The organism is Virgibacillus dakarensis (assembly GCF_900155625.1).
GTDB lineage: Bacteria > Bacillota > Bacilli > Bacillales > Amphibacillaceae > Lentibacillus_C > Lentibacillus_C populi.
This window is the reverse complement of record NZ_LT732553.1, coordinates 1,382,013-1,439,683: the sequence shown is the minus strand read 5'-3', so window position 1 is coordinate 1,439,683 and position 57,671 is coordinate 1,382,013. Positions and strand designations below refer to the sequence as shown.

At 39.7% G+C, this 57,671-nt stretch carries 64 protein-coding genes, 1 pseudogene and 1 riboswitch (1 of these 66 only partly in view); of the genes and pseudogenes, 58 read left to right on the top strand and 7 right to left on the bottom strand.

Features of this window, described 5'->3' with window-relative positions; genetic code table 11:
- The first annotated feature begins 164 nt into the window (after positions 1-164).
- The 4 genes from CZ382_RS24145 to CZ382_RS07260 all read left to right on the top strand — a co-directional run bounded on the left by CZ382_RS24145 (position 165) and on the right by CZ382_RS07260 (position 2,861).
- Complete coding sequence (locus CZ382_RS24145; RefSeq protein WP_230856026.1) at positions 165-662, top strand: alpha/beta fold hydrolase; 498 nt, start codon at positions 165-167, stop codon at positions 660-662.
- A gap of 111 nt (positions 663-773) precedes the next feature.
- Positions 774-1,754: a CPBP family intramembrane glutamic endopeptidase gene (locus CZ382_RS07270; protein WP_088050533.1), complete on the top strand. Its 981-nt coding sequence runs from the start codon at positions 774-776 to the stop codon at positions 1,752-1,754.
- Between the two features lie 69 nt (positions 1,755-1,823).
- Positions 1,824-2,321 carry a GNAT family N-acetyltransferase gene (locus tag CZ382_RS07265; RefSeq protein ID WP_188724741.1) on the top strand — a complete coding sequence of 166 codons (498 nt, stop codon included), beginning with the start codon at positions 1,824-1,826 and terminating at the stop codon, positions 2,319-2,321.
- A gap of 192 nt (positions 2,322-2,513) precedes the next feature.
- Positions 2,514-2,861 (top strand): DinB family protein, encoded by a 348-nt coding sequence (locus CZ382_RS07260; protein ID WP_308777368.1) that lies wholly within the window; start codon positions 2,514-2,516, stop codon positions 2,859-2,861.
- A 136-nt stretch (positions 2,862-2,997) separates the two neighbouring features.
- Here CZ382_RS07260 and CZ382_RS07255 read toward each other — a convergent pair whose 3' ends face one another.
- Positions 2,998-3,918, bottom strand: coding sequence for an aldo/keto reductase (locus tag CZ382_RS07255; RefSeq protein ID WP_088050531.1), 921 nt, complete (start codon positions 3,916-3,918; stop codon positions 2,998-3,000).
- A 111-nt stretch (positions 3,919-4,029) separates the two neighbouring features.
- On the opposite strand from CZ382_RS07255, the gene CZ382_RS07250 reads away from it, so the two are divergent.
- From CZ382_RS07250 to CZ382_RS07145, 22 genes are all read left to right on the top strand, one after another.
- Positions 4,030-4,575 carry an NUDIX hydrolase gene (locus tag CZ382_RS07250; RefSeq protein WP_088050530.1) on the top strand — a complete coding sequence of 182 codons (546 nt, stop codon included), beginning with the start codon at positions 4,030-4,032 and terminating at the stop codon, positions 4,573-4,575.
- 3 nt (positions 4,576-4,578) lie between these two features.
- Positions 4,579-5,751, top strand: a complete 1,173-nt coding sequence (locus CZ382_RS07245; protein ID WP_088050529.1) for an endonuclease Q family protein — start codon at positions 4,579-4,581, stop codon at positions 5,749-5,751.
- Between the two features lie 172 nt (positions 5,752-5,923).
- Positions 5,924-6,562 carry a stage II sporulation protein M gene (spoIIM, locus tag CZ382_RS07240; protein ID WP_088050528.1) on the top strand — a complete coding sequence of 213 codons (639 nt, stop codon included), beginning with the start codon at positions 5,924-5,926 and terminating at the stop codon, positions 6,560-6,562.
- A gap of 118 nt (positions 6,563-6,680) precedes the next feature.
- A complete protein-coding gene (fur, locus tag CZ382_RS07235) occupies positions 6,681-7,136 on the top strand; it encodes a ferric iron uptake transcriptional regulator (RefSeq protein WP_088050999.1) in 456 nt (151 codons plus the stop codon).
- 252 nt (positions 7,137-7,388) lie between these two features.
- Entirely contained in the window at positions 7,389-8,069 is a 681-nt protein-coding gene (locus CZ382_RS07230; protein ID WP_088050527.1) for a DUF421 domain-containing protein, read from the top strand.
- A 366-nt stretch (positions 8,070-8,435) separates the two neighbouring features.
- Positions 8,436-8,633, top strand: a complete 198-nt coding sequence (locus tag CZ382_RS07225; RefSeq protein WP_088050998.1) for a DUF4227 family protein — start codon at positions 8,436-8,438, stop codon at positions 8,631-8,633.
- A gap of 5 nt (positions 8,634-8,638) precedes the next feature.
- Entirely contained in the window at positions 8,639-9,529 is an 891-nt protein-coding gene (gene xerD / locus CZ382_RS07220) for a site-specific tyrosine recombinase XerD (protein ID WP_088050526.1), read from the top strand.
- Between the two features lie 104 nt (positions 9,530-9,633).
- A complete protein-coding gene (locus CZ382_RS07215; RefSeq protein WP_088050525.1) occupies positions 9,634-9,828 on the top strand; it encodes a hypothetical protein in 195 nt (64 codons plus the stop codon).
- Between the two features lie 112 nt (positions 9,829-9,940).
- Complete coding sequence (deoB, locus tag CZ382_RS07210; protein ID WP_088050524.1) at positions 9,941-11,116, top strand: phosphopentomutase; 1,176 nt, start codon at positions 9,941-9,943, stop codon at positions 11,114-11,116.
- A gap of 85 nt (positions 11,117-11,201) precedes the next feature.
- Positions 11,202-12,041 (top strand): purine-nucleoside phosphorylase, encoded by an 840-nt coding sequence (locus CZ382_RS07205; protein WP_088050523.1) that lies wholly within the window; start codon positions 11,202-11,204, stop codon positions 12,039-12,041.
- Positions 12,038-13,348: a pyrimidine-nucleoside phosphorylase gene (locus CZ382_RS07200; RefSeq protein ID WP_088050522.1), complete on the top strand. Its 1,311-nt coding sequence runs from the start codon at positions 12,038-12,040 to the stop codon at positions 13,346-13,348. Before CZ382_RS07205 ends, CZ382_RS07200 begins: the two co-directional genes overlap by 4 nt.
- A 190-nt stretch (positions 13,349-13,538) precedes the next feature.
- Entirely contained in the window at positions 13,539-14,723 is a 1,185-nt protein-coding gene (locus CZ382_RS07195; protein ID WP_088050521.1) for a D-alanyl-D-alanine carboxypeptidase family protein, read from the top strand.
- Between the two features lie 163 nt (positions 14,724-14,886).
- Positions 14,887-15,240 (top strand): anti-sigma F factor antagonist, encoded by a 354-nt coding sequence (gene spoIIAA / locus CZ382_RS07190; protein WP_088050520.1) that lies wholly within the window; start codon positions 14,887-14,889, stop codon positions 15,238-15,240.
- The gene (gene spoIIAB / locus CZ382_RS07185) at positions 15,237-15,677 is read left to right on the top strand and encodes an anti-sigma F factor (protein WP_088050519.1); all 441 of its coding nucleotides are present in this window, start codon (positions 15,237-15,239) and stop codon (positions 15,675-15,677) included. Before spoIIAA ends, spoIIAB begins: the two co-directional genes overlap by 4 nt.
- A 12-nt stretch (positions 15,678-15,689) precedes the next feature.
- On the top strand, positions 15,690-16,442 hold the full coding sequence (gene sigF / locus CZ382_RS07180) for an RNA polymerase sporulation sigma factor SigF (protein ID WP_088050518.1): 753 nt from the start codon (positions 15,690-15,692) through the stop codon (positions 16,440-16,442).
- Between the two features lie 89 nt (positions 16,443-16,531).
- Complete coding sequence (locus tag CZ382_RS07175; protein ID WP_088050517.1) at positions 16,532-17,140, top strand: stage V sporulation protein AA; 609 nt, start codon at positions 16,532-16,534, stop codon at positions 17,138-17,140.
- The gene (locus CZ382_RS07170; RefSeq protein ID WP_088050516.1) at positions 17,127-17,555 is read left to right on the top strand and encodes a stage V sporulation protein AB; all 429 of its coding nucleotides are present in this window, start codon (positions 17,127-17,129) and stop codon (positions 17,553-17,555) included. The genes CZ382_RS07175 and CZ382_RS07170 overlap by 14 nt, the downstream gene beginning before the upstream one ends.
- A gap of 29 nt (positions 17,556-17,584) precedes the next feature.
- Positions 17,585-19,081, top strand: coding sequence for a spore germination protein (locus CZ382_RS07165; RefSeq protein WP_088050515.1), 1,497 nt, complete (start codon positions 17,585-17,587; stop codon positions 19,079-19,081).
- Between the two features lie 337 nt (positions 19,082-19,418).
- Positions 19,419-20,723 (top strand): diaminopimelate decarboxylase, encoded by a 1,305-nt coding sequence (lysA, locus tag CZ382_RS07160; RefSeq protein WP_088050514.1) that lies wholly within the window; start codon positions 19,419-19,421, stop codon positions 20,721-20,723.
- Between the two features lie 461 nt (positions 20,724-21,184).
- On the top strand, positions 21,185-21,622 hold the full coding sequence (locus CZ382_RS07155) for a peptidylprolyl isomerase (protein WP_088050513.1): 438 nt from the start codon (positions 21,185-21,187) through the stop codon (positions 21,620-21,622).
- A 42-nt stretch (positions 21,623-21,664) separates the two neighbouring features.
- Positions 21,665-22,126 (top strand): M50 family metallopeptidase, encoded by a 462-nt coding sequence (locus tag CZ382_RS07150; protein WP_088050512.1) that lies wholly within the window; start codon positions 21,665-21,667, stop codon positions 22,124-22,126.
- A gap of 311 nt (positions 22,127-22,437) precedes the next feature.
- Positions 22,438-22,809, top strand: coding sequence for a GNAT family N-acetyltransferase (locus CZ382_RS07145; RefSeq protein ID WP_088050511.1), 372 nt, complete (start codon positions 22,438-22,440; stop codon positions 22,807-22,809).
- Between the two features lie 162 nt (positions 22,810-22,971).
- Here the strand turns inward: CZ382_RS07145 and CZ382_RS07140 are convergent, their stop codons facing one another.
- Positions 22,972-23,055, bottom strand: coding sequence for a YjcZ family sporulation protein (locus tag CZ382_RS07140; RefSeq protein ID WP_064503397.1), 84 nt, complete (start codon positions 23,053-23,055; stop codon positions 22,972-22,974).
- Positions 23,056-23,337: 282 nt separating this feature from the next.
- Between CZ382_RS07140 and CZ382_RS07135 the strand changes: the two genes are divergently transcribed.
- The 16 genes and pseudogenes from CZ382_RS07135 to CZ382_RS07060 all read left to right on the top strand — a co-directional run bounded on the left by CZ382_RS07135 (position 23,338) and on the right by CZ382_RS07060 (position 38,463).
- Positions 23,338-24,078: a segregation/condensation protein A gene (locus CZ382_RS07135; protein WP_088050510.1), complete on the top strand. Its 741-nt coding sequence runs from the start codon at positions 23,338-23,340 to the stop codon at positions 24,076-24,078.
- Positions 24,075-24,671 carry an SMC-Scp complex subunit ScpB gene (gene scpB / locus CZ382_RS07130; RefSeq protein ID WP_088050509.1) on the top strand — a complete coding sequence of 199 codons (597 nt, stop codon included), beginning with the start codon at positions 24,075-24,077 and terminating at the stop codon, positions 24,669-24,671. Before CZ382_RS07135 ends, scpB begins: the two co-directional genes overlap by 4 nt.
- Before the next feature lie 91 nt (positions 24,672-24,762).
- Positions 24,763-25,640 (top strand): annotated as a pseudogene (locus CZ382_RS07125) (superoxide dismutase).
- A gap of 127 nt (positions 25,641-25,767) precedes the next feature.
- Positions 25,768-26,874 (top strand): D-alanyl-D-alanine carboxypeptidase family protein, encoded by a 1,107-nt coding sequence (locus tag CZ382_RS07120; RefSeq protein ID WP_088050508.1) that lies wholly within the window; start codon positions 25,768-25,770, stop codon positions 26,872-26,874.
- Between the two features lies 1 nt (position 26,875).
- On the top strand, positions 26,876-27,460 hold the full coding sequence (locus tag CZ382_RS07115) for a nucleoside recognition domain-containing protein (protein ID WP_088050507.1): 585 nt from the start codon (positions 26,876-26,878) through the stop codon (positions 27,458-27,460).
- 1 nt (position 27,461) lies between these two features.
- Entirely contained in the window at positions 27,462-27,992 is a 531-nt protein-coding gene (locus CZ382_RS07110) for a spore maturation protein (RefSeq protein ID WP_088050506.1), read from the top strand.
- 198 nt (positions 27,993-28,190) lie between these two features.
- Positions 28,191-28,931 carry a pseudouridine synthase gene (locus CZ382_RS07105; protein ID WP_088050505.1) on the top strand — a complete coding sequence of 247 codons (741 nt, stop codon included), beginning with the start codon at positions 28,191-28,193 and terminating at the stop codon, positions 28,929-28,931.
- A gap of 54 nt (positions 28,932-28,985) precedes the next feature.
- The gene (gene resA / locus CZ382_RS07100) at positions 28,986-29,558 is read left to right on the top strand and encodes a thiol-disulfide oxidoreductase ResA (RefSeq protein ID WP_088050504.1); all 573 of its coding nucleotides are present in this window, start codon (positions 28,986-28,988) and stop codon (positions 29,556-29,558) included.
- A gap of 29 nt (positions 29,559-29,587) precedes the next feature.
- Positions 29,588-31,567 (top strand): cytochrome c biogenesis protein ResB, encoded by a 1,980-nt coding sequence (gene resB, locus CZ382_RS07095; RefSeq protein WP_088050997.1) that lies wholly within the window; start codon positions 29,588-29,590, stop codon positions 31,565-31,567.
- 54 nt (positions 31,568-31,621) lie between these two features.
- Complete coding sequence (gene ccsB / locus CZ382_RS07090) at positions 31,622-32,809, top strand: c-type cytochrome biogenesis protein CcsB (protein ID WP_088050503.1); 1,188 nt, start codon at positions 31,622-31,624, stop codon at positions 32,807-32,809.
- Between the two features lie 125 nt (positions 32,810-32,934).
- A complete protein-coding gene (locus CZ382_RS07085; protein WP_088050502.1) occupies positions 32,935-33,651 on the top strand; it encodes a response regulator transcription factor in 717 nt (238 codons plus the stop codon).
- Positions 33,651-35,417, top strand: coding sequence for an ATP-binding protein (locus CZ382_RS07080; protein ID WP_088050501.1), 1,767 nt, complete (start codon positions 33,651-33,653; stop codon positions 35,415-35,417). The genes CZ382_RS07085 and CZ382_RS07080 overlap by 1 nt, the downstream gene beginning before the upstream one ends.
- Positions 35,418-35,473: 56 nt before the next feature.
- Positions 35,474-35,652, top strand: a riboswitch (cobalamin riboswitch).
- Positions 35,653-35,789: 137 nt separating this feature from the next.
- Positions 35,790-36,236, top strand: coding sequence for a DUF4430 domain-containing protein (locus CZ382_RS07075; RefSeq protein ID WP_088050500.1), 447 nt, complete (start codon positions 35,790-35,792; stop codon positions 36,234-36,236).
- A 5-nt stretch (positions 36,237-36,241) separates the two neighbouring features.
- The gene (locus tag CZ382_RS07070; protein WP_088050499.1) at positions 36,242-36,739 is read left to right on the top strand and encodes an ECF transporter S component; all 498 of its coding nucleotides are present in this window, start codon (positions 36,242-36,244) and stop codon (positions 36,737-36,739) included.
- A 216-nt stretch (positions 36,740-36,955) separates the two neighbouring features.
- Positions 36,956-37,489, top strand: a complete 534-nt coding sequence (locus CZ382_RS07065; protein WP_088050498.1) for an RNA polymerase sigma factor SigX — start codon at positions 36,956-36,958, stop codon at positions 37,487-37,489.
- Entirely contained in the window at positions 37,486-38,463 is a 978-nt protein-coding gene (locus CZ382_RS07060) for a hypothetical protein (RefSeq protein ID WP_088050497.1), read from the top strand. The genes CZ382_RS07065 and CZ382_RS07060 overlap by 4 nt, the downstream gene beginning before the upstream one ends.
- Positions 38,464-38,820: 357 nt before the next feature.
- On the opposite strand, the gene CZ382_RS07055 is transcribed toward CZ382_RS07060, so the two are convergent.
- Positions 38,821-39,075, bottom strand: a complete 255-nt coding sequence (locus tag CZ382_RS07055; protein ID WP_088050496.1) for a ferredoxin — start codon at positions 39,073-39,075, stop codon at positions 38,821-38,823.
- A 128-nt stretch (positions 39,076-39,203) separates the two neighbouring features.
- Between CZ382_RS07055 and CZ382_RS07050 the strand changes: the two genes are divergently transcribed.
- Genes CZ382_RS07050 through CZ382_RS07035 form a run of 4 tightly spaced genes read left to right on the top strand, consistent with a single transcriptional unit; the run spans position 39,204 to position 42,751 of the window.
- On the top strand, positions 39,204-40,304 hold the full coding sequence (locus tag CZ382_RS07050) for a helix-turn-helix domain-containing protein (RefSeq protein WP_140392720.1): 1,101 nt from the start codon (positions 39,204-39,206) through the stop codon (positions 40,302-40,304).
- Positions 40,301-41,854 (top strand): RecQ family ATP-dependent DNA helicase, encoded by a 1,554-nt coding sequence (locus CZ382_RS07045; protein ID WP_088050494.1) that lies wholly within the window; start codon positions 40,301-40,303, stop codon positions 41,852-41,854. Before CZ382_RS07050 ends, CZ382_RS07045 begins: the two co-directional genes overlap by 4 nt.
- Entirely contained in the window at positions 41,838-42,416 is a 579-nt protein-coding gene (locus CZ382_RS07040; RefSeq protein ID WP_235000397.1) for a CPBP family intramembrane glutamic endopeptidase, read from the top strand. Before CZ382_RS07045 ends, CZ382_RS07040 begins: the two co-directional genes overlap by 17 nt.
- A 2-nt stretch (positions 42,417-42,418) precedes the next feature.
- The gene (locus tag CZ382_RS07035; protein WP_088050492.1) at positions 42,419-42,751 is read left to right on the top strand and encodes a hypothetical protein; all 333 of its coding nucleotides are present in this window, start codon (positions 42,419-42,421) and stop codon (positions 42,749-42,751) included.
- A 44-nt stretch (positions 42,752-42,795) separates the two neighbouring features.
- Here CZ382_RS07035 and CZ382_RS07030 read toward each other — a convergent pair whose 3' ends face one another.
- Genes CZ382_RS07030 through CZ382_RS07020 form a run of 3 tightly spaced genes read right to left on the bottom strand, consistent with a single transcriptional unit; the run spans position 42,796 to position 43,892 of the window.
- Positions 42,796-43,365 (bottom strand): manganese catalase family protein, encoded by a 570-nt coding sequence (locus CZ382_RS07030; protein WP_088050491.1) that lies wholly within the window; start codon positions 43,363-43,365, stop codon positions 42,796-42,798.
- Positions 43,366-43,408: 43 nt separating this feature from the next.
- Positions 43,409-43,672, bottom strand: a complete 264-nt coding sequence (locus tag CZ382_RS07025; RefSeq protein WP_088050490.1) for a spore coat protein CotJB — start codon at positions 43,670-43,672, stop codon at positions 43,409-43,411.
- On the bottom strand, positions 43,665-43,892 hold the full coding sequence (locus CZ382_RS07020; RefSeq protein ID WP_088050489.1) for a spore coat associated protein CotJA: 228 nt from the start codon (positions 43,890-43,892) through the stop codon (positions 43,665-43,667). Before CZ382_RS07020 ends, CZ382_RS07025 begins: the two co-directional genes overlap by 8 nt.
- Positions 43,893-44,147: 255 nt before the next feature.
- Here CZ382_RS07020 and CZ382_RS23380 point away from each other — a divergent pair, with 255 nt between their 5' ends.
- The 4 genes from CZ382_RS23380 (at position 44,148) to CZ382_RS06995 (ending at position 48,257) form a co-directional block, all read left to right on the top strand.
- Positions 44,148-44,783, top strand: a complete 636-nt coding sequence (locus CZ382_RS23380) for a metallophosphoesterase (protein WP_140392719.1) — start codon at positions 44,148-44,150, stop codon at positions 44,781-44,783.
- A gap of 217 nt (positions 44,784-45,000) precedes the next feature.
- Complete coding sequence (locus CZ382_RS07005; protein ID WP_088050486.1) at positions 45,001-45,579, top strand: genetic competence negative regulator; 579 nt, start codon at positions 45,001-45,003, stop codon at positions 45,577-45,579.
- A gap of 267 nt (positions 45,580-45,846) precedes the next feature.
- Complete coding sequence (locus tag CZ382_RS07000; protein WP_088050485.1) at positions 45,847-47,130, top strand: Glu/Leu/Phe/Val family dehydrogenase; 1,284 nt, start codon at positions 45,847-45,849, stop codon at positions 47,128-47,130.
- 134 nt (positions 47,131-47,264) lie between these two features.
- Complete coding sequence (locus CZ382_RS06995; protein ID WP_088050484.1) at positions 47,265-48,257, top strand: YpdA family putative bacillithiol disulfide reductase; 993 nt, start codon at positions 47,265-47,267, stop codon at positions 48,255-48,257.
- Positions 48,258-48,323: 66 nt separating this feature from the next.
- Here the strand turns inward: CZ382_RS06995 and CZ382_RS06990 are convergent, their stop codons facing one another.
- Positions 48,324-49,295, bottom strand: a complete 972-nt coding sequence (locus CZ382_RS06990; RefSeq protein WP_088050483.1) for an asparaginase — start codon at positions 49,293-49,295, stop codon at positions 48,324-48,326.
- Between the two features lie 159 nt (positions 49,296-49,454).
- Between CZ382_RS06990 and prsW the strand changes: the two genes are divergently transcribed.
- The 8 genes from prsW to der form a co-directional block, all read left to right on the top strand.
- The gene (gene prsW, locus CZ382_RS06985) at positions 49,455-50,129 is read left to right on the top strand and encodes a glutamic-type intramembrane protease PrsW (RefSeq protein WP_088050482.1); all 675 of its coding nucleotides are present in this window, start codon (positions 49,455-49,457) and stop codon (positions 50,127-50,129) included.
- 151 nt (positions 50,130-50,280) lie between these two features.
- Complete coding sequence (gene sleB / locus CZ382_RS06980; protein WP_088050481.1) at positions 50,281-51,102, top strand: spore cortex-lytic enzyme; 822 nt, start codon at positions 50,281-50,283, stop codon at positions 51,100-51,102.
- A 15-nt stretch (positions 51,103-51,117) separates the two neighbouring features.
- Positions 51,118-52,461 (top strand): germination protein YpeB, encoded by a 1,344-nt coding sequence (gene ypeB / locus CZ382_RS06975; RefSeq protein ID WP_088050480.1) that lies wholly within the window; start codon positions 51,118-51,120, stop codon positions 52,459-52,461.
- A 91-nt stretch (positions 52,462-52,552) separates the two neighbouring features.
- The gene (locus tag CZ382_RS06970; protein ID WP_159457771.1) at positions 52,553-53,212 is read left to right on the top strand and encodes a flagellar brake protein; all 660 of its coding nucleotides are present in this window, start codon (positions 52,553-52,555) and stop codon (positions 53,210-53,212) included.
- A 503-nt stretch (positions 53,213-53,715) separates the two neighbouring features.
- Positions 53,716-54,390, top strand: a complete 675-nt coding sequence (cmk, locus tag CZ382_RS06960; RefSeq protein ID WP_088050477.1) for a (d)CMP kinase — start codon at positions 53,716-53,718, stop codon at positions 54,388-54,390.
- Between the two features lie 156 nt (positions 54,391-54,546).
- Positions 54,547-55,683, top strand: a complete 1,137-nt coding sequence (gene rpsA / locus CZ382_RS06955) for a 30S ribosomal protein S1 (RefSeq protein ID WP_088050476.1) — start codon at positions 54,547-54,549, stop codon at positions 55,681-55,683.
- An 84-nt stretch (positions 55,684-55,767) separates the two neighbouring features.
- A complete protein-coding gene (locus tag CZ382_RS06950) occupies positions 55,768-56,394 on the top strand; it encodes a YphA family membrane protein (RefSeq protein ID WP_088050475.1) in 627 nt (208 codons plus the stop codon).
- A gap of 124 nt (positions 56,395-56,518) precedes the next feature.
- Positions 56,519-57,671 carry the 5' portion of a ribosome biogenesis GTPase Der gene (der, locus tag CZ382_RS06945; protein ID WP_088050474.1) on the top strand. It continues 158 nt past the right edge of the window, so the window shows 1,153 of its 1,311 coding nt (coding positions 1-1,153); the start codon lies at positions 56,519-56,521; the stop codon falls past the right edge of the window.

The window sequence follows — 57,671 nt, the reverse complement described above, 5'->3', positions numbered from 1 at the left end:
CGGAATATTTGTGTAAGAAATTTGGTAAAGAAAAATCTATTTGCTTGGTCATTCATAGGGTACCCTTTTAGGCAGTCTGGTAGCGACAAAGTTTCCTAAGACGTACGAGGCATATATAGGAACAGGGCAAATAGGTGCACAAAACAAATCGGAAAAGGAAGCATATGAATTTTTTCTTAAAACAGCCATCGAACAAAATGACAAAAGGGCTCAAAAAGAAATTCAGGCAGTTACCATTCTATTTTGAAAATAGGGGATATAACCGAATTCGGGGCAAGTATTTAAACAAATATGGTGGTGGCATGACGCATAAACAGTATTCAAACATACGTACAATGGCTCAGACATTAAGCTGCGGGTCTTATAAATTGCAGGAGCGAATCAATATTCTTTTAGGCAGTACATATTCATATCTTTCGTTAGCACGTGAGATGGCCACAAGTGATTTAGTTGAGTTGGCACCAAAATTTGAAATTCCAGTCTATATCATCCATGGGATACATGACTATCAAACGACACATACACAAGCAAAACGGTATTTTGAGGCTATCGAAGCACCAATGAAAAAAATGTATACCTTTTCGCACTCCGCCCATTCACCGTATATTGAGGAACAGGAGCGATTTTACGAGATTATTGAAAAGGATATTTTAAGATGTTAGATACTGAAGAGTACGACACTTGAATAAACACATGATAGTGCAAATAACTGTAAAAATGGAGTGAGGAAGATAGAAAAAAAGTAGAGAAGAAAAGTACATTGGTTGCATTCGATGGATTTGCAGGCAATTAGTCAGGAAGCAAAAAGGAATTACGGAAGAGCAGTTAAGGACTTTAAACAAGTTCGAAGGGAGACATGGCATAACGAAATAATGATTTTGAAACAACAATTCAAGTTTGTGTCAAAAATAGTCAGAAAGAAAAAGGTGGTTTATTTGGTTAAAAAAAATCAATTGACAATGAAAAATACACTAATGATAATTTTTGTTGTGGTTACATTATCTATTATCATTTGGAACCTTATAAGCTACCTTAGTGATATAAGTTCAGGGGGAGAATATAGCCGCATAAATCACTTCTTTATTGCGGTTATTACTACCATATTAAGTGTTATTTTAATAGATTTTGCACGTAGAATTGACAAAATTTCTTGGAAACAACTCAACCTAAGCCCTATACGAACAAATATCCTTTCATTTTTAGTGGGCTTAATTCTCTGGGCTATTCCTGCACTAATTGGTTTGGTAATTTGTTTGATGGTTGGATGGGTTGAAATAACAGTGAAAACAGATTTTAATCACCTCGTGTTAAGTTTATTGATCTTATTCATTACTGTTTTTTTGATAGAAGCATTACCAGAAGAAATTATATTTAGAGGATATATTTATCGTTACTTAAATATATGGTTTCCCCATTGGATGACACTTATCTTACAAACACTTTTGTTTTCGTTATTTGGTTATTTTATAGGGGCTATATATTCCTTGGAACAGCTTTTGTTTATTCCTGGCTTTGCTTTTATCTTAGGTTATTTTAGGGCGGTCTCAGGCAATGTTTGGACAGCGATTGGATTCCACGTTGCTATTATGACAGCTACACAAATTTTAAGTCGGCTCCATGATCATTTTGATGTTAGTGGAATTTTCACCCTTCAATTTTTAGCTTTTATTTTGCTTCCAAGTGTATTAAGTGCCATTGCGCTAGATTTCATTTACCCAAAACACAATTGGCATAAAAAAGAACTTTATTTGTAAGAATTTTTAACCTTCTAACTTTTGCCAGATTCAACAAGAAGTTACACTATGAAAGGGGGATCAAATACTGTGTTTATTAGGCAACTAAATGACAAGGACGCTGAAAAATATCTAGAAATAAGGCTTCAAGCATTACAAACAAATCCAGAAGCATTCGCTTCAAGTTATCAAGAGGAGAAACAATATCCCCTGGAAGTATTTCAAAACAGGTTAAAAGATGATCATTCATACACCTTTGGGGCATTTGAAAATGAAAAACTTTTTGGGGTAGTTAGCTTAGTAAAAGAACAAAAAATAAAAATAAAACATAGGGCAACTATTTACGCTATGTATGTAGTACCCGAACGGCGTGGCAATGGAATAGGTAAAAAATTGTTAGCAGAGGCAATTAAACAGGCAGAGAAATTAAACGGGATTGAACAAGTCCATTTGTCTGTTGTTTCAAATAATGAATCTGCCAAAAACCTCTATCGCTTTTTGGGATTTGAAACGTATGGAATAGATAAAAGAGCATTGAAGATTGATGATAGATACTATGATGAGGAACTTATGGTACTTTATTTTTAAAGTTACGGTTAGTTGAACTGAAGAAATCAGCCTTCATTCAGGAGTGTGAAAAACCTATGAATGTATTAAAGAAACAGTATGACTGGATACGTTTGACCAGAGAGAACTTATTTCATTATTGTGAATCATTAGCAATAGAAGATTATATTTTCGAACTTGACAAATTTGGCTGGGGTTCCATCCGAAACCTTCATGTGCACGTGTGCCGAATGTTATCAGTCTTGGCTTGGGAATTTCGGACTTAAGAAAGGAATTTCTCTGGCAACTCCTGATCGAGTAAGTAACGTGCAGGAGATGCGCAAGGTTTTTAACGAGGTAGACAATCTTGTTGAAGAGTTTCTTAGGGAGTTTGAAGGCCGGTGGGAAATTGCGATTACTGGTCCTGTTCCGTGGCAAGAGGAAGCTGATGATTTAACACCTCTCTGGCTTTACACACACGTCATTACCCACGAGTTTCACCACAAAGGGCAAATTGTCTCCATGAGTCGGCAGTTAGGTTATACACCGGCCGATACGGATTTGATTGAGCCAGGAAAATAGTATAAAAGCTATTGATCCTTAAGTTGTCCAAAGCTTTATGATGAAAATGGACGACATTTTAAGAGTCGTACCATGGCACTTTGAAATCAAGACCGGTGAAATTCCAGGATCGCCATACCATGGCGATCCTGATTTATTACCGGTGATTCGTATACTGCATGGGTTTCGTAACTGCTTGTAATGCTTGATATTTTTCTTCTGGTAATGGAGCAGCCTGACTAATTGCGGTATTTTCACGAAGCTGTTCTACTGAGCTTGCCCCGAACACAGCACTGGCAACTGCTGGATGATGAAGCACGTATTGCAGTGCTGCAGTGTTGAAGGAGGCACTATCGCCGATCACATCTTTTATTTCATCATAAACTTTGACCAATTCCTCATACGTATAATCCAAATAGCCTTCGCGTGATTTCCGCTCGATTTGTTTTTCGCCATTGTCGCTTAGTATGCCTTTTGCCAAAGGCCCACGGGCAAGAACGCTGATAGTATTTTGCTGGAGCAGATCCAAAATTTCCTCTTCCGGTCGCCGATCGAGCATACTATATTGCATCATTACGGCATCAATGCTTGAACGTTTGACATATTCCCGAATTACATTAGGACGAATAGAAGAAATTCCGTACGCACGAATCAGCCCGTCTTTTTTCAACTCCTCAAAAGCCTCAATCGATTCATTAATCGGATCGTCAATGGTACCGCCGTGCAGCATGTAAAAATCAATATAATCTGTTTTTAACCGTTGTAAACTATCCTTCAAACCTTCTATAATATGTGCTTTGGACGGATCCCAGAACCAATCTTTTGCGTCACGATCAAAATGATTACCAACCTTCGACGTGATAATGACCTGCTCACGTTTATCTTTTATCGCCTGACCAACGATTTCCTCATTCAAGCCAAAATCATACAGATCAGCAGTATCCAGGTGGTTGATCCCAGCATCCAGTGCTTGATCAATAATCGTCTGCGCTTGTTTTTTATCCGTTCCCAGTGACATACATCCGAGTGTTAACTGTGAAATAAATAAATCCGATTTTCCAAGTTGATTTTTCTGCATTTCATTGCCTCCTGTTCAACACCTATATCTATTGTAAAAATAGCTCATAACAAACTCAAGCATTTCAATTGTGGTAAAATGGAATTTAGTATAAAAAATGAGGTTGATATGATGAATAAATTTGAAGAAAAAACAATTCGGACAGAGAAGATATACGATGGAAAAGTAGTCAAGCTGCAGGTAGATGACGTGACATTGCCAGACGGAAATACAGCGAAACGAGAATTGATTAAACACCCAGGTGCGGTAGCCATTATTCCGATTACAAAGGATAAGAAAATCATTTTTGTTGAACAATATCGGAAACCACTTGAGAAATCTCTCATTGAAATCCCTGCTGGTAAACTGGAACAAGGGGAAAAGCCGGAAGTTACTGCAGTACGGGAACTGGAAGAGGAAACAGGCTATACAACAAATCAGCTTAAGTTTGTTACATCCTTCTATACGTCACCGGGATTTGCCGATGAACTAATGCATATGTACTTAACCGATCAGCTGCAGCCCTTAACAAAAAAGGTGGCTGGTGATGAGGATGAATTTGTTGAATTAATAGAATTAACATTAGAAGAAGCAAAACAATATGTAAAAGAACAGCGGATTCACGATGCGAAAACAAATTATGCGATTCTTTACCTAGAAATGTTGGAGATGATGTAAACCATGTTACAATCCTATTTCGCTGATATGCACATACATATTGGCAGAGATATGTATGATAAGCCAGTAAAAATAACTGGCGCTAAAACATTAACATTAACGAATATCTTAAAAGAAGCGAGCAGAAATAAAGGAATTCAAATGGTTGGCGTCATTGATAGTCATGCCCCGGCTGTGCAGCAGGAAATCAAGCAGCTAATCGAAAATGGTGCTGCCTTTGAACTGGATAACGGAGGAGTACGGTTTGAAAAGGTGACATTGCTATTGGGATCGGAAATAGAGGTCTATGATGAGAATTGTAAAGGCCCGATTCACGTGCTCTGTTTTTTTCCGACGCTCCAGAAAATGGAATTGTTTTCCGAATGGCTGACTACGAAAATGAAAAATATTACATTGAGTTCCCAGCGCTACTATGGAACCGCCAAAGAGCTGCAATATAAAGTGAAAGAACTAGAAGGAATTTTTATCCCTGCTCATGTATTTACTCCGTTTAAAAGCATGTATGGGAAGGGTGTGCACAAATCACTAAAAGAAGTATTTGATCCAGACCTTATCGATGGAATCGAACTTGGTTTAAGCTCAGATACCGATATGGCCGATCAGATCAGTGAATTACATGATTATACGTTTGTTTCTAATTCGGATGCCCACTCGTTAGCAAAAATAGCGAGAGAGTATCAGGAAATTCAGATGGAAGAGCCTTCGTTTACAGAATTTTATTGGGCACTTCATGAAGTGAATGGACGTAAAATAACGAAAAATTTCGGGATGAATCCACAATTGGGTAAATACCATACAACGGTGTGCAGCAATTGTATGACAAAAGTACCGTATAAAACGGAGCAATGTCCAAGCTGTGGTTCGAAAAAAATTATCAATGGTGTTTTTGACCGTATACAGGAATTAACGGACGCAGATAATGTTACGAGGGAACGGCCGCTTTATTTGTATCAGGTTCCGTTAGAGTATTTGCCGAAACTCGGTCCAAAAACATTCCAAAAGCTGTTAGATCGATTTCAAACGGAAATGAATGTGATTCACCATGCCACACTAGAAGAGTTACGAGAGATAGTCCCGGATAAACTAGCAAATGCTATTATCGAAATGCGAGAAGGGAGGCAGATGATCAATGCTGGCGGTGGCGGAAGATATGGCAGTATCGCCCAATCGGAATAAACGTAACAAGTTGCCACAATAAAACTATAAAAAATACGTATGGAAAAAGTAAATTTGGTATTTTTAACAGGAATTCTTCATAGATTTTAACTATACACATAATCTTTTAAAAGCGATTTAGACGATCTGTGTCAAAATGTTATTTAGCTTTGAATTTGAATGGAGGATTCCGATGTACCAAAAGAGAACTCTGGCAGTAAATCACGTAAAGGAACATGCGGCAATATACCTGTTTATGATTATTTTGTTTTTAACCGGCGTTATTTTTGGTGCGATTATCGTGAACAGCATGCATTTTGTTCAGAAACAGGATTTGTTTTTTTATTTAGAACGTTTTTTTGGACAAATTACGGATAAGGAACAGATTGAAAATGTGGAAATTTTAAAAGAAAGCTTTTTTTACCATACGAAATATTTATTGCTTTTGTTTGTATTAGGTTTATCCGTTATCGGACTGCCAATTGTTTGGATTTTATTATTTTTAAAAGGATTAGTCGTTGGCTTTTCGGTAGGTTTTATTGTAAATCAGCTTGGGATAAAGGGATTGGCACTTGCATCACTCGCGATTGCTCCGCAAAACTTTCTCATTATCCCGATCTACATTGCAGCCGGAAGTTTGTCGATGATTTTTTCTTTAACCTTGTTAAACAAACTTTTTACCAATAAATTGTCCAGACCGATTTTGCAGCCGTTTGGCAAATATGTTACCATCTTTTCCCTTTTATTGGGTCTCTCCATTGTTGCAGCGGGTATGGAAGCCTTTGTTAGTAACGAAGCGATGGAAGCTCTAATCAAGTCACTTTATAAATAATAATTATTATTATATAATATTAATTGTTGGAAGTAATTTAAAATAATTATACTTTGACACTGGTTTCCACAATGCATATAATGAAGATGGGGATAAGAGGGAGGGGATCCGCATGGCCATGGAACACCGTATTGAACGGATTAAAAAGCAGCTCCATGCACAAAGCTATAAGCTGACTCCACAACGGGAAGCGACGGTTAGAGTATTATTGGAACGCGAGGAAGACCACCTTAGCGCCGAGGATATTTATTTACTTGTAAAAGAAAAAGCGCCGGAAATCGGACTAGCTACTGTTTACCGTACATTAGAATTGTTATCGGAATTGAAAATTGTTGATAAAATAAACTTCGGTGATGGGGTTTCCCGTTATGATCTGCGTAAAGAAGGAGCAGAGCATTTTCATCATCATCTTGTCTGTATCGAATGTGGATCGGTTGAAGAGATTGTCGATGATCTATTAGGAGACGTTGAGAAAATTGTTGAGAACGATTGGGGATTTCAAGTAAAAGACCACCGCCTGACATTTCATGGTATTTGCAAGCAATGTCAGAAAGTTGCGGTTAAAACGACATGATTTGATACCCTGAAGGTTTTTTCCTGTAGGTAAAAATGACTACAGGAAATTCGCTACATACATATAAAAGATGTATGTGGAGATGTTAAAGGGAATGAAAGGAAAACTGTCCATAATTGGGCGGTTTTTTGTGTTTACAGGGGCAAAAAGACCTCATATTATTAGGAAATAAATGGATTTTTCTGTAACAATATTTCTGCAAAATTAACACATACTAATTTTGGAGACTGTTTTGAAGGCAGGGGTTAGTTTGTGTTTTTATTTATCGGAAAGGCGATTATTTTATACATCATAGCTATTGGTGTTATCCGGCTAATGGGAAAATCTGCTTTCGCCCAATTAACTGCTCACGATTTGACAGGTATTTTCTTTGTCATTACGCTGGCAATGGGACCATTAGTTACCGAAAAATTCAGCTATGCAATTGTCGGGGTAATGGTTATCGGTGTCCTGCATATTGTTTTATCGAAACTTACGCTTATCAATGCACTGAATAAGATTTTCATCGGTCAGCCTACTTTGATAATTAAACATGGAAAATTGATAAAGGAAAATTTAAAACGGACCCATTTTACATTGGCTGGAGTGTTGTCAAGTCTCCGGGAAAAAGGTTATCCAGACTTAACGCTTGTTGAGTTTGCCATTATTGAAACGAGTGGGGAGATTAGTATTATCCCAAAACGGGAGACTGCGCCGGTAACACCAGGCCAGTTAGGGATGAAAACCGACTATCAAGGCATTCCGATAGCTGTAATCGTCGAAGGAAAGATTCAGTATCGAAATTTAAAATATCTTAATAAAGACGAACAATGGCTGAAAAAAGAATTACAATTAGCCGGTTATCCAGATCAGGAAACTATTTTCTATGCAGCCGTACGTGACAAAGACCACCATTTGGTGACGATCGATTTGGGAATGGGAAGCTCTTACTAATTTTGCTTTATCTATTTCGTTAGGTAAACTAGCTCGTTATATACAATTCTCTGTCGTCGCCAGGTTTTTCTAATGAAATGCTTAATAGTGTTTCATTATTCTGGAGAGTATTCCGCTGACTCTGAAGTGCAGAACTGCAGTCAGTCTTCCTGATTTACAAACCGAAGAAAATAGGGTATTTTGAAAGTAGGTAATGTTGTAATTGAAATCGATTACGTACTGTTTTCTGCGAATCCGGTTTCTGACCCATTAAATAATGAGGCAGATGTACGTTTTTCTTAGGCTTGTATGTATATTGTTCCTCTTTTTTGGCATATCTTTTAAATAAAGCAGCTATTTTAAAAGGGGATATGCCACGTGAAGCAGATGATATGGGATACAATAAAAATTTTTGTTATTTTCATTGCCTGTACGTTTTTGTTCTATTTCGGTTTGCGGATTATGAACACCGAATATGAACAAATGCATCGTTACGATTCGCCTGAAGGTCCATCCGTGAAAGTCTTTAAGGCAGATCAAAGTTTCGTTGATCGTTTGAACTTATTTTTCCGATTAGGAGAGTAATAGCTATGCTGGTGTCTCAATTAGAAGATTTTTTTCATTATCTGCAAATTGAACGCGGGTTATCTGACAATACATTAAAATCATATCGACGGGACTTGAAACATTATCTTCACTACGTTGAAAAAGTCGCACAAAGGTCAAAGTGGGAAATGGTTCAAAGAAGCGATATTACAGGATTTTTGTATATGTTAAAAGATAACGGAAAATCCGCTGCGACAATCGCCAGAACCCTGTCATCGATTCGATTATTGCATCGCTTTTTAATTGGTGAACAGCTAGTTTCTCATGATGCCAGTTTACATATTGAAACACCGAAGCTGGAAAGAAAACTTCCGGATATCCTTTCTCCAAAGGATGTAGAAGCTTTGCTTTCCGTCAGCGGGAATTCACCATTGAAAATACGGAATAAGGCAATGCTGGAATTATTGTATGCAACAGGACTGAGGGTAACGGAATTAGTTTCGCTTAAAGTTACTGATCTTCATTTGACAATGGGCTTTCTTAGATGCCTTGGTAAAGGATCGAAGGAAAGAATTGTACCGCTTGGCAATATTGCGAAAGAAGCTGTGGATGATTATTTACAGCGCGCACGCAGCAGGTTGGTAAAACGGAATGGGACGGATGCGTTGTTCGTCAATCAGCATGGCAGACCACTGACACGGCAGGGGTTTTGGAAAATCCTTAAGGCCGAAGCAAGGGATGCGGGTATCACGAAAACAATAACTCCCCATACATTACGGCATTCATTCGCCACACATTTATTGGAAAATGGGGCTGATTTACGTTCAGTACAGGAAATGCTTGGGCACGCGGACATTTCCACGACACAAATCTATACACATGTAACAAAAGCTAGATTGAAAGATGTGTACAAAACCTATCATCCACGGGCATAAATTTTTACGAGCAGTTGTCTGACATCCTACAACATAAACGCAAAAGCGGAAGCGCCCGGTTAGCGGCGTATGGACTGCGCCCTGCCATGCAGGGTGGTTCGGTGTTGCCGCGCAAAGCGGCGATTTTAACCGAACATTCCTACGCAGGAGATAAAGGAAACACGGTGAGCTGGGGGCTGCAGGATGCAGGTCAGTTCGGTGTTGCAACAGGACGTTGCGATTTTAACCGAACTTCCTCTTTCACCGATGTTGACTTATCGTACGGAGGTGAAGGAAGTCCACTAGCCGCTGGGCGCTAGAGCTGGACGTGGCTATTTCGGAATTTAATTTAACTCGTATAGGACAGTTAAATGGTACTCTAAAGTAGTAGAATAGACATAAATAGGAAAGATAACTATGGGAGGTTTTATAATGGATAAATTTAAACGCGTATTTTTGATTGTAATGGACTCAGTTGGAATCGGAGAAGCACCAGACGCAGAAAAATTTGGTGATGCAGGTGCCGACACATTAGGTCATATTGCTGAGAAAATGAATGGGCTGGATATGCCGAATATGGGCAAATTAGGACTTAGCAATATCAGACAGATTGACGGGATAGAAAAAGCTGCATCGCCAATGGCCTCATACACCAAAATGCAGGAAGCATCGAATGGTAAAGACACGATGACCGGTCACTGGGAAATCATGGGGTTAAACATTCAGCAGCCTTTTCGAACTTTTCCCGACGGATTTCCGCCTGAATTAATCAACGAATTGGAAACGAAAACAGGACGAAAAATTATTGGAAATAAACCTGCATCAGGAACCGCGATCCTTGATGAGCTTGGTGAGGAGCATATGAAAACCGGTGCATTAATCGTCTATACGTCAGCTGATTCCGTATTACAAATTGCCGCCCATGAAGAAGTAGTTCCACTTGATGAACTGTATCAAATCTGTGAAATCGCCCGCGAATTAACCCTTGATGAACGGTACATGGTAGGGCGGGTCATTGCCCGGCCATTTGTTGGCAAACCAGGTGCATTTGAACGGACCTCCAATCGGCATGATTACGCATTGAAACCATTTGGCCGTACCGTGATGAACGAATTAAAGGATAGCGGCTATGACGTGATTGCGCTTGGGAAAATTTCTGATATTTATGATGGTGAAGGGGTTACCGAGAAAATTCGGACAAGAGACAACGAGGATGGGATGACAAAACTGGTTGAATCGATGAAAAAAGATTTTAACGGTATCAGCTTTTTAAACTTGGTGGACTTTGATGCAAAATATGGTCACAGGCGTGATCCAATCGGGTATGGAAAAGCATTGGAAGCATACGATGCAAGACTTCCGGAAGTATTGGAAAAACTTACTGATAACGATTTGCTGATTATTACTGCTGATCACGGAAATGACCCAATCCACCACGGAACAGACCATACACGCGAATATGTCCCATTACTTGTTTATCATCCAAATAGTAGCGAGGGAAAACAATTGCCATTACGGGAAACCTTCGCCGACATTGGGGCAACTATTGCCGATAACTTTGATGTGAAAATGCCTGCGTACGGCAAAAGTTTTTTAACGGAGATTTAAAGCAGGTACACCTCGGAAACCAGTGTATGAAATGGCGGTTTCCGAACCATACATAACGACAATTTTTAGGAGAGGAAGTATCTACATGAATCAGGTAGAAATCAACGAAGCAAGCACGTTTATCCTGGAAAAATTAACAGCTGAACCATCGATCGGTTTGATTTTAGGCTCTGGTTTAGGCGTACTAGCAGATAAAATAGAAAATCAGGTTGTTATTCCGTATAGCGAAATCCCGCATTTTCCTGTATCAACGGTTTCAGGCCATAAAGGACAGCTTGTGGCGGGAGTTTTGGAAGGTAAACAAGTTATTGCCATGCAAGGACGGTTTCATTTTTATGAAGGTTATTCCATGAAACAGGTAACGTTTCCAGTACGGGTTATGAAAGAAATCGGTATTACCTCACTTGTGGTGACAAACGCGGCTGGAGGGATAAATGAAAGCTTTGCTCCTGGCGATCTGATGTTAATAACCGATCATATCAATAATATGGGGACAAATCCGCTCATCGGTCCAAACGATGAGGCTATTGGAGCACGGTTCCCCGATATGTCGCAAGTGTATGATAAGGCATACATCAAGCACGCGGAAGCTTGTGCGAAAAAATTAGCTGTCGGTATTCAAAAAGGGGTATACGTTGGTAATACCGGTCCTGCGTATGAAACACCGGCAGAAATTAAGATGCTACGGAGATGGGGTGGTGACGCTGTCGGTATGTCAACCGTTCCAGAGGTAATTGTTGCCGGTCATGCAGATTTACGTGTGTTGGGAATTTCTTGTATTTCCAACATGGCAGCAGGGATCTTGGATCAGCCATTAACCCATCAAGAAGTAATCGAAACAACGGAAAAGGTTCGGGAAAACTTTTTACAATTTGTACAGGAAATTGTCCGTACATTACCAACAGAAAAAGGTGATATGAAATGAGAATGTTTGACATTATAGAGAAAAAACGGGATGGAGGAGAACTGACCGAACAGGAAATACATTTTTTCGTTAATGGATATACGAATGGGGAAATCCCTGATTATCAAGTTAGTGCATTATTGATGGCCATTTATTTTCAGGATATGACGAAAGCAGAACGGGCTATTTTAACCTCAGCAATGGTCGATTCCGGTGACAAAATAGATCTGTCAGCCATTTCCGGTATAAAGGTTGATAAACATTCGACAGGTGGTGTTGGGGATACGACAACATTAATTTTGGCACCTCTTGTAGCGTCACTAGGCGTGCCTGTCGCAAAAATGAGTGGCAGAGGTTTAGGCCACACCGGGGGCACAATTGATAAATTGGAAGCTGTTCCCGGATTTCACGTTGAAATAACGGGCGATGAATTTATTAATTTGGTAAATAAAAATAAAGTTGCGGTTATTGGTCAGACAGGCAATTTAACACCTGCTGATAAAAAACTTTATAGTCTGCGGGACGTTACAGCTACCGTAAATTCAATTCCACTAATCGCAAGTTCGATTATGAGTAAAAAGATTGCCTCCGGAGCTGATGCGATTGTGCTTGATGTCAAGACTGGAGCAGGTGCATTCATGAAAAATCTCGATGATGCTCGGGAGCTGGCACATGCAATGGTTTCCATCGGTAATCACGTCGGCAGAAAAACAATGGCGGTGATTTCGGATATGAGCCAGCCGCTTGGTAAGGCAATTGGCAATGCACTTGAGGTAAAAGAAGCAATCGATACATTAAAAGGGAACGGGCCGGAGGACTTAACCGAGCTGTGCTTAACCTTAGGCAGCCAGATGGTTGTTTTAGCTAACAAAGCAGGCAGTCTGGACGAGGCAAAAGCAAAATTGAAAGCAAATATCGAAAACGGCAAAGCATTGGAGCAATTTAAAATTTTTCTAGCGTCACAGGGTGGTGATGCATCGGTTGCCGATAATCCAGATTTGCTTCCGCAAGCCACCAACAAAATCGAATTGTCGGCCAAAAAATCCGGAACCATTCAACACATTGTCGCCGATGATGTCGGTACGGCTGCCATGATGCTTGGGGCTGGCCGTGCGACAAAAGAATCAGTTATTGATTTAGCTGTCGGAATTGTTTTAAATAAAAAGGTTGGTGATCCTGTCAAAGAAGGGGAATCGCTGTTAACCATCCATACGAATCAGGATTCAATTGAGGATGTTAAAGAAAAATTATATGCTAGTATCGCTATTTCCGATGAGCATGTTTCTGCACCATCTTTAATTCATGATGTTGTTACAAAACAACGATAAACACAGGCGGAAGCACACCTGCGGTTGAACCAGATTTGGACATAGCCAATTAGCACTGTTATTCGCAATTCATTAAAAATTGAATTTCCTAGCAGATAAAAGCACACATTAATTATGTGTGCTTTTTTAAGTTATAAAAAATTATATTCATGGCAATCCTAGAGTTATATTGACTCTTGGAGGTAAGGTTATGAAAAAATATGTTTTACTAGTTAGTATGGTTCTTTCATTACTATGCGCCACGACGGTACCTGTATTTGCCGAGGAGAAGGATGCTGCTGAAGCGGATCAAACTCCAAACCTTGCACCTGATGCAAAGTCAGCAATACTAATGGAACGTGACACGGGAAAAATGCTATTCGATAAAAATGCAAACGAAAAGCTTCCGCCTGCAAGTATGACAAAAATTATGACCCTATTATTAATTATGGAGGAGCTGGACAAAGGAAACGTAAAGCTCGATGAAAAAATTCAAATAAGTGAACGAGCAGCATCCATGGGAGGATCTCAATTATTCTTGGAAGCTGGTGAGGAAATGACCGTCAATGATCTATTAAAGGGTATTTCCATTGCGTCGGGAAACGATGCGAGTGTGGCAATGGCTGAGCGATTAGCCGGCAGTGAAGAAGCATTTGTCAAAAAGATGAATAAAAAAGTAAAAGAATTAGGTTTAAAAAATACACATTTTCAAAATTGCACCGGACTTCCGGCAGAGGATCATTACAGTACTGCCTATGATATGGCGGTAATGGCAAAAGAACTATTAAAATACGAAAAGATCACGGATTACACATCAATCTATGAGGATTATTTACGAAAAGGAACAGAGGATGAGTTCTGGTTAGTCAATACCAATAAACTGGTGAAGTTTTACCCTGGTGTTGATGGACTCAAAACTGGTTATACAAATGAGGCGAAATATTGCTTGACAGCGACTGCCGAGAAAGAAAATATGCGCGTCATTGCTATCGTTATGGGGGCAAAAACAACAAAAGAACGTAATGCAACCGTTACCCAGATGCTAGATTATGCCTTTAATCAGTTTGGAACAAAGAAATTATTTGAAAAAGGGCAGCCAATTACAACATTAAATTTATTAAAAGCTGAGGATGAGAAGATAGACGTTGTTGCGTCGGAATCAATTAGTACCCTTCACAAAAAAGGCCAAGAACCAAAAGATATTAAAACTGTTGTTAAACTGAAAAGTAATTTTACTTTGCCATTGAAAAAAGGGGATCATGTGGGGACATTAGTTGTCAAAAACGGGAATAAAGTGTTGTCCGAAACGCCATTAACGATTGGAAAAGATGTGGAGCCTGCATCGTTTTTAACGTTATTTAAACGTTCCATTGGTGAAATGGCAAAAAGCCGTTAACGTTCGGGGAGAAATGAGGGCAAAAACTGAAGATCAAGGGAAAGACTCCTTACGCTTTTGCACTATTTTGGTCGAATTTCTTCTTCTTTTGTCAACGTGCAGGAATTGACCCGCTTTATATGGAAATGAAAAGGTACAACGTATTGTGAGGAGGAGACATAAAATGGGGCTTGAGACAATGTTTGATGTGAAAGAAGATGTTTTAATTGTTCGTTTGTCCGGTGAACTCGATCACCACGAAACGGAGAACCTGCGTAACGAATGGAAGGACATGATGTATAAAAACGCTGTAAAGCATGTTGTTCTTAATTTGGAATCTGTTTCATTTATGGATAGCTCGGGACTTGGGGTGATATTAGGACGATATAAAGAAGTGCTGCAGCTAGGTGGAGAAATGGTCATATGTTCCGTTTCGCCAGCAGTTAATCGTTTATTTGAAATGTCCGGCATTTTCAAAATTGTCCGGCTGGAGGAGAACGAACAATATGCGTTAGTTACGTTAGGGGTGGCTTCATGAATAATGAAATGGTTGTAGAATTTTCCAGTGTCAGTGAAAATGAGTCGTTTGCCCGTGTCACCGTGGCAGCATTTGTCACGCAAATGGATCCGACGATGGATGAATTGACGGAAATTAAAACAGTTGTATCGGAAGCGGTAACGAACGCCATCATTCATGGGTACAACAATGAACCGGATCATAAAGTTTCTATTACATGTGCATTAAGGGATGATGAGCTTGAACTAACCATTAAAGATGATGGTATCGGAATCGGCGATGTCGAAGAGGCAAGACAGCCATTGTTTACATCAAAACCGGAATTGGAACGATCTGGAATGGGTTTTACGATTATTGAGAATTTTATGGATTCGGTTAAAGTTATCTCGGAACCAGGTGCAGGAACAACCGTACAGATGACAAAACAGTTAACGAAAAACAGAACGGTAAGCAAGTAGGGAGACTTGCCCATGGATGTAAATGTAAAGCATTTAAATCGTAAAGATCCTTTAACCGATGAACAAGTAAAAGAGTATATTTATAAAAGTCAGCAAGGCGATAAAGATGCTAGAGATTTACTCGTTGAGAAAAATATACGACTTGTCTGGTCCGTAGTTCAGCGCTTTATCAACCGTGGCTATGATCCAGATGATTTATTTCAAATTGGCTGTATCGGCTTGATTAAGTCAATCGACAAGTTTGATCTGGCCTACGATGTCCGGTTTTCCACTTATGCAGTTCCCATGATTATTGGGGAAATACAACGGTTTATCAGGGATGATGGAAGTATTAAGGTAAGCCGTTCATTAAAGGAAATAGGAAATAAAATTCGCCGGAAAAAAGATGAATTAACGAAAAGGCTGGGAAGGTCGCCAACGATTCACGAAATAGCGGATGAACTAAACATTTCACCTGAGGATGTGGTACATGCCGAAGAAGCTGCGAAATCACCGCATTCCATTCATGAAACGGTGTTTGAAAATGATGGGGATCCCATCACCTTATTGGACCAGATTGCTGATCCGGATACAAGATGGTTTGATAAAATTTCATTGCAGGAAGCCATTAGGGGGTTAAATGAACGGGAGCGGCTAATTGTTTATTTGCGGTATTATAAGGACAAAACCCAGTCCGAGGTCGCAGAAAGATTAGGAATCTCACAAGTCCAGGTATCGCGGTTAGAGAAAAAAATATTACATGACATGAAAGATATAATGGGATAGCCAAAAGCAAAACACCAGCATGAGGTGTTTTGCTTTTTTGCTTATAAAATAACATTTTTAACGAATACTACATGCATGGGGTGATATGTATGACTGACATCGTTTATATCCGAATGAAGAAAAGTATTGAGATAACCGAACTCCAAACAATTCATCTGCAAGATATTGCCTATTTATCAACATCTTCAGAACATAAACAGGAAATGGAAGAGACTGTCCTGTACCGCATTACTAAAAAAGACCGGAATATCGTTATTATTGATAGCTTTATTATCATTGATCACTTACGAAAATTATTTCCGGGGTTAGAATTTCAGCTTGTTGGTCCGGCCCAGACGATTATCCGGATTGTGGAAAGAAAAAAATCACCATCGATTTTGCTTGCAGCATTTGTGTGGGTGTTATTATTCATTGGAGCAGCGATGACCATCATGAACTTTCATTATGATGTGAGTATGCAGGAGGTACAGCAAAAATTGCATTATATCTTAACTGGTGAGCATAATAAGTACCCGCTATGGATTCAAATACCATATTCATTTGGTTTGGGAATCGGCATGCTGCTGTTTTTCAATCATTGGTTTAAAAAACGGTTTAACGAAGAGCCAAGTCCACTTGAAATTGAAATTTTTAATTATCAGCAGGATCTTAACCAATATGTCATTCATTATGAAAATGAATTAAATGATAAATCATAGTTTCCATATTATCGTCGAAATAATTATTGGATTTGCGGGTGGTCTTGCTGTTGGAGGTGGATTTGTTGCGTTTTTAACTGTTTTGGGTATTATTCCCAGGCTGATTCAGTTGAGTAAAACAGATGGCCTGACTCGGGTTTATGGTGTATGTGTGATAGCAGGACTTTTATTTGGAACGTATATTTCTTTTACAAATGTAACATGGAATCAACCCCATGTTTTGTTCATTATCTGGGGCGGATTCCATGGTATTTTCAATGGTATGTTAGCAGCAGCCTTAACGGAAGTACTGAATGTTTTTCCAATTATCTCCAAGCGGATAGGGATGGAACGATACTTATTTGGATTGCTTATGGCTATCGTGTTCGGGAAAATTGCCGGTTCCCTGTTTCAATGGCTGATTTTTGTCAAGTAAGGAACAATCGAATGGAGTGTTAATAGACAATGGCGGAAACGAAAGAAAACAAAAGTCCGATTTCACCTGACATCAAGGATACAGAAGCTTACATGAAGAAACACATTGGAATTGGTGTCTCGTTTGATGCTGGGTTTCGGGAAATAACAGTATTGAAAACCAAAATCCAGCTTTATTATGTGAACGGTTTGGTTGATTCCTCCAACGTCATTCAAATTATGAAAGTCCTGGTTCAAATTAATGATAATGAGGGAAATCGCAAAAAGGTTCGGGAAATTGTTGAAAACAGATTGGTACATCAGCAGGTTGCACACACAAAATCAATGGATGAAGTAGTCGATCAAATGCTTTCCGGTTTAATTGTCATTTTTGTTGATGGTGAAAAAGAGGCTTTTATCATCGATGTACGCCATTACCCCGGACGAACTCCGGAAGAACCGGATACAGAGCATGTTGTGCGGGGTTCCAGGGATGGCTATACAGAGAATGTTATCGAAAATACCTCCCTTACGAGGCGAAGAATTCGTGATGAACGGTTGCGCAATGAAATGCTGAAGGTCGGCGAGCGTTCAAAAATGGATATTTGTATCAGTTATTTACAGGATGTCGTCGATGATGGATTAGTAAAGTTAATCAAGGAAAAAATTAGGGAAGTAGAAATTGACGGCATGTCCATGGCTGATAAAACACTGGAAGAATTTATCATTAAAAGCAAATGGAATCCATATCCAATGGTTCGCTATACGGAACGGCCAGATGTTGCTGCCCATCATATACTGGAAGGTCATGTAATAATTATTGTCGATACGTCACCAAGTGTGATTATCTTGCCGACGACTGTTTTTCACCATCTTCAACATGCAGAAGAATATCGCCAAAGACCTGCCGTCGGTACCTTTATCCGACTGATACGCTTTCTTGCCGTATTGTTGTCCATTTTTCTCTTGCCGTTATGGCTGTTATTTGCCATGGAACCAACTTTACTGCCAGATCCATTGTCGTACATTGGGCCAAATGAAAAGGGGAATATTCCTATTTACGTGCAAATCATTCTCGGTATTGTTGGTGTTGAATTTTTACGAATGGCTGCGATCCATACACCGACGCCCTTATCGACAGCAATGGGTTTAATTGCTGCGGTACTGATTGGGCAAATTGCAATTGACGTAGGAATGCTCAGCCCGGAAGTAATATTGTACGTTTCCGTCAGTGCAATTGGTGCTTATGTCACACCTAGTTATGAGCTTAGTGTTGCAAATAAAATGGTTAGTTTGTTTTTAGTATTGCTTACGGCGATTTTCGGATTAATTGGTTTGGCGATAGGGGTTACCGTATTTATTCTCTTTATCGTCAATTTAAAATCACTGCGGACACCTTACTTTTGGCCATTTATCCCATTTAACGCAAAAGCATTAAAGAATCTAATGATCCGTGTTCCAGTACCATACGATAACAGCCGTCCAAGTATTGTCCATCCAAGAAATACTTACCGGCAGCCCCTGTATCCTGTAAAAAAAGGGGAATAAACATCTCCCCCTTTTCATTTTTGCTTTATTGTGATAAAGTTTTTTAAGAACAAAAGCGGAAGCGCCCGGTTAGCGGCGTATGGAGTGCGCCCTGCCAAGCAGGGTGGTTCGGTGTTGCTGCGCAAAGCAGCGGTCTTAACCGAACATTCCTACCGAAGGAGATAAAGGAAACACGGTGAGCTGGAAGCGAACCGATGTTGACTTATCGTACGGAGGTGAAGGAAGTCCACTAGCCGCTGGGCGCTGGAGCTGGACGTGGCTCACCTTGCCACGAACAATATCGGACCTAAATTTTTATACTTTTTAATAATATATAGCAGTAGGGCAGGGGAAGTACATGATAATCGATAACCATCCATTTTCAGTCGATCAGGGACATTTAATGATCGGCGGATTAAATACAATAGATTTAGCAAAAAAATATGGTACACCTTTATATGTTTATGATGTTTCATTGATTCGAAAAAATTGCCGGGCATTCGTTAATACATTTGAACGGCTGGATATAAAAGCACAGGTTGCTTATGCTAGCAAAGCCTTTTCATCGATTGCGATGCTTCAGGTAGTGAAGCAGGAAAATTTAAGCCTGGATGTTGTTTCTGAAGGGGAATTATATACAGCATTACAGGCCGATTTTCCGGTAGAACGCATTCACTTGCATGGAAATAATAAAAGTATGAATGAAGTCAACATGGCTATTGAACATGACATTGGCTGTATTGTAATTGACAATTTTCATGATATAGCGCTTGTGGATACGTTGTTGAAAAAGCATGACAAACAAATGGACGTTTTAATGCGGGTTACGCCCGGTATTGAATCGAAAACACATCAGTACATTATGACGGGAAATGAGGATTCCAAATTTGGTTTTAATTTACGGAACGGACAAGCTGATAAGGCGTTTCAACTGCTGCATAATCATCCATTTATCCGGTTGAAGGGGCTGCATTGCCATATTGGGTCACAAATATTTGAGACGGATCGTTTTTTGATGGCAGCAGATCATCTTTTTGCCGAAATTGCAAAATGGCACGAACTGTATGGCTATATACCGGAAGTGTTAAACCTTGGCGGCGGTTTTGGGATTCGTTATACAGAGGAAGATAATCCAATCCAATTAAGCAGATATGTTGAGGCACTTGCGGAAGCTGTCAAGCAGCACGCTGCGAAGTTATCCATTCCTTTACCGGAGATCTGGATTGAACCAGGCCGTTCCATCGCCGGGAACGCGGGAATAACATTATATACGGTTGGAGCCATGAAACAAATTCCGGGAGTCCGGCAGTATCTATCGGTTGATGGCGGTTTGACTGATAATTTGCGTCCTGCGTTATACCAAGCAAAATATGATGGTGTCATTGCAAATAAAGCAGATTTTCCGCCTACACAGACAGTGTCGATTGCCGGGAAATGCTGTGAATCCGGTGATATGTTAATTTGGGATTTACCGGTACCAGATGTTGATGATGGTGATATTCTTGCTGTCTTTTCAACCGGTGCCTATGGATATTCAATGGCCAATCATTACAACCGGTTTCCCAACCCGGCTGTTATCTTTGCAGAAGACGGCATAGACAAGCTTGTTGTTGCCAGAGAAACGTATCAGGATGTGGTAAAGCACGACCTGTCCTATGAATAAATTCGCTAGTAACGCGCCCAGTAACTAGGTCTATTAGTGGGGCGCGTTTAATTATTCTTTTAAAATATCCAAATTAATGATAAGATGAACATTGATTTACATTACATAAAAACATGAACACACAGAACAAAGGCGGAAGCGCCTGATTAGCGGCGTATATGCTGCGCCCGCGCAACGCAGGTGGTTCGGTGTTGCTGCCGGGAGCAGCGATCTTAACCGAACAAACAACCGTAGGAGATAAAGGAAACATGCCACAAAAAAAGGGGTAAACGTGAGTTGGACGCAAAGTCCGCTTTTAGTCGGCCTTCCTTCTTACTCGAACCGATGTTGACTTATTTTACGGAGGCGGGTGTTGCATACTAGCCGCTGGGCGCTGGAGCCGGACGTGGCCTACTCTGGCATGAGCAGAATAGAGTCTGGATTTTTATACTTTCTTATCAATTGAAAAAGGAGATGCAGCAATGACTAAAAAAGGATATATTTTGATGGAAAACGGGAACAAAATTGAATTTGATTTGTATCCGGGGGAAGCCCCAGGTACGGTGGCGAACTTTGAAAAATTGGCAAATGAAAATTTTTATGATGGATTAACGTTCCACCGTGTTATTCCCGGATTTGTCAGCCAGGGTGGTTGCCCAAACGGGAATGGTACCGGCTCTGCGGGCTACACCATTAAGTGCGAAACGGAAGGGAACCCGCATAAACATGTCGAAGGTTCATTATCAATGGCACATGCCGGTAAGGATACCGGAAGCTGCCAGTTCTTCATCGTTCATGAAGCCCAGCCGCATTTAGATGGTGTACACACTGTTTTTGGACAAGTAACATCCGGAATTGAACATGCGAAAGAAATGCAAAATGGTGATGTAATGAAGGAAATAAAGGTGTTTGAAGTGTAGCTTTGCATGTGACATTTCCCGTTTAGCTTTAGGAAGTGATGTATGGATATTTATTTATTATTATGGCTCGTGCTTTTTACAGCTCCGGTAAGTACAATGTTACATGAACTTGGACATGTACTTGGTGCAAAATGGGCAAAAGCCGATTCTATAACGCTTTCCGTGGGGGCTGGAAAAAAGCTTATTACTTTTTCATTTAAACAAATACAAATAGATGTATTTACGCTATTCTTTTTGGGTGGTTCTGCCTATAGTGAACGAAACATTCCGTATAAACCAATGGAGAAAATTTGTATTAGTCTGGCGGGCCCTGTCAGCAATGGGCTTGCAGCAGCTATCGTTTGCGTTTTGTTCGGTTCCTCCAATGTCTTTGTGCAAGTATTGATTTTATTTAATATCTGGCTTGCCGTTATCAATATTATTCCATTTAAACTAAACGGAAAACAATCGGATGGCTATACAATCGTAAAAACAGTTTCACAAACGTACACAAATTTCAAATAACCGAATAAATAGTAGTATGACTTAATGGAAAGCTGTCAATGCTGTAAAGGGATGAATGAAGGTTGAATCAACGTAAAAAAAATTGGATTTTGTTTTCAATACTACTTGTAATTGGCATGATATGGGGCATTATTTATTGGGTTGCGTTTGTTTTTTAATTAGTTGAATTTGACAATTGCAATTTGTTAGGGCATTAATAGATAATATACAACTGCTGATTCGAAATAAGTTTAACTATTTTGGGGCAGACGCTGCAGGATGTTTTTCTACTCTCCGTGGTTGGAAAGTTATTTTCATAATGAGGGGTATCTATGTTAATTCGTTATAAAAGGAATTTGGAAAAAATTGCAATGGGTTTACTATCTTTTATGCCAGAAGAAAAAGATGTAAAAAAATTGCAGCAAACCATAAAAGAATACGAAGAAAATCCGGATTGGCATCTTTTTCTTTGGAAAGAAGATGACGTTCTAGGTGCAATTGGATTAAGAATAGAAGATGATATTAACGCGGTTATTCAGCATATATCAGTTAACCCGTCACATCGGAATTCAGGAATCGGCCGAAAAATGGTCCATGCGATAAACAATATGTACCAGGATAAATATGCTGTCTGTGCAGAAGAAAATATCCAGACATTTTATAATAAATGTGGTCAGGATGACAAAGAGAAGGAAGACGACTAAAACTTCTTTATGAAAGTCCTTCATATTACGTTTAAATGGTTTATGGATGGTCAAAGAGCCAACCCTTTATGATCGGGTTGGCTCTTTGTAACCGTTCATTGTTAACAAAAGAATGATTGGTCAATCAACCTGGTATTGCATATGCAATTCAATCTTACCTTTTTATAGCCATGCAGCACCAACGATGATGAGTAAAATGAACAATACGACGATTAACGCAAATCCACCGCCATAACCTGCACCCATAATGAAATTCCTCCTTTTCGTCTTAAAGAATAAATGTCTTATTCGAGTGAGTTCAAAAAGGAGGGATAATAAGGACCATAAACTTCGACGCGACACTAGAAACTGGCCAGCTGAAAACATCGAAGTATCCTTTTTACCGGACTTTTTGAACTTCCTCTTTAAAAACATTTATCTTACGTTAATAACGTATGTAGGTAATCAGCAGATTGTATAGGCGATTATGACGGTTCTTTATTTTTTTCAGGTGAATCCGTCCATAACAAAGTGAAAGGAAGAAGCAGGATGAATCAAGCATATCAGGTAAAAATAGATTCATTTGAGGGTCCGCTTGATTTGTTATTACACTTAATTAACCGGTATGAGATTGATATATATGATATTCCTGTTGCCCAAATTACGGAGCAATATATGGAATATATCCATACCATGCAGCAATTGGAACTAAATATTGCCAGTGAATATTTGGTTATGGCGGCAACGTTGCTCGCGTTAAAAAGCCAGATGCTGCTGCCCAAACAGGAAATGGATACGGAAGAGGATGACTATGCAGAAGATCCTCGTGATGAGTTGATGGGCAGGTTGATTGAGTACCGAAAATATAAACAAGCTGCTGAAAATTTAAAAGAAAAAGAAATGGATGCGAATCAAATTTTTACACGATCACCAGTCGTGTTTGATGATATTGATTTGCAGCAGCCGGTTGTTCAAGGTGACATTTCGATATATGAAATGTTAGGAGCCCTTGGCAAAATGCTAGAACGGAAAAAGTGGAAAGAGCCAATGGAAACGACCATAAAACGTATTGAAATTTCGATTGAGGAACGGATGGAGGAAGTCATACAAGTTGTCAAAAATGCGCAGGCTGGTGTTTCGTTTGATCATCTGTTCAGCTATCGATCACGTTCTCATATTGTGGTAACGTTTATGGCACTATTGGAATTAATGAAAAATAAAGCAGTGTATTGTGAACAGGAGAAACAGCTTGAGACATTATACGTGTTTTATATGGGGGAAAATGAATGAAGATGACAGAGCTAAAAGCAATTCTTGAAGGATTGCTGTTTGCCAGTGGTGATGATGGAATCACTGTCAAGCAATTGTCACGAATACTCGAAGTAAATGCAGCGACGGTTGAACATCTGCTTGAGGAATTAAAATACGATTATGAGCATGTCGAACGCGGGATGATGATTATGCAATCGCATCAAGTGTTCCATTTAACAACAAAACCGGAGCATAGCGCCTATTTCAAAAGGCTGCTGGAAACTCCGCAAACGTCACGAATGTCACAGGCGGCTTTGGAAACGTTGGCAATTATTGCTTACCGGCAGCCAATAACCAGAACAGAAATTGAGGAAATCCGCGGGGTAAAGAGTGATCGACCAGTACAGACATTGCTTTCCAGATCGCTGATTGAAGAGGTAGGAAGGCGGGATGGTGTTGGCAGGCCGATCCTGTTCGGGACAAGTAAAGATTTTTTAATCTATTTTGGCCTTACATCGTTAGAGGAATTACCACCATTACCTGAAAATGTTGATCAGGAAGATATTGAGCACGAAGCCGATTTATTTTTTGAAAAGTTTCATACACAAATGGATAACAACATGGCTGACTAGAACCCTTGCATACTATTTTACTGCAAGGGTTTTGTTAATTTTTTTACACACTTCTGATTCAGATAGGCATACGATACATGGAGGTGATTTTATGAATAATCGTAAACAGTCTTATTTGAAAAGTCTTTGGCAATGGGGAGAAGATACAAAAAGGGCGTTATCTGCTTCACAAGAGGGAATTTCCAGTTATCGGATCAAGGAACTGGAGGCATGGCAAGACAAGGTGAAAAAAGGTCTTTCCTCTATGGCAGATCTTGGGGAGCAGGAGTTGATTTCACTACGAGATGAGGGGGAACGAATGCTTTCCGAAATGAGAGCAGAAACAAATCATGGGCTGGAAAGAGCTGTTCCATACGGAAAGCATAGACTTCCGCCGCTTCCTTATGCATATGATGCGCTGGAACCATATATTAATCAAGAAATTATGCGTCTTCACCATGATGAGCATCACCAATCCTATGTTGATGGATTAAATAAAGCAGAGAAAGAATTGTATAAAGCAAAACAAAGAAGGAGGATAATCTGATCAAACATTGGTTAAGGGAACAGGCATTCCATGGCTCCGGGCATAACCTGCATACGATTTTCTGGTTTAACATGACTCCGGAATCGGGTAAAAAGCCTGTTGGTGAAATCGCAAAGCGTATAACGAAAGATTTTGGATCGTGGGGAGCTTTTAAAGACATATTTACAAAGGCAGCTGCATCCGTTGAGGGGGTCGGCTGGGCAATACTGGCATGGAATCCAAGAAGCGGGAGGCTCGTTTTACAAACATTTGAAAAGCATCAGCTTTTTCAAATTGCGGATATTATTCCTTTACTAGTATTAGATATGTGGGAACATGCCTACTATTTACAATATAAAACAAATAAAAATGAATATATCGACAATTGGTGGAACGTTGTTAATTGGGATGATGTTAATAAAAGATACATGGAAGGGAAAAAAGTTAAATGGCCACTGTTTTGACATTATAAATGAAGCGTGATGGGGTTCTGCTGTATTTTGATTAACCAAAAAGCACCAACATTTTATTCATATCGAAAGCTGTCCGGCATAAAATATACAGACATAAACTCTGGAGGAGGACTCCATCATGCGTTTTGTATTCGTTACGATTATTTTTTGTCTGTTGTTCAGTGTTTTTCTATATCCGGCAATCGGACAAGCTAAACCTGACACATCAGCCAATAATGCTGTTTTAATAGAACAATCGACAGGCCGTGTCCTTTATGAAAAAAATGCCCATGACAAGCGGTCGATAGCAAGTATTACCAAAATTATGACTGCTATTATAGCAATTGAATCCGGCAAGATGGATGAGATGGCAACAGTATCAAAGCGGGCAGTCTATGCAGGTGGTTCCTCCATCTACCTTGAACAGGGAGAAAAGATGAAACTGAAAGATCTGGTTTATGGATTAATGCTTCGTTCCGGTAACGATGCGGCAGTTGCGATTGCAGAACATGTTGGCGGCAGTGTGGAGGGCTTTAGTTATTTAATGAACGAGAAAGCACGATGGCTGGGAATGACCAATACAGAGTTCGATAATCCGCATGGGCTGGATTCAGAAAGCCACTATTCCACTGCCTATGATATGGCACTGTTAATGCGCTATGCGATGACAAATGATCTGTTTAAGAAGATAACCGGAACCACTACCTATAAAGCCAGTACACGGGAATATGCCTGGAGAAATAAAAATAAACTATTAACCTCGTATTATGATTATTGTACTGGGGGAAAAACCGGTTTTACAAAAAAAGCTGGAAGAACACTGGTGTCTACTGCACATAAAAAGGACATGGATCTGATTGCCGTTACCTTGAATGCTCCCGATGACTGGCAGGATCATATCGGTATGTATGAATGGGCCTTTGATACATATAACATGACGTCCATATTGAAAAAAGGGGAAAAAACGTATCAGATAAATGGAGACGAAAAAATCACTAGCGGTTTTATTAATCGTAATGTGACATATCCTTTAGACGACCAGGAGCTGGAAAAAATCAGCAAAAAAACGTTTCTTTTAGAACAGGGCAGCCAGAGAGATCAAGCTATCATCGGCAAGACAATTTTTTACCTTGATGAGACACCAATAAGCGAAGTACCCATTTTTAGCGGGACTCAGCATAGAACAAAGGATAATTTGTTTACCGAAACAGCATCAATATTACAGCGAATGGTAGGGTTGTATTAATATGGTAAATATAATTTGGGCAGCTATGGCAATCGTCGGTATCCTTTATGCCATGTTTAACGGGACGATGGAAGACGTGAATAAGGCACTGTTTGAAAGTGCGGATGAAGCTGTGACGATATCGATCGGGTTAATCAGTATATTGGTATTTTGGCTTGGAATTATGAAGATTGCCGAGAAAGCAGGCATTTTACAAATACTTGCAAAACTGTTTCGACCGGTTGTTGTCAGACTATTCCCCGAAATACCAAAAGATCATCCGGCAATGGGGTATATTTTGTCCAATTTTACAGCAAATGTATTTGGCTTGGGGAATGCTGCCACACCAATGGGTATCAAAGCAATGGAACAGATGAAAGAGTTAAGTGGAACAGATACCGCATCACGGTCGATGATTACTTTCTTGGCATTGAATACTTCAAGTTTGACTCTAATCCCGACGACCGTGATCGCGATACGAATGCATTATGACTCCGCATCGCCAACGGAAATTGTTGGAACTACGATAATTGCAACAATCATTTCAACGCTAGCTGCCGTAGTGGTTGATCGAATTTTTTACTACCGAAGTATTAGGAGGGGATAGCTTGGCTGTCATTACACTAATTAGTACATGGCTCATTCCATGTTTTATTATGCTTGTACTTATCGTAGCGACATGGAAGCGTGTTCCTGCATATGAACTGTTTGTTGAAGGAGGAAAGGAAGGTGTTAAGATGGCATTTTCTTTGCTTCCTTTTTTAGTAGGGATGATTGTTTCGATTGCTATTTTACGGGCATCGGGTGCGTTAGATGCCTTTATCGGACTTATATCGCCGGTTTTAGGCTTTTTTGGTGTCCCGCCGGATATTGTGCCGCTCGCTCTCGTAAGGCCAATTTCAGGGACCGCTGCATTGGGCGTAACAACGGAACTGATTGATACCCACGGACCCGATTCCTTCATTGGACGACTGGCCTCGACCATGCAAGGCAGTACAGATACAACATTATATATATTAACCATCTACTTCGGTGCTGTTGGTATTAAAAAAATGAGATACGCCTTAAAGGTTGGACTTATTGCCGATTTAATTGGTATAATTGCCTCCATCATAATCGTTACCATTGTATTTGGATAAGCTTTTACAGTAGCGTTAACTTAGAGTTAACGCTATTATTATGTTGTTGGAAAAAACAAAAGCAGAAACGCGCCAGTTGACTTATCGTAGGGTAAGTGTTGCCAGCTAATCGCTGGGGCTGGACGCCGTAAAAGCGCCAAACGACCGGAAATTCATCCGTATTTACAATTAAAATATAAGGGAAACATGGTGATATACATGACAAACAAATTCGAACGACTGCAAAAAGTGATTGCGAAAAGTGGGGTAACATCCAGACGAAAAGCAGAACAGTTAATTACAGACGGCAAGGTAAAAGTAAATGGCAGCATTACGACTGAACTGGGAACAAAAGTATCCACAGCTGATGAAATTGAAGTAAACGGGGTGCCATTACAACAGGAGGCACTTGTATATTATATGCTTTATAAACCACGAGGCGTTATATCAAGTGTGAAAGATGACAAGAATAGGAAGGTAGTGACCGACTTTTTCCCGGGGATCCAAGAACGGATTTTCCCAATTGGCAGGCTCGACTATGATTCGTCGGGTATTATTTTACTGACAAATGACGGGGAATTTGCCAATCATTTAATGCATCCGCGTTATGGTATTGAGAAGGTTTATGTTGCGAAGGTAAAAGGTATCCCAAGCAAACCGGAGTTAAATAAGTTGCGAAAAGGGATAAAAGTGGACAGGGACATATTAAAAGCAGTAGGATACAAATTTTTATCTACCGATAAAGATACGAATACAGCCATTATCGAGATCACATTACAAGAAGGGAAAAACCGTCATATCCGGCGTATGATGGAGCAACTGGGCTATCCGGTTACGAAATTAAAACGGGAACGCTACGGGGTATTGACATTAAAAGGGCTTAAACCTGGTGAATCAAGGCCTTTAACCCCGCATGAGGTAAAGATGATGCGTCAACAGGCAAGCAAAATTGTTGAATAATAGTCAAATTTACCAATCTGCTTACATGATATAATGGCGTAGGGAGTGAGCGAGATGACCGAGAGGAAGATCGGGCCGAATAAAAAAAAGAAGAAGAGAAACCGTTTAATATTCAGATCGATCATATTAGCGATATTATTAGTTGCCGTCGTTTATGCATTGGTATCGAATTTATCGAAGGACGAGACAAAAATTGATACAGGTGATCAAGCCCCGGACTTTACATTGGAACAAGTAAATGCCAACAATGAGCTGGAATCGATCAAACTTAGTGATCTTAAAGGAAAAGGTGTCATGCTGAATTTTTGGGCAACCTATTGCAAACCTTGTGAAGCGGAAATGCCTTACATGGAAAAGTTGTATCCAGCGTATAAGGATAAAGGGATTGAAATTGTTGCTGTCAGCTTAGATGCTACACAGCTTGTTATCGACAGATTTATTGACAAATATGATTTAACATTCCCGGTACTCCATGACACAAAAAGTCAAGTTATGGATCAATATGGTGTTGGCCCGATTCCGAGTACATTTTTCATCAATCCGGACGGTGAGGTTGTGGAAATTGTTGAAGGGGCATTGACTTTGGATAAGCTGGAAGGTTACCTGCAGCAAATTGCACCCAAATAATCGTTTTAATGTGAGGGATATGGATGAGTATTGATAAAGTAAAATGTGAGTGTGGCCACGTCAACCCGGAAGGCACAGTTCTTTGTGAAGCATGCGGCAAGCCGATTGAAGGAAATCAGCATATTGACGGTAATGATAAACAGAAATTATTAAATATGCGTTATGACGGAAGTGCCCGCAGATCACAGACATATAACAAGTCTATTATTGATAAAATATGGAGCTTTTTCTCTTCTGTCAAGGTAGGCGTATGGCTGATTGTGCTGGCTCTTGTTGCCTCAGCTATCGGAACTATTTTTCCACAAGAACAATACATACCGCCCGATGCTGTTTCGCGTGACCCTGCCGTCTATTATGAAGGAACATATGGTATATTCGGAAAGATCTACTATCAGCTTGGCTTTCACCATTTATACAGCTCTTGGTGGTACATGCTTTTGATCGCACTTATTGGTATTTCGTTAGTTATTTGCAGTCTTGACCGCTTCGTACCACTTTATAAGGCATTAAAACGACAAAAGGCCAAACGTCACGAAACATTTTTAAATAGGCAGCGGCTTTATAGTAAAACAGAAAATGTAACACAGGAAGAAAAGGAAAAAGTTATCGCTAGACTGAAAAAACAACGCTATAAAGTTCGTGATGAAAATGGACATATTTTAGCAGAAAAAGGAAGATTTTCACGGTGGGGACCTTATGTGAATCATATTGGTCTAATCATTATCCTATTAGCCGCTATATTACGGATGACACCACTTCTTTTTTCGGATGATTATGTATGGGTTCGAGAAGGACAGCGTATTGTTATTCCTTCCACAGATGGGGAGTACTATATCGAAAACAAAGATTTCATTCTTGAAACATGGGACCCGGAAGAAGCTGGTGGAAAATTTAAGGATGCCCTCGAAAAACAAGGGGCGGTCGCAAAAAACTATCAAACAAATGCAGTTATTTATAAAAAGAAGGGTGATTCGATTCCAGGCGAAGAACCGGATCTGGAAAAAGTAACAGAGGGCGAAATCCGGCTGAATCAGCCACTAAAATTTGACAAATATACCTTATATCAATCGGGTTATCAGCAGAATGAATTTACCAGTATGGCTTTTAACATTTTAAGATCCGATGCTAAAGATGAAGAATATAAAAATTTGACGTTTAAGCTGCATACAACTGATGAGGAAAATGATAAAACGCTTGGGACTTTTACGATTGATTTGAACGATCAAAAAGAAGTGTACAAGCTTGATAATGGTTTTCGTGTGCAAGTTGAAGAATACTATCCCGATTATTATTTAGAAGGCGGCAAACCTAAATCGCATAGTGATAAACCGCGAAATCCAGCATTTGTGTTTTTCGTTTCTCCACCAGATAGCGATAAGTCTGAAACAAGTTTTGTCGGATTGGACGGCAGCATTTCAGCAGCTGGAGAGGATTCTCAATATCAGCTGGATATTGAGGATTACAAGCTTAAGGGTGAGCTTGGCACGTTTAAAATTGATTTAAACGAACCAAAATCAGAATATGAACTTAATAACGGAACAAGGGTAGTCATTGATGAGTATTATCCTGATTATGCTGAGGAAGATGGGCAAGCAATTTCAAAATCCAAATATCCGAGAAATCCGGCTTTCGAATTGTCGGTTTATCCACCCGACAGTGACAAAGCAGAGAAGAGCTTTGTTGGTATAGGTAAAAATGACCCGATGACAAAAGGGAATCAATACAGGCTTGGACTGGCCGGCTATGAACTTCATGATGTTAGTGGAATTCAGGTGAAAAAAGATTACACCCTTCCATTTTTTATTCTTGGAGCAATCATCTTTATGATTGGTGTAGTTCAAGGTATGTATTGGCATCATAGAAGAATTTGGATTCATCCGAAAGATAACGGATTGCTTGTGGCTGCCCACACAAACAAGAACTGGTTTGGGATCAAGAAAGATATTGAAAAAGCCATTGAAGGAACCAATATTAATATGGTGGTTGATCAACAGGAATTGGAAGATTGATGGATTAGAAAAGTGCAGCGGGTCAGCGCATTTCAGGTATAAAGGAGGATTTTTATGGATTATTTAAAGATTAGCAGCTCAGCGTTATATACCGCATTTTTCCTATATTTGATTGCTACCATTTTCTTCGGAGCAACGATTAAGGACGACAAGAAAAAGCGGAATCAAGGGGTGTCAGGGATAATCGGAATCACCCTGACCTTGGTCGGATTTGCGGCACAGCTTGTTTATTTTGTGACAAGATGGCTCGCCAGTGGACACGCTCCCGTCAGTAATATGTTTGAGTTTGTAACATTTTTTGGTATGGGAGTTGTCTTGGCGTTTATTATCATTTACTTTATTTATCGGTTAAGCATTTTGGGATTATTCGCTTTGCCGATTGCATTGATTCTCATTGCCTATGCAAGTATGTTTCCGACGGAGATTTCGCCATTGATATCATCGTTGCAAAGCCATTGGTTATACATTCATGTAACCACTGTATCAATAGCACAGGCCATCTTGTCGATCAGTTTTGTAGCCGGTTTGATCTATCTGATTCGCCAAATTGATCAATCAACGGCAAGTAAACGTACATTTTGGCTCGAAGTTATTTTATTCGGGCTGTTCATTTTTATTGGATTTAGTGTATCAGGTGGTATATTCAAGGCCATGGATTATCATGCTGAGTTCCAATATATTGAACAAGGAAATGAAACAACAACCGATTATCAAATGCCTGCAATCGTGGGACCTCATGATAGTAAATTATTAACACAGGATGTTATGAAGCCATGGTTTGCAGCACCTTCCTGGATGCATGGGGCAGATGCGGGACGTAAATTTAATTCGGTTATCTGGTCTGTGTTTACAGGACTGATTATCTATCTCATTTTCCGTTTGATTAGCAGAAAAAGAGTCGGTGCTACCATACAGCCATTACTCAAAAAAGTTAGCCCAGATTTACTGGATGAAGTGTCTTATCGAGCCGTCGCAATTGGCTTTCCGCTCTTTACCTTGGGTGGCTTGATTTTTGCTTCTATTTGGGCGCAAGAAGCCTGGGGGCGCTTTTGGGGATGGGATCCAAAAGAAGTATGGGCGCTTGTAACATGGTTCTTCTATGCAGCGTTCTTACATTTGCGCCTTTCCCGAGGCTGGCATGGGGAAAAATCGGCTTGGCTGGCAGTGGGCGGCTTTGCGATCATTATGTTTAATCTGATTGCCGTAAACCTGATTTTAGCCGGTCTGCATTCGTATGCGTAGGTTTACAAATTACGGGAAATAACGTAATGTTTCTGAATGAGTTGTAAAAATGGTTCAGCGTTTTCTTATACTTTTTGCGCTCGTTCATTTATACTTTAAATAGGTATAGGTGGGGAGTGAATTTCATGGAAACAAATGCAAAAATTTTAGTTGTAGATGATGAGGATCGGATCAGACGATTGATTCGCATGTATCTGGAACGTGAAGATTTTGTTGTAGAAGAAGCAGACAACGGAAAGGCTGCCTTACAGCTAGCCTTAAATAATAATTATGATGTTATTTTGCTTGATATTATGATGCCTGAGATGGATGGGATCGAGGTTTGCCAGGAACTTCGCAAGGAAAAAACGACACCTGTCATTATGTTGACAGCAAAAGGGGAAGAAGCAAACCGTGTGCAGGGGTTTGAGGTCGGAACAGACGATTATATTGTTAAACCATTTAGTCCAAGGGAAGTAGTTTTACGGGTAAAAGCGCTGCTGCGCCGCGTTTCCGCTGCAGTGGTGAAAGAGGATGACTCCGTTCCGAAAAATTTGCTCGTATTCCCACATCTAACGATTGATAAAGACGCACATCGTGTCACCGCCGATGGGAAAGATGTCAGTTTAACACCGAAAGAATATGAGCTGTTATGCTTCCTGGCCAATAAACCTGATAAAGTATTTAACCGGGAACATTTGCTGAAAGAAGTATGGCAGTATGAATTCTTTGGTGATTTACGTACTGTTGACACACATGTAAAACGATTACGTGAGAAACTGAATAATGTATCAAAAGAAGCTGCGAAAATGATTGTAACGGTTTGGGGCGTTGGCTATAAATTTGAGGTAGATGATGCATAATGTTTTGGCGTAGCGTTGTAGGGAAACTAGCAGTAACAATATTATTGCTAGTTTCCTTTGTATTGTTTATTCTGACGATTTTACTGCTGGAGTTTTTTGAAAACTTTCATATCCATGAAGCGGAAAAGGATTTAATGCAAACAGCAACCAAAGTTTCCTATATGATTGAGCAATACAATAACGATGATTTACTTTATGAAACAACAGACCGAATCAAAGACCCATCAAGCAGGGTGGCTATTGTTTATCAGGATGATGGACTATGGGTTTCCCCTAGTAACAATGACAATTTATCCAAGCTGACCGAAAAATGGATTAATAATGACAAGGATTTATCCGGTGTCCTAACAAACCAGGAAAAAATAAGGAAACAAACCATCATCCCTGGAACAGATGTAGAAATTATGATTGTCGGTATACCTGTGTCAAATGATGAAGCCGTCTTTGTTTATCAATCATTGGATGTTGTTGACCAAACAAAAGCAGAGACAACAAAAATCATCTTTCTGGCGGCAGGCATTGCAATTATTTTAACAACCATTTTTGCCTTTTTCCTATCGACAAGAATCACCTCCCCATTGATAAAAATGCGGGAAGCCGCTTTTGACTTGACAAGGGGTGAGTTCAATACAAAAGTACCAATCTTAACCCACGACGAAATTGGGGAGCTGGCGATGGCCTTTAACCGAATGGGAAGGCAGTTAAAGTTTCATATTAATGCATTACGACAAGAGAAAGAGCAGCTATCCGGAATTGTAACTTCGATGGCGGATGGCGTTATCACAATGAACCGGAATGGCGATATGATTGTCACCAATCCACCTGCAGAACGATTTATCCAGGATTGGTATTTTGAAAATAGTCTCCCGGTAAATGAAGAAAATCGAAAGCTGCCGAATGAATTGAATCAGATCCTTCAAGAAGTTATTCATGGTGAAAAAGAGGCCTTGAAGGAAATCAGCCTACAGGGGCGAAATTGGGTAATGATCATGACCCCTTTGTACGATCAGACATATGTACGTGGAGCTGTTGCAGTCATCCGTGATATGACGGAAGAGCGCCGGCTGGATAAATTACGGAAGGATTTTATTGCCAACGTATCACACGAATTACGTACACCGATTTCCTTGTTACAAGGGTATAGTGAAGCAATAGTGGACAATGTTGCCGAGAGCCCTGAAGAAAAGAATGATCTCGCGCAAATTATTCATGAAGAAACACTCCGAATGGGCAGGCTTGTCAATGAATTGCTGGATCTTGCCCGAATGGAGGCAGGCCATATTCAACTGAATCTAGAAACTGTTGAAGTGGAACCGTTTATTGATCGGATCCTGAAAAAATTTAAAGGTATCGCGGATGATAATGATATTACATTAAACTTGACGAAGAAAATAACAAAACCGGTTGTCAATTGTGATCCGGATCGAATTGAACAGGTATTTACCAATTTGATTGATAATGCAATTCGCCATACGGGTCTTAATGGCTATGTAAATGTAACGGTGGAGTCAACGACTGCGGAACTGCATGTAATGATTGAAGATAGCGGAAGTGGTATACCAGAAGATGATCTGCCATTTATTTTTGAACGTTTTTATAAAGCAGATAAATCAAGGGAAAGGAATGCCAAGAAAAAAGGAACCGGATTAGGGTTGGCAATTGCCAAGAATATTATTGACGCTCATCATGGTACGATTTCTGTCCAAAGTAAATTAAATCAGGGAACCACGTTTATTTTTAAGGTTCCAGCAGATTTTAATGATTAGTAAAGATGTTCAACATAACCATTTTATGCTATCATTTTACAGGGAAAGACAACTGAATACATTTTATCGAAATTGGTGCACAAGCTTAAAAGGGAATCCGGTGAAGAACCGGAACTGTCCTCGCAACTGTAAGTGATGTACGAAATAAGGATATCCACTGTATCAAGTATATGGGAAGGCCTTAAAGTAGGTTATCATCACAAGTCAGTAGACCTGCCAATTTTGATTTGTTTCAATGCTTCGGGGGTATAAGTGATTGAGACGACCGATTCCATGTACTATATTTTTTCGTGTTTCGATTGTCTTATCAGCTAACTCTTATCAGGGTTAGCTTTTTACATTGATTAAAGAATACACAGGAGGTTGGAGACTATGAAGAAATGGCTTTTATATCTAGTATCATTCGTTGTAATTGGTAGTGTATTAGGTGGATGCGGTACGGGGGAAGAAAGCAGTGAAAAAGCTGCAACTAATGATAAGCAAACAGAACAGCAAAGCGGGGATCAAGCAGCAACCGAAAAAAATGAAGAAATGGTTACCATTACGATTTCAAAGGATAAAGAAACAGAATACATCGATGAAAAAAAGATACCAATTGAAGATGGGGCGGTATTGATTGATGTAATGGAGGACAACTTTGCGATTGAGACCGATTACGATGGGGGATTTATTACGTCAATCGAAGGGGTTGCACCGAAGAAGGATGAACAAAAGGCATGGATGGTTTTTGTTAACGGTGAAATGGCTTCAAAAGGTGTGAAAGATATTAAATTATCGCCTGGCGATAACGTATCCTTTGACTTGCAAGCATGGGAATGAGATAAGTGAATACGTATAAATTAACGTTGCTTGCATTACTTGCAGCACTTGCAGTCGCAGGAAGATACGCGTTTGCGTTTCTCCCCAATGTTCAACCTGTGACATCGCTTGTTATTATCTGCGGTTTATTTCTTGGTCCTGTTGCTGCAATTTTTTTAGCAGTGTTGACCACGTTTCTGTCCAATATGATGCTTGGTATGGGTATTTGGACGATTTGGCAGGTTGTGTCGTGGGCAATTATCGGGTTGCTCAGTGGGATTTTAGGGAAGCTTCCATATAAAATTCCATTATTAGTAATCGTGGTCTTTTCTATATTTTGTGGTTATTTTTATGGGTTTGTTATTTCATTGACAAACTATCCTATTACTGGAAAGTTCATTCCGTATTACTTGGCAGGATTGCCATTCGACACCTATCACGCGATTGGCAATGCCGTGTTTATGATCATGCTTTATCCGATACTAGCTCACTTTTTTAAAGGCTATATTACAAAACGATTATAAGATGATCTATAATACAAAATAGCTAACCTGACACAAGATTTGGGTTGGTATTTTGGCAGATAAGAAAAAACTTTCTTATCCTGCATAAGTGCAACTAAGGCATTCGCCCAAAAGCTTGGCGAATGCCTAGTTTTCTAATATTTTTTTTATTATACTTTAGAAAAACGTAACATTTTAACGAGCGCAGACGACTATATGGGTAAACGGGGGATCTCGATGAAGGTCGTTTTTGACGAACTGTATGATAGGTATCATCAGGATTTGTATCAATTTATATTTTATATGGTGAAAAACAAAGAAACAGCAGAGGATCTGATTCAGGAGGTTTATCTTAAAATTTTAAAATCCCTCGGTACATTCAAGGGGGACAGCAGTGAAAAAACCTGGATATTCGCCATTGCCCGCCATACAACGATTGATTATTTTCGCTCACAAAAACGGAAGCGAAACCGTATCTCTGAGTTTTTTGACTGGTATGGACAGGGGCATTTACTTGAGGATGAGGAGCCATTGCCCGATGAATTAGTCGTGCTTAACGATGAAATGCAAGCGATCTATCGGTGTCTTGATAAATGTACGATTGATCAAAGGAGTGTTTTATTATTACGGTACATAAATCAGTTTTCTATTCAAGATACCGCAGATATATTAGGATTCAGTATCAGCAAAGTGAGAACAACCCAACATAGAGGGTTGAATGTTTTACGAAAATATCTGACAGAAGATCAGAAAGGGGGAGATGCATCATGAAATCATCCAAAAAGGACGACCAGCATTTGCAGGATTTACTCAAACAGCTGCCATACATAAGCGATACAACGGATAAAGACGAACTGTTGGCACGCATCTCCCAGAAGCCAGCTGAAAAGGATTCACCGAAGCGTAAAAGGAATACACGCCATATTCCTGTTTTCGTTTCACTGCTAACCACTATTATTATCCTTGTGATCGTTCCGTTTGCCCTTTACAGCAGTTCGCCTACAGAAGAAAAAAGTTCATACAATGAGGCATCTGATCAAGCAACTTCCGTAGAGAGCGGACAACATGGGGATGAATCAGGCATGGTTGCGGAGGAGTTTGCAACAGAACAAGGCAGTCCAAAGACACTAAGCGATAAGCCTCTTGAAAGTCATGTGCTCCAGAATAAAGGTGAAAAGTCGATCATGTATGGTACCATTCAAGCAACGATTGGCAATAATGTGATCCCATTAGCTCTAGTTTTGCCTGAAACACAGGAAGGTATTGGCTTGGATGTGATCAAGGATTATTTGCAGGAGCAAAAATGGGGGATTGATGCTGAAACGTTTCAAACTGCAGCACAACCTGTAACGGATAAAGCAAGCTATTACTTATTCCGTGCTCCTGGTGCGGATAGAGGTTTTTTGATTCCCATCGATCTGAACACCCAGACATCGATTGCTGCTGCGTTAAATGAAATGAAACAAAATCGGGAAGCATCACATGTTTACCGCACCATCCCAACAGAAATTCAGTTTTCCGTATCAACCGAAAACCAGCTGGAAATTACGTTGTCCAATAATGCAGCACTGCCAAATACACAGGAAGGTATAACGATGATTGACGCTATATTGATGACAGCGAAAAGTTTCGGATATGCATACGTAACATTTCACAATACGAAGGTAAACCAAATAGGCGATTATGATCTTTCCAAGCCGATAAAGGTTCCAAAAGCTGTCAATCCGATTACGATAGATCGTTAAAAGGTCATCTCGTGTTAAAAATATGTACAGAAATGAACAAAATGACAGAATACTATTTTTTGACTTTCTCTCCAAAGCAAATTATGATAGTTGTAAATGGGATGAAATCTGATCAGGAATAGGATTTTAATGGATCAGGAACCTCATCTATAGTCACTTTCGCAGAAATATAATAAATAAGGGTGAGAATGACTACGCTTAGAGCTGCTTGGCATTATCATTAGGGAACGCTCATCAAGATTTTGCTCGTCAGATTATCCGTAACACCTTGGGGAGAAACGCGTTGGTCGCGGTAAATGCAGTCGCATATAACCAGGCTGTTCTCATCTGAATAAACCAGGAGACAGCCTGGTTGGATTATGGTTCTTCATATTTTAACGGATCGCCTAAAAATGGTTTGTCAGCAATTTTAATGGAATCGGTCGGGCATCCTTCATAGGCATCGTACATATCTTCCTCCAACACTTCGGAGACTTCGGCGGTACCTTCATTATCGTCTATTACAACGCAGGCTAACCCCTCATCATCGTAGTCATATATATCAGGCGCTGAAACACCGCAAGCACCACACGCAATGCAAGTTTCTTTATCGACAATTGTATATTTCGGCATCCATCTTCCTCCTAGATCTTAGCGGCAGACCATTCTCATTTATTGTAAACCGGTTTTCCCTTCATTTCAATAAAGGGAACCGATCTTCACATAAAGTGAAACTTCATTCAGTGGGAGGGTGCGCCCTGTTGAAGCGAGATAACATTTCTATTTATAAAGGGGACTGGAAATTGCTTATTGAAGGGCTTATTCTAAAATGCTGTGAGCAGATTAAAGCGAGACGAACAACTGCAGCGATATTTCATATTTTAACAGGAAAAAAGTCGATTCAAACCGTTCAGGACACACATCTTTACGATTTAGCGCTATTTTATGGGATTGATAAATCATTACGAAAAAATACATTTCATGAATTGATCCGCCACCTCGAACAAAAGGCCTTGATTTCGGTTGATGAATCATCCTGTTTTCAACTGACGAGTCAAGGGGATCGATGGCTCCTGGAACACGAATCCAGATTAGCTTTGAACCATTTCAACGGGTTAAGCTATCATGCACTGGCACCTGTCTTTTCCGAACGGTTATTACTATTGGTTCAGATCTTAACGAACAGCAGCATGCAAAACTATTCTTTTATTCCAATTGTCGATAAAAAAACTGTACAAGTCTGGGTGAAAAGCTTTTACAAAACGTTAAAATGGAATGAAACTACTTATTTGCATTATTTGCATGATGAATTACATACATTATTAAGCATGCTACCGGATAAGGAAGCAAGTATATTTGTTGATCGGCTTACAGGATACAGGTCCTATGGAAAAAGCATGCAGCAGTTGGCTTATCGCTATCAAATCCCGTCGATGGATATCAAGCTCGTGTGGACAAGTATTATTCATCGTATGTTACGTGTTATCCAAACCCAACCGGCTGATTACCAGCTATTACATGCTATCATTCAAGATGCAGAACAGCGATCTTTTATAACTGAATCAGCCAAGCATACGCATCATCTGCTGCAGCGTCATTATTCGGTCGAGACGATAGCTGCAATGCGCAAGCTTAAGCGTAATACGATATATGATCATATCGTTGAAATTGCCTTAGTTGATTCGACATTTCCCGTATCATCGTTTGTTACGGATGAACAGTACAATGAAATAATAGAAGCTATTGAACGGACAAAAACTTACTCGCTGAAGCAATTAAAAGATGCAGTGGCCGATGAAATCAGCTATTTTCAAATCCGCCTCGTGTTAGCAACGATAAAAACAAAAAAGGTGAAATCATGATAGAACAGTATACATTGGAAAAAAGTTTGCAACAGCATTTTGGTTATTCGGAATTTCGGATCGGTCAAAAGGAAATTATCGAAGAAGTGATGAAAGGGAATGACGTCTTAGGTGTTTTGCCGACAGGATCGGGCAAATCATTATGCTATCAGCTGCCCGCTAAACTTTTAACCGGAACAACGATTGTCGTGTCACCACTAATATCTTTAATGATTGACCAGGTTAACCAGCTAAGGGCAAATCAGTTTAAATCGGTTGTTGCATTAAACAGTTTTATGGATCCGAACGAGCGAAGGCAAGTTTATCGCAAGCTCTATGACTATGATCTGATTTATGTTTCACCGGAGCTATTACAGCAAGAAGAGCTCATCATGCTTTTAGAGAATATCAATGTTTGTCTGTTTGTTATTGATGAGGCACACTGTATTTCACAATGGGGACATGAATTTCGCCCAGATTATTTAAAGCTGAGTACGATTATCCGGAAATTCAACAATCCGGCGATCATGGCGTTAAGTGCTACCGCGACAAAAGATGTCCAGAATGATATTGTGCATTATCTGGAACGGCCAAATATGGTGAAACATATATTTCCAATTGATCGGGAAAATATTATTTTTTCTGTCAAGCAAATCAACGATGATCAGGAAAAAATAAAGCTGCTGGTAAAATTGTTTAGCCGGTATACTTTCCCGGCACTCATTTACTTTTCCAGCCGGCAGTCAGCGGAGGTAACAGCCAATCTTCTGCAAGGAAAACTCCCGGACCAGCGTATTGCCTTTTACCATGGTGGAATGGACCAAATGGATCGAATCGCTGTCCAGCAGCAATTTATGAATGGCCAATTAGATATTATTTGCTGTACCAGTGCATTTGGCATGGGAATTAATAAAAGCAATATCCGGCTCATCGTCCATTTTCATCTACCGTCACAGCTGGAATCCTATATTCAGGAGGTAGGCAGGGCAGGAAGGGATGGTAATCCAAGTTTAGCCCTGCTTCTTTATACGGAAACGGATGCATTCCTACCTAAAGGTTTAATTAAGAAGGAGCTTCCTTCGATCAATCAATTGTCCTTTGTTTTTCAGCAATTAAAACAACTTTATGAAAATGGACAAGCTCTCAACGGCAATTCATTGGAACTTGCGGAAATGTTTCAGCTTAGTGAAATTCAATGGCGATTTTTGCACAATCAGCTCGAAAAACATGGTATGATAGTAAAAAATCAGATTGTTTACCATCGTGAACGCTGGCGGCAAGGATTTGCTGCAATTCGTGACTATATTGAGGAACGTGTTTTATTTAAGGATCGAAAACTAGCCGAAATGATTGGCTGGGCCGAGGAAGAGAACTGCTTACGAGAATATCTGTATCAACATTTTCAGGACTCGTTTAAAAGGCCGGCAGATAAATGCTGCAGTAATTGCGGATTTTCCCTTTCAATATTGGAACCGGCACATGTACCGCATGTTAAACGAATCAATTTATCATGGCAGGAGAAATTACGGAATTTATTAATTGCAGGAGATGACAATGGTAAGCCAACGTGAATTGATCAAGCGAATGTCTGATCGTGAATTAACCAAACAATTGATGCTATCCCAGTTATTCTTATTTATCCTCAGTTTGGTTTTAAGCTTTATTCTATTTAACAACATGTCACAGTGGTTTCAGTATTTTCGTCTGGATGGACATGAGCTATTAGTGTACGGCGTTATCCCGGGATTGATCATTGTTACGGTTGATGTTATTTTAATGGCTGTTTTGCCGGAGCATTATTATGATGATGGCGGGATAAATGATAAAATTTTCAAAAATAGATCGGTTGGCAGCATTTTTATCGTGGTACTGGTCATTGCTTTTGCAGAGGAATTGCTGTTTAGAGGTGTATTACAAACAGCCTTTGGGTATGTAACAGCTAGTACGATTTTTGCACTTGTTCATATCCGCTATTTAAAAAAACCGGTTTTATTACTTTCTGTTCTTTTCGTAAGTTTTTATCTGGGGTTTTTATTTGAACGTACCGGGAATTTACTGACGACAATGACGGCACATTTTATCGTTGATTTTTTATCGGGACTTGTCATCCGGCTCTCGAAAAAGAGGTGTTAAAAATGGTAAACCAAATGAATGAAAAAAATGAAGATCAGGCTGCAGAATTAAGAAAATTAGTTGACCAGATTCAGGATGAGGAATTACCCGCAGAAGAAACCGATCTGAATAAACAAGCGGATATGGAGCAAACAGATAAAACAGAAGACCGGGAAATTGATGTTTTGAATTTGCCGCCGCGAAAAGAAGTACACAGTAAAAATAACAAGTTCGCACATATTAAAATCAGTGGCCCGTTGGTTAGGCTATTGGTTGTATTGCTTCTTATTCTGGCAGTTTTAACCGGCCTTTACTTTGTGTGGGGAGAGGAGCTATTCAATCTGTTCGGAAACTGAATTTTCCCGTGAAAAATGTGCCACAAGCCATGTGGCACATTTATTTAAAAATAAACCTTCTTATCACGTTCCTCTTTCAGTATTTCAACTGCCTCCCGGAATCGCATAGAATGCACAATTTCCCGTTCCCGTAAAAATTTTAGTCCGTCATTTAAATCCGGGTCATCTGACATGTTGATAATCCATTGATAGGTTGCCCGCGCTTTTTCTTCCGCTGCTATATCTTCATATAAATCCGTAATTGGATCCCCTTTTGCTTGAAAATAGGTTGCTGTAAATGGCGCTCCTGCTGCATTATGGAAAAACAATGCTTTGTCATGGTCTGCGTAATGTGCGCCTAAACCGGCCTCCTTCATTTGTTCGGCTGATGCGTCTTTGGTTAATTTATATACCATTGTTGCAATCATTTCCAAGTGTGCTAATTCTTCCGTACCAATATCATTTAAGACGGCAATCACTTTATCAGGAATAGAGTATCGTTGGTTCAGATAACGCAATGCTGCAGCAAGCTCGCCATCGGCACCGCCATATTGTTCGATTAAAAATTTTGCTAGCCGGGGATTACATTCACTTACTTTTACCGGATATTGCAGCTTTTTTTCGTAATACCACACAAATGATTTCCTCCTATCAGTTAGAAAATACAAAAACGTTAACTTATACCTGCCATGGCCATGGGGTGTCGTCCCAGTCCCACGGGTAATTTGAATAACTTCTTCCAAAGCCCATTAATGGACCAAACTTTTTCTCAAACTGAACCTTTAATTCTTTACTACGCTTTACATTGTTATTGAATTGTTCGATTGCATCATAATCGTCCGGATGGGTATTCAGGTAATGATTCAACTCAACCAAAACGAAATCAACGGCTTGAATTTCTTCGAGTAACTGATAATATTCAGGTGGAAGCTGTTTACTCATCCTGATCACCCCTTTTATGCGGATCTGGATAAGGACTGAACAAGGCAGGCCATAACGTACCGCAATATAAAGCTTCTCTTGCTGTACCATACTGGTCCAACCCTTTTGGCTGGAAGGTAATATAGACTTGTGGAGGGGTGTTATAACTTTTTACTCGCATCGGTGGACATGGATCAAGTGGGCTTATATAGGGCTTCCAGTATTTATACTGTGTAAACATCAAAATCCTCCTTTCAAATAGGCAATTGTTTACTCTTCCATATGTATGATTATCATACTTTGTCCTATTCCATGATAAACATAAATATAAAAATATGGTATGATCACTATACAAAATGGAAAGGGAGCATGTTCATGGCTTATTTTATTATAGGTACCGTTTTGTTATTGCTTTTCCTTTTTTATATGGTTTATCAGGCACACCATGATACGGTAGAATATGAAACAATAAATGATCCGGAGTTACCACGCGGTTTTGACGGCTTTCGGATATTTTTCATTTCCGATATTCACCGGCGGGTCGTTCGGAAGACCACGTTACAATCAATTACGGATAAAATGGATATGGTTGTTATCGGAGGGGACACTTACGGAAAAAGGGGTCCCATTAAACCGGACAAAAGAAAATATAAAAAGGTTAAAGTTTCTTCATGCCCCGATTTATTTTGTATGGGGGAATAATGATTATGAAGCGGACCCAGAGGCGATATATAAATTACTGTGTGAAGTTCTAGCTAATGCACATCATAATATTACGACTGAAAATAACGGATCAATCAGTGTGTTAGGTCTTGATTGCTGTTATTACAAGGAGGCGCGTCTTGATTTAGCCATGGAAAATAGCGCAGGGGAATACTACATATTAATAACCCACGCACCAAAGGCGTTTTATGAATTAACAACAGAAGATCAGAAAAATATAAACCTTGTTCTGGCAGGACATACCCACGGTGGGCAAATTCGTATTTTCGGGTTTGGATTATATCAAAAAGGTGGGCTTGAAAGATATGATAAAACAAATGTACTCGTGAGTGAAGGCTATGGTTATACCGGATTACCATTTCGCCTCGGGACAAAGGCGGAATGTCATGTTATAACATTGAAGTGCTAAGCTGAACCGGGATGGAGGCGGAGTGTTGGACACCAGCTGCTGGACGCAGCTGACCTGGTTGTATAGTTATCCAGTTCCCGGACAGCAGGAAATAATGGGTTCTTTTCAAATAGTTCAACCAATTGCATAATGTGCATATGCTGTAGTAAGCAGATAAAAATGAATGAAAGTTGAGATCCAAATTAGGCTATACGCTTTTAGTAAAGGAGGATACGAAATGCGAATAGAACGAGTATCCGATAGTCAATTTACTATCTTTTTAACATTTGATGATTTGATTGAACGGGGTTTTACAAGAGAAGATCTATGGAAAGATGCAACTGGTGTCAGAAATTTATTCAGTGATATGATGTATGAAGCTAGCTCCGAATTAGGTTTTGAATTAGGAGGAGTACTGCTTGTACAAGTTCATTTGATGCAGGCACAGGGCATGCATGTAATCGTAACACAAAAAAATGAAACTATAAATTGGGATGAGGATTTTGTCGAAATGAAAGTTACCTTGGATGAAAGCAAAGAATTAATATTTTCTTTTGATGAGTTCGAGGATATTATACAGGTGGCATCTTACTTACGGGCAATTTCGATTGATGGAGGCAAAGTTTATCACATGGATGACCGGTATTATATGCTGCTGGAAGACGCCGATTTAAATGGTAATAATAAAGAACAAGTCATCGCTATTATTCTTGAATTTTCATCACCAAGTATCATTACGTCAACACGACTAAAGGAATATGGAAAGGTTATTATGGATACGGATGCAGTAAAACGAATTATTAACATATTCTATTGATCCCGTTAGTCTTGTTATTGTTCAAGTGTTCCAGCCGGTTGGATAATCGGAAAAAGGTGTAGCCCACTTTCGTTTATCGAATGAAAAAAGTTTAAAACAAGCGTTTGACCATTAAAAATTCAACGCGGATCAGGACGGGGAAACCGCTTCCATTTTCTTTTGCAGAAAATGAAGGTATTTTATTGCATATTTATTATGAAAGTGTATACTAATCTCTGAGTACAGCTATTATATAAAATATTTATGGATATTCTAGGAGGTAAATTCATGGTAGCCGATAAAGCAGCAGATTCTACCGAGGAAAAAGATAGTCAAAAACTGGATGTATTAAGTTCAACACGAACTGTTGTAAAAAATGCGTTGGATAAGTTGGGTTACCCTGATGAAGTATTTGAATTACTAAAAGAACCGATGCGCATGCTGACGGTTAGAATTCCGGTCAGAATGGATGATGGTTCAATCAAAATCTTCACTGGTTATCGCGCTCAACATAATGATGCAGTAGGCCCGACTAAAGGTGGCGTTCGCTTTCATCCTGATGTTACAGAAACAGAAGTTAAAGCGCTGTCGATTTGGATGAGTTTAAAAGCAGGTATTGTTGATTTGCCATATGGTGGAGGTAAAGGTGGAATCATTTGTGATCCACGTGAAATGTCGTTCCGAGAGCTTGAAGGATTAAGCCGTGGATACGTTCGGGCCATCAGTCAAATTGTTGGACCGAATAAAGACATTCCGGCACCAGATGTGTTTACAAATTCACAAATTATGGCGTGGATGATGGATGAATACAGTCGTATTGATGAATTTAATAATCCAGGTTTTATTACGGGTAAACCGATCGTGCTTGGTGGCTCGCACGGGAGAGAATCTGCAACTGCTAAAGGTGTTACAATTGTCATTAATGAGGCCGCGAAGAAAAAGGGAATCAATGTAAAAGGGGCAAGGGTAGTTGTTCAAGGTTTTGGTAACGCCGGAAGCTTTTTATCTAAATTTTTACATGATGCAGGTGCCAAAGTAGTAGGTATTTCCGATGCCTATGGTGCGCTTCATGATCCTGATGGACTTGATATCGACTATTTATTGGATCGAAGGGATAGTTTCGGTACCGTTACCAAACTTTTCAATAATACGATTTCCAATAAAGAATTGCTTGAATTGGATTGTGATATTCTTGTACCAGCTGCGGTTGAGAATCAAATAACAGAAGAAAACGCCCATAATATTAAGGCGAGTATTGTAGTAGAGGCAGCAAATGGACCTACTACATTAGAGGCGACAAAAATTCTGACGGAACGTGGTATTTTGCTTGTCCCAGATGTGTTATCATCCGCCGGCGGTGTGACCGTTTCCTATTTTGAATGGGTACAAAATAATCAAGGATATTACTGGGCTGAAGAAGAAATTGAAGAGAAGCTGGAAACGATTATGGTCAAGTCGTTTAATGCCATATACAATACTGCCCAGACAAGACGCGTTGATATGCGCCTTGCAGCATATATGATTGGTGTTAGAAAAATGGCAGAAGCAGCAAGATTCCGTGGCTGGGTGTGATAGCAGAAGTCGGAGGCCAGAGGTCAGAAATCAGATTGGAACAACCAAATTGAATGACGGGAAAACTCTTATCATGTATAGTTGTATGGTAAGAGTTTTTCTTTTTTATAAGGTTTGAAAAGGAAGTGCGAACGATGCAAACAGAACATACGATTATTATCGGTGGAGGCCCATGCGGGCTGTCAGCCGCAATTGAATTACAAAGGCAAGGCATTACACCGCTTATCATCGAAAAAGAAAATATTGTCAATACGATTTACAATTTCCCTACCCACCAAACATTTTTTAGTACAAGTGAACGATTGGAAATAGGGGATAGGCTATTTATCACAGAAAAGCAAAAACCGGTAAGATTGGAAGCTTTAACTTATTATCGGACGGTTGCACAGCGGGAAAGTCTGCGGATCAATCCATATGAAAAAATAGTAAAAATTGAAAAACGGCAGGACACATTTTTCTTGAAATCGGAAAAAACAGATGGGGAATCACTGGATTATCAAGCGGAAAATGTTATTATTGCTACCGGTTATTATGATCATCCGAATTGGCTGCATGTACCTGGGGAAGAAAAGGCGAAGGTAATGCATTATTTTAAAGAAGGTCACCCATACTTCAATAAAGATGTTGTTATCATCGGCGGGAAAAACTCAGCCGTTGACGCTACTTTGGAACTTCACAAAGCGGGTGCTCGTATTACCGTATTGTACCGGGGCAGTACTTATTCGAAAAGTATCAAACCATGGATATTACCGGAATTTGACTCATTGATTCGTAAAAATATTGTAACGATGGAGTTTAATGCGGACGTTACCGAGATTACAGATGATGCGGTTTATTATTCGGTAAATGGTGAAGAAAAACAGATTAAGAATGATTTTGTATTTGCGATGACCGGCTATCGGCCCGATCACCAATTTCTGAACGATACGGGCATACTGGTTGATGAAGAAGATGGCCGGCCTTATTTCAATGAGGAGACTATGGAAACGAATATCCCGGGAATTTATGTCGCTGGCGTTATCGCTTCAGGCTATAATAATAATATCATTTTTATCGAAAATGGCCGTGATCACGGGAAATTAATTGCTAATTCAATCGCAAAGAACAAAGGCGGGAGCGCCCGTTAAGCCATGTATGGGCTGCACTCTGCCAAGAAGGATCGGGATGGCTGCAGCATACAACCATCCCATTTTTCAAACCCTCACAAAATATTCTTTTAAGGAATCATAATCATGATGGGCTTGTTCCAATGCAATTAGTAATTTAATTCGTGCTTTTGGTCCATTTAGACCATTTGCCAAAATAACGCCCATTTCTTTTAATTGCTTCCCACCACCCTCATATCCGTAAGTCGGTTGAACTATACCTTGATAACATCTCGAAACAAGGATTACGGGGATTTGCTTAGCAATCATTGTTTTAATCGATGGAATGGTGTTTTTTGGTAAATTTCCCTGGCCGAGTCCTTCCAGTACAACTCCATCCGGTTTTGTCTTTCGAACAGCCTCGATTAATTGGCCATCCATACCTGCATAGGCTTTTAATAAAAAGACATTCTTCGTTATCTTGCTGACAGGGTAAGTTTCCCTTGCTATAATCGTATGATGAAAAATGATCGAATCCTTGGTAATAATTCCAATCGGTCCATATTGCGGGCTTTGAAATGTCGCTACATTGCTTGTTGATGTTTTGGTAACATTGTTTGCGGTATGGATTTCATCATTCATGACGACTAACACACCTTTTCCTGCCGCATTACCTTCAATCGCCACCCGGATAGAGCTGATCAAATTATAAAGTCCGTCTGAACCAATTTCATTACTGGACCGCATCGCTCCGGTTAGAATAATGGGTTTTTCTGTTTGGACAACAAGATCAAGAAAATAGGCTGTTTCTTCTAACGTGTCTGTCCCATGTGTCACAACAATACCATCATAAGTCGAACTGTTTCGGTCAATTAACCGTGCCAGCTCCAGCATATGCTTCGGTGTAATTTGCGGCGAGGGTAGTTTAAATGCAATGATTTCATCCACATTGGCCAAAGTCTTATAATGATCGGCTAAATCTGTTAAGGGATGATCGTTAGTCGTAATAACTTCACCGGTTTCTTTATTTTCCAGCATGGAGATGGTACCACCTGTATGAATGATTAATATTTTTTTCAAGAAAATCACCAACCAATTTTCATATTGATATAACTGACAGTTTTCGAGGCCTTATCCAAGTAGCTTCTTATTTGTACCCCCCGAAATATTTTTCCTGTTTTCAATCCCGCTACTTAATGATACGATAACAGTACCATCATTGGAAAGAGGTATTTCGTCATGTTTGCCATACTTTCGGCGGGGATTGCACCAGCATTTGCATTAATGGCTTTTTTTTATTTAAAAGATCGGTTTACAGAGCCACTAAGTTTGATTCTTAAAGTTTTTCTTTATGGCGCATTGCTTGTTTTCCCAATTATGTTTATTCAATATGCGTTCCAAGCCGAGGGGATCGGCACAAGCAATGTTGTTCATTCCTTTATTTTGAGTGGACTAATCGAAGAATTTTTTAAATGGTTTATCTTTATTTATACGATTTATCATCACACCGAATTTGATGCCCATTATGATGGAATTGTATACGCTGTTGCGATTAGTCTTGGTTTTGCAACAGTAGAAAATTTATTCTATTTGCTTACAAACGGCATTAGTTATGCTTTTTCCAGGGCATTGTTTCCTGTTTCTTCCCATGCCTTATTTGGCGTTAGTATGGGCTATTATTTTGGGAAAGCCAAAATGAATCAGCATCACAGGAAACGAAATATCAGCTTGGCGTTTTGTGTTCCATTTCTTATACATGGAACGTACAATTATATTTTAAAAGCTATTACGACGGATTGGCTATTTTTACTTGTTCCATTTATGATTGTATTGTGGATTTATAGTTTACGTAAAGTGAAATTAGCTAACCGGGCAATCAAGACCCCCTTACAGCAGGAAAAACAACGTGCTTGAGCTCTCTCTCGATGATTCTCCGCAGAGGGCTTTTTTTAAACTGCTTAAAGTCTCCTGCAATCTCCTAAAATAACCTCTTCAAGATAAATGAATAAAAAGGACATTTAATCAAAAAATAGGTATCAATCATGCAAGAGTAGGAGGAAAAGGTATGACCTGTAAAAAGATGTCCCTTTTATTTATTATTATATGTTTTTTCTCAATCGGACTTCAATCATCACAAAATCCTGAAACAGTACATGCTTTTAGTAATCAGGTAATTCAGCAAGGTGCATCTGGTGATGATGTTATTGAACTTCAGGCGAGGCTGCAATATCTAGGCTTCTATAACGGAAAAATTGACGGTGTTTTCGGCTGGGGGACATATTGGGCACTACGAAATTTCCAATATGAGTTTGGAATGAAGGTTGACGGGATTGCCGGACAGACAACGAAGCAAAAACTTGTTAAAGCAAGCAAGTATGATAAGCAATACGTACATCAACAAATCCGGCAAGGAAAAGATTTTACGCATTACGGCAAGGGCGGTCAAAACAAGCAGACCAAACCAAATACAAATCAAACGAACACTGCTAATAATAATCCAACACCGACGGCAGTAAATGTACCCCAAGGTTTTTCACAAAATGATATTGATTTAATGGCGAATGCGGTACACGGAGAATCACGGGGGGAACCATATATTGGGCAGGTCGCGGTTGCTGCTGTTATTTTAAACCGGGTTGAAAGCCCAACATTCCCAAATACGGTTTCCGGTGTCATTTTTGAGCCTAGAGCGTTCACCGCTGTAGCTGATGGGCAAATATGGCTAACACCAAATGAAACGTCCAAAAAAGCTGTTCTTGATGCAATAAATGGATGGGATCCGACTGGTAATGCGCTATATTATTTTAATCCAAATACAGCTACATCTGCCTGGATTTGGTCAAGACCACAAATTAAACAAATAGGTAAACATATATTTTGCAAATAGAAAGGTGTGATAGAAATGATACGATGGATTTTAATTACCGTATTGACAATGGGACTTATAGGCGTTGGAATATGGGGATATCAGGAGCATCGTGAAAAAAATGCAATCCTTATTCAGGCGGAAAACACGTATCAACGATCATTTCATGAACTTTCTTATCATATGGATTTGTTAAATGACAAGATTGGTACAGCATTGGCGATGAACTCCAGACAAACGTTATCACCACAACTAGTCGAGATCTGGCGAATTACCTCTGATGCTTTATCTGATGTCGGACAGTTGCCGCTATCCTTGCTCCCGTTTAACAAAACGGAAGAATTTCTTTCTGATATTGGTGATTTCACGTACAAAGCGGCAGTCCGGGATTTGGAGAAAGAGCCTTTATCAGATAAAGAGACAAAAACATTGGAAACACTTTATAAACAATCGGGTGATATAACGAAGGAATTAAGGCAGGTACAACACGTTGTATTAGACAACAATTTACGCTGGATGGATGTCCAGCTTGCACTGGCATCTGATGAAGCACAGTCTGACAATACGATAATTGACGGGTTAAAAACGGTTGAGAAAAAAGTGGAGGGATTTCCGGAAAGCAACTTGAATGCCGCTCCAACCGGTAAATCTTCCGAAGAACATAAATACAAATTTTTATCAGGGGATAAAATTTCCAAACAAGATGCTTTAAAACGAAGTAAAAATTTATTCAACGTAACAAATCAGGACAATTTAAAAATAACCGAAAGTGGTAAAGGGGCAGATATACCTATATACAGTATTTCTTATCGCAATGGGGATAAAAACGCCTATATGGATATGGCCAAACAAGGTGGGAAACCAATTTCACTAATGGTGGACCGGCCGGTAGGAGAGCAAAAAATAAGCTTGAATGAAGGAATGAAAAAGGCACAGGAACACTTGAAAAAATATAACTTTGACAATATGAAGCTCTTCCAAAGCAGTCAATACGATAATATTGGTGTCTATTCTTTTCTTTACAATGATGATGGCGTCCGGGTTTATTCGGACACTGTTCAGGTAAAGGTAGGACTGGACAATGGGGATATATTAGGGTTTACGGCAAGAGAATATTATATGAACCACATGGAAAGAGATATACCCGAACCAGAAATAACAGAGAATGAAGCAACGAAAAAAGTAAATCCGGATGTAAAAATTAACGAAAAACATTTGGCGGTAATTGATAATGATGTTGGTGAAGAGGTTTTAACGTATGAATTCCTCGGTGTTCTTGGTAATGAAACCTATCGTATCTTTATTAACGCAATGGATGGCAAAGAAGAAAAGGTGGAAAAACTAGGTGGAACCGAATTAAAATATGCAGGAAATTTTTAGGGAACGGCAAATGCCTTCCCCTTTTTTGATTTTTCTGTAATAATAGGTATATAGTATGATTTTAAATCGTTTGCATGGGGGTTATTACTGTATGGAAATTGGAACATTGCTTGTTTTAGAGACAAAAGACCCAGATGAGGAAGCAAACTGGGAGTTCAGATGTAAAGTTATCGAAAAAAATGAACATTACCTATTTATTGATTATCCTATTGATAATAAGACAAATAAGTCAGCTTTTATCCCGAAACATAAACCATTTACTGTAACGTATGTTGGCAGTGATCAATCCGTCTATTCATTCCCTTCTGAAATTGTTGCACAGGTAAAACTAAACGTTCCGGCACTTGCCATTCCTATGCCGGAAAAACAGCACATTAATCGAATCCAACGCAGGGAGTTTGTGAGGATTGCAGCTGCAATTGATGTGTCTGTTCACAGTTTGGAAACTTCATCCACACCATTTACGACTGTTACAAACGACATTAGTGGTGGAGGATTATCAATCGTTTTGCCTAAAGGTGTCACATTAACAGAAGGGGAAGGTCTTGACTTATGGTTTGTTTTACCCATGGAATCCGGAGATTATCAATACATAAATGCTCAATCCGAAGTAGTCCGGATGCTATTTTTAGAAAATACGGTGCAAACAGCTTCGTTAAAATTTACGGGCATAACCAAACAGAGCTGTCAGCAGATCATCCGTTTCTGCTTCGAAAGACAACGGGAATTAAGGAAAAAGGAATTACTGTAAACAGAAATTTCATATATGTTGACTAACTGATATTGCCGCTACCCGGGCACTTCCGCTTTTGCTCACATTATGTTATTATTTTTATAGTGTTTTACAATTAAATTTGGCTGTTGCCAGGTTTTTTAAGAGGATGTTCAAAAAGTCCGGTAAAAATGACACTTCGAGATAGGTGATCTTCGACTAAGTACCGACACGTCCTGTGTCAAACGTCGAAGTCACCACATCCTGTGGAAGCTCGTTGGCTTGCTTTTCCGCTCCTCATGTACTCTGGGATAAGGATCTTCTGCTAAAACCGCCCACGACAATCGCCAACAGCAGAAGTCAGTACCTCCTGTACAAGCCCGGTGCCGGGAGCTACGCCGCCTCGAACTTCGACGCACAGGACGTGCTAGTGTCGGCGTTGCAACAGGACGTTGCGACATTAGCCGACCTCGGTCCTTTTTATTCCTTTTTGAACACGCTCTTTAATTAGTATTACCGGGAAAATGAGGGGAATGACACCAATGGAGAAGCAAATCAAAATAGCAATTGACGGACCAGCTGCAGCAGGGAAGAGTACTGTAGCGAAGATCGTTGCCCGTGAGCTTTCTTACATTTATATTGATACAGGTGCGATGTATCGTGCTTTAACACTTAAAGCACTGGAAGAAAACATACAATTGGATGATGAAAGGCGTCTTGCCAATTTATTAGTACATACTGAAATAGATCTCATCCAAGGAGAAGAAGGGCAAAAGGTTTTGGTTAACGGGGATGATGTCACACGAGAAATTCGCTCATTGGAGGTTACCAATCATGTTTCACATGTTGCAAAACATCCAGGCATTCGGAAAGAGTTGGTGAAAAGACAGCAAAATCTGGCTGCAAGACGGGGTGTTGTTATGGATGGAAGGGATATTGGTACGCACGTACTTCCAAATGCGGAAGTGAAGATATTTCTCCTGGCAACTGTAGAAGAACGAGCAAAACGCCGATATGAAGAAAACATAAAAAAAGGCTTTACAACCAGTTTGGACGATTTAAAAAAAGAAATTGAACAACGGGACCTAATTGACTCAAAACGGGAGGCCTCCCCGTTAATTAAAGCCGCTGACGCTGTTGAAATAGATACAACAGCATTATCCATTAGTGAAGTTGCCGGTCTTATTTTGCGTGAAGTTGCCAAGGCGAAAAATTGATAAAGGGTGAGGGAACATGAGCCTTTATATTTATGTCCGAAATGAGGACATTGAAGGAATACCATCAGTCTGCTTTACTTGACAAATAATTGTAACTGTTGGAAGTTAGAAAGAAGAATATTTTTGTATGGTTGTGTATCTTAAGGAGGCATTGTGATGACTGAAATGAATCAGGAACGAACTGAGGTTGCGATTGGTGATGTGGTAACCGGGACCGTTGTAAAGGTAGAAGATAAACAGGTTTTGGTCGACATCGGATATAAAACAGAAGGAATCGTACCAATTAGTGAATTATCAAACCTGCATGTTGAAACAACAGGTGATGTTGTAAAAGAAGGCGATGAAATTACACTAAAGGTTAAAAAGTTAGAAGATGATGAAGTTATTTTATCTAAACGAGCTATTGATGCTGATGTTGCGTGGGACCACCTTGAAGCAAGCTTCCAGAACGGTGATATTTTAGAAACAGAGGTTAAAGAAGTTGTAAAAGGTGGACTAGTTGTTGATGTAGGGGTAAGAGGATTTATCCCGGCATCACTAGTGGAAACCTATTACGTGGAAGACTTTTCAGATTATCTTCATAAGCAATTAACTGTCAAAATCGTGGATCTGGACAAAGAACAAAATCGGGTTATCTTATCCCATCGTGCCGTCATCGAGGAGGAAACAGCTTCACGAAAGCAGCAATTATTACAGTCTTTGGAAGAAGGTCAAATACTGGAAGGTACGGTTCAACGTATAACCAATTTTGGCGTTTTCGTTGACCTTGGCGGAATTGATGGGCTTGTCCATATTTCCCAGCTGGCCCATGAACATGTCAATAAAGCATCGGATGTTGTTTCAGAGGGTGAAACAATTAAAGTGGAAGTATTGGCAGTTGATCGTGATAATGAGCGAATTTCCCTGTCACGTAAAAAAACACTGCCCGGACCTTGGGAAAATATTAATGAGCGTGTCTCGAAAGGTGATGTCCTTGAAGGAACGGTAAAACGGCTTGTAACCTTTGGTGCTTTTGTTGAGGTATTACCGGGTGTCGAAGGATTGGTTCATATTTCACAAATTGCTACTCGGCACATTGGAACACCGCAGGAAGTACTGGAAGAGGGGCAAACAGTTAAAGTAAAGGTTCTGGGTGTGAACGAAGACGAAGAACGCATATCACTTAGCATTAAGGAATTGGAGCATGAACAAGCTGCAGACAATTATAAACAATATGAAAAAGATGACGAACAATCCAGCTTCCAGCTCGGTGATGTTATTGGTCATAAACTTGATAAGTATAAAGATAATTAAGGAAGAAGTTCCCCCAATAATGGAGGAACTTCTTTGTTTAGGATAGCTTTCCATTAGCTATAATGCTAATGGTGGTGAGTTTAATTGACTAATGGGTTGTTGTTTTTATGGTTTGCTTGGATGTTGTGGATAATCGTTACATTTTTTATGAAAAAGGGAACAAAAAGAACCTATTTTGCTTGTATCATCCTGTTATTAATCAACTGTTCCAATACTACGTTGAAAATCGGCGACTATCATGTTTTGCTCTCGTTTATCGTCCTTTTGGCTGGATTATTATTTTTTCATTCGGTTGCTCAATCGTTTTATTTGCTGTTTTCTTCGTTTACGATCTGTTTAGGCTATACAGCTATTTTATTTTGGGAGCAAATTACGCCAATATGGATGTTTTTGCCCCGGGTTATCCTAATTCCGCTTACCCTTACTATCATCATTACGATCTTGACAAAACAATTTGAAAAAAGATTGGCAATTGGGTTAATTGGTATCACATGCGGAGAGATATACCATAGCTTTATTTTGACAAGCTATACGATACAGGAGGTCATCGGGGATAAGGCGTTTTTCGATATGATTTTAACATTCATTATGCTGCAAACGATTCTCGAAATACTGCATAAGGGAAAACTGGCAATATATACGTTTTCCCAAAACATTGGGCAACCATTACAGCCTGTTAAAAGCAAAACACGCAAAACAATGAATGGGTAACGTGATTGTACAGATACGGAAAAATATTGTTATAATCAGCTTCTTTTGCTAGAATTAAAAAAGCTGCAGCAGCTAACCGGAAATTACCTGCCGCAGAAGAAAGTGTAGAAAGGATGTTCCTTTCATGAGGAAATCTGTAGTTGCAATTGTAGGAAGGCCAAATGTTGGAAAATCAACTATTTTCAACCGTTTAGTTGGTGAAAGAATATCGATAGTAGAAGATATCCCAGGTATTACAAGGGATCGAATCTATGCTGAAGGAGAATGGTTGACATCAACATTTAATATCATTGACACTGGCGGAATTGAGATTGGTGATGAACCGCTGCTGGTAAAAATGCGTCAGCAGGCTGAGGTTGCCATTGATGAGGCAGACGTGATCATTTTTTTAGTTAATGGGCGGGAAGGGATAACTGCTGCCGATGAAGAGGTAGCCAAGCTATTATTTAAGTCCAATAAACCGGTCGTACTTGCTGTAAACAAAATTGACAATCCGGAAATGCGGGAGAAGATTTACGAGTTTTATTCCCTGGGGTTTGGGGAGCCATACCCTATTTCTGGTACACATGGACTTGGACTGGGCGACTTATTGGATGCGGTTGTCGATCTATTTCCGGAACAAGAATCAGCTGAAGCGGAAGAAGACACGATTTATTTCAGCTTAATCGGCAGGCCAAACGTCGGAAAATCCTCATTAGTTAACGCCATTTTGAACGAAGAACGTGTCATAGTAAGTGAAATCGAAGGAACGACACGAGATGCAATCGATACAAAATTACGTAAAGACAAGCAGGATTATGTCATTATTGATACTGCAGGGATGCGGAAACGCGGAAAGGTCTATGAAACGACTGAGAAATATAGTGTACTAAGGGCGTTAAAAGCTATCGAACGGTCTGATGTTGTTTTAGTACTAATTGATGCAGAAACAGGTATTCGTGAGCAGGACAAAAAAATTGCCGGCTATGCCCATGATGCAGGTCGAGCTATTGTAATCGTTGTTAACAAATGGGATACTGTGGTGGCAAACGAAAAAGCAATGAAGGAATTTGAAACGAAGATTAGAGCCCATTTTCAATTTCTGGATTATGCTCCCATCGTATTTCTCTCGGCAAAAACGAAAAAGCGTTTACACACATTGCTGCCTGCAATTGATTTGGCAAGCGAAAATCATGCGAAACGAGTACCAACAAATGTGTTAAATGATGTGATCATGGACGCACTGGCAATGAACCCGACGCCAACCATTAAAGGACGGCGGCTGAAGATCCTTTACA

Bases quoted from the DNA above. Each gene is read 5' to 3' on its own strand.
- CZ382_RS24145 (WP_230856026.1), top strand. From the start codon at position 165: ATGAATTTTTTCTTAAAACAGCCATCGAACAAAATGACAAAAGGGCTC.
- CZ382_RS07270 (WP_088050533.1), top strand. From the start codon at position 774: ATGGATTTGCAGGCAATTAGTCAGGAAGCAAAAAGGAATTACGGAAGA.
- CZ382_RS07260 (WP_308777368.1), top strand. From the start codon at position 2,514: ATGTGCACGTGTGCCGAATGTTATCAGTCTTGGCTTGGGAATTTCGGA.
- CZ382_RS07255 (WP_088050531.1), bottom strand. From the start codon at position 3,918: ATGCAGAAAAATCAACTTGGAAAATCGGATTTATTTATTTCACAGTTA.
- CZ382_RS07250 (WP_088050530.1), top strand. From the start codon at position 4,030: ATGAATAAATTTGAAGAAAAAACAATTCGGACAGAGAAGATATACGAT.
- CZ382_RS07245 (WP_088050529.1), top strand. From the start codon at position 4,579: ATGTTACAATCCTATTTCGCTGATATGCACATACATATTGGCAGAGAT.
- spoIIM (WP_088050528.1), top strand. From the start codon at position 5,924: ATGTACCAAAAGAGAACTCTGGCAGTAAATCACGTAAAGGAACATGCG.
- fur (WP_088050999.1), top strand. From the start codon at position 6,681: ATGGAACACCGTATTGAACGGATTAAAAAGCAGCTCCATGCACAAAGC.
- CZ382_RS07225 (WP_088050998.1), top strand. From the start codon at position 8,436: ATGATATGGGATACAATAAAAATTTTTGTTATTTTCATTGCCTGTACG.
- xerD (WP_088050526.1), top strand. From the start codon at position 8,639: ATGCTGGTGTCTCAATTAGAAGATTTTTTTCATTATCTGCAAATTGAA.
- deoB (WP_088050524.1), top strand. From the start codon at position 9,941: ATGGATAAATTTAAACGCGTATTTTTGATTGTAATGGACTCAGTTGGA.
- CZ382_RS07205 (WP_088050523.1), top strand. From the start codon at position 11,202: ATGAATCAGGTAGAAATCAACGAAGCAAGCACGTTTATCCTGGAAAAA.
- CZ382_RS07200 (WP_088050522.1), top strand. From the start codon at position 12,038: ATGAGAATGTTTGACATTATAGAGAAAAAACGGGATGGAGGAGAACTG.
- CZ382_RS07195 (WP_088050521.1), top strand. From the start codon at position 13,539: ATGAAAAAATATGTTTTACTAGTTAGTATGGTTCTTTCATTACTATGC.
- spoIIAA (WP_088050520.1), top strand. From the start codon at position 14,887: ATGGGGCTTGAGACAATGTTTGATGTGAAAGAAGATGTTTTAATTGTT.
- spoIIAB (WP_088050519.1), top strand. From the start codon at position 15,237: ATGAATAATGAAATGGTTGTAGAATTTTCCAGTGTCAGTGAAAATGAG.
- sigF (WP_088050518.1), top strand. From the start codon at position 15,690: ATGGATGTAAATGTAAAGCATTTAAATCGTAAAGATCCTTTAACCGAT.
- CZ382_RS07175 (WP_088050517.1), top strand. From the start codon at position 16,532: ATGACTGACATCGTTTATATCCGAATGAAGAAAAGTATTGAGATAACC.
- CZ382_RS07170 (WP_088050516.1), top strand. From the start codon at position 17,127: ATGATAAATCATAGTTTCCATATTATCGTCGAAATAATTATTGGATTT.
- CZ382_RS07165 (WP_088050515.1), top strand. From the start codon at position 17,585: ATGGCGGAAACGAAAGAAAACAAAAGTCCGATTTCACCTGACATCAAG.
- lysA (WP_088050514.1), top strand. From the start codon at position 19,419: ATGATAATCGATAACCATCCATTTTCAGTCGATCAGGGACATTTAATG.
- CZ382_RS07155 (WP_088050513.1), top strand. From the start codon at position 21,185: ATGACTAAAAAAGGATATATTTTGATGGAAAACGGGAACAAAATTGAA.
- CZ382_RS07150 (WP_088050512.1), top strand. From the start codon at position 21,665: ATGGATATTTATTTATTATTATGGCTCGTGCTTTTTACAGCTCCGGTA.
- CZ382_RS07145 (WP_088050511.1), top strand. From the start codon at position 22,438: ATGTTAATTCGTTATAAAAGGAATTTGGAAAAAATTGCAATGGGTTTA.
- CZ382_RS07140 (WP_064503397.1), bottom strand. From the start codon at position 23,055: ATGGGTGCAGGTTATGGCGGTGGATTTGCGTTAATCGTCGTATTGTTC.
- CZ382_RS07135 (WP_088050510.1), top strand. From the start codon at position 23,338: ATGAATCAAGCATATCAGGTAAAAATAGATTCATTTGAGGGTCCGCTT.
- scpB (WP_088050509.1), top strand. From the start codon at position 24,075: ATGAAGATGACAGAGCTAAAAGCAATTCTTGAAGGATTGCTGTTTGCC.
- CZ382_RS07120 (WP_088050508.1), top strand. From the start codon at position 25,768: ATGCGTTTTGTATTCGTTACGATTATTTTTTGTCTGTTGTTCAGTGTT.
- CZ382_RS07115 (WP_088050507.1), top strand. From the start codon at position 26,876: ATGGTAAATATAATTTGGGCAGCTATGGCAATCGTCGGTATCCTTTAT.
- CZ382_RS07105 (WP_088050505.1), top strand. From the start codon at position 28,191: ATGACAAACAAATTCGAACGACTGCAAAAAGTGATTGCGAAAAGTGGG.
- resA (WP_088050504.1), top strand. From the start codon at position 28,986: ATGACCGAGAGGAAGATCGGGCCGAATAAAAAAAAGAAGAAGAGAAAC.
- ccsB (WP_088050503.1), top strand. From the start codon at position 31,622: ATGGATTATTTAAAGATTAGCAGCTCAGCGTTATATACCGCATTTTTC.
- CZ382_RS07085 (WP_088050502.1), top strand. From the start codon at position 32,935: ATGGAAACAAATGCAAAAATTTTAGTTGTAGATGATGAGGATCGGATC.
- CZ382_RS07080 (WP_088050501.1), top strand. From the start codon at position 33,651: ATGTTTTGGCGTAGCGTTGTAGGGAAACTAGCAGTAACAATATTATTG.
- CZ382_RS07075 (WP_088050500.1), top strand. From the start codon at position 35,790: ATGAAGAAATGGCTTTTATATCTAGTATCATTCGTTGTAATTGGTAGT.
- CZ382_RS07065 (WP_088050498.1), top strand. From the start codon at position 36,956: ATGAAGGTCGTTTTTGACGAACTGTATGATAGGTATCATCAGGATTTG.
- CZ382_RS07060 (WP_088050497.1), top strand. From the start codon at position 37,486: ATGAAATCATCCAAAAAGGACGACCAGCATTTGCAGGATTTACTCAAA.
- CZ382_RS07055 (WP_088050496.1), bottom strand. From the start codon at position 39,075: ATGCCGAAATATACAATTGTCGATAAAGAAACTTGCATTGCGTGTGGT.
- CZ382_RS07045 (WP_088050494.1), top strand. From the start codon at position 40,301: ATGATAGAACAGTATACATTGGAAAAAAGTTTGCAACAGCATTTTGGT.
- CZ382_RS07040 (WP_235000397.1), top strand. From the start codon at position 41,838: ATGGTAAGCCAACGTGAATTGATCAAGCGAATGTCTGATCGTGAATTA.
- CZ382_RS07035 (WP_088050492.1), top strand. From the start codon at position 42,419: ATGGTAAACCAAATGAATGAAAAAAATGAAGATCAGGCTGCAGAATTA.
- CZ382_RS07025 (WP_088050490.1), bottom strand. From the start codon at position 43,672: ATGAGTAAACAGCTTCCACCTGAATATTATCAGTTACTCGAAGAAATT.
- CZ382_RS07020 (WP_088050489.1), bottom strand. From the start codon at position 43,892: ATGTTTACACAGTATAAATACTGGAAGCCCTATATAAGCCCACTTGAT.
- CZ382_RS07005 (WP_088050486.1), top strand. From the start codon at position 45,001: ATGCGAATAGAACGAGTATCCGATAGTCAATTTACTATCTTTTTAACA.
- CZ382_RS07000 (WP_088050485.1), top strand. From the start codon at position 45,847: ATGGTAGCCGATAAAGCAGCAGATTCTACCGAGGAAAAAGATAGTCAA.
- CZ382_RS06995 (WP_088050484.1), top strand. From the start codon at position 47,265: ATGCAAACAGAACATACGATTATTATCGGTGGAGGCCCATGCGGGCTG.
- prsW (WP_088050482.1), top strand. From the start codon at position 49,455: ATGTTTGCCATACTTTCGGCGGGGATTGCACCAGCATTTGCATTAATG.
- sleB (WP_088050481.1), top strand. From the start codon at position 50,281: ATGACCTGTAAAAAGATGTCCCTTTTATTTATTATTATATGTTTTTTC.
- ypeB (WP_088050480.1), top strand. From the start codon at position 51,118: ATGATACGATGGATTTTAATTACCGTATTGACAATGGGACTTATAGGC.
- CZ382_RS06970 (WP_159457771.1), top strand. From the start codon at position 52,553: ATGGAAATTGGAACATTGCTTGTTTTAGAGACAAAAGACCCAGATGAG.
- cmk (WP_088050477.1), top strand. From the start codon at position 53,716: ATGGAGAAGCAAATCAAAATAGCAATTGACGGACCAGCTGCAGCAGGG.
- rpsA (WP_088050476.1), top strand. From the start codon at position 54,547: ATGACTGAAATGAATCAGGAACGAACTGAGGTTGCGATTGGTGATGTG.